This window comes from Planktothrix agardhii (genome assembly GCF_904830935.1).
In the GTDB taxonomy this organism is placed as follows: Bacteria; Cyanobacteriota; Cyanobacteriia; order Cyanobacteriales; family Microcoleaceae; genus Planktothrix; species Planktothrix agardhii.
Map to the genome: position 1 here is coordinate 4,426,200 of NZ_LR882952.1, position 46,301 is coordinate 4,472,500.

Here is a 46,301-nt window from a genome sequence, read left to right on the forward strand (position 1 = left end):
GCTGACTTGTCCTTCATTAATATAGGTTCGATAGACGGGAAAGCGAACTAATACTTCTAAAATTGCAGTTTGTAACCCATGTAAAGTTAAGTCTCGTCCATAACGATATTGACCAGCAATGCGTTTGAGTAATCCAGCTAAATTATCAGCATCTCCGGCTAAGTTGCGATCGGCAATTAAGCGTTTTTTAGCAATTAATAATTGTTTAAATGAGGCAGTTAACCCCGTGGCATCTCGATAAATTTGGCTAAAGCGATCTTCATTTTTGCCTTGACAAAACAAACTATTAACATAAATTAAAAATTCATAACCGGAAGTTCCTTCAATCGGCCAAGCGCTGGGTAATTCTTCCTCAATCTCTAAAATTTTCTCGACGGTTAGATAAACATTTCCGACTTTTTCTCGGATGGATTGTAAATATTGTAGCGGGTTATAAAGTCCATCAATATGATCAATTCTGAGTCCTGTAAATTTCCCTGACCTGACTAATTTAAAAATTAGATCATGGGTTTTATTAAAAACTTTTTCATCTTCTACTTTGACACTAATTAATTCGTTGACTGTAAAAAAGCGTCGATAGTTTAATTCTTCCGCACCCACTTTCCAATAGGATAATCGGAAAATTTGTTGAGAAAGTAGTTGATCTAAGTCGTTTAAACTTTCTGGATCGTCTGTTTTTCCATTCAAATATTCAATATTTTCATCAACAAATTTATTAATATCGGTATTTTCTTGATACAGTTCCCAAAGTAATCCTTTAGCAAATAACGCTTGTGATCGCCGATCTTGAATAGATTTTTCATTGGGAATATTTTTCAGAACATACAATACTCCTAACAGTTTAATTACATTCGGGTGTCTTCTTCCTAACCTTCCTTCTAATTCTTTGAGGCGATGACTGACTAAATAAGTGTAGGATTCAATTTTTAAAGGGAATTTTAGGCTATAATAATTTACATATAATACCTCGTCTTCGTAAGAAATAGTTAATTGTCCATTTTCTAAACAATTGCCATAAAAATCCCCTAATAAGGGGGCTAAAACCCGACCTCTAAGGTCATCATGGGGATGTTCCCAATCAATATCAAAAAAATCTAAATAATCCGAATCAGCACCATATTCAAAGATATCCGTTAAATATTTATTTTGGCTATCATAGGCCATGTGATTAGGGACAATATCCTGTAACCATCCCATTCCCTGATTTTTGATTTTTTCCATTAATTGATCAAAGTCTTCCTGTTTTCCCAGTTCTGGGTTTAATTGATTTTGATCAACAATATCATAGCCATGAGTGCTTCCAATTCTAGCTTTGAAAATGGGAGACGCATACAGGTCAGAAATTCCTAATTCATACAAGTAATCAATAATCTCGTTAGCATGATTAAAAGGAAAATCTCTATTAAACTGAATTCGATAGGTAGCTACAGGAATCCTCATAATAATTTTGAGATAAAGTTAAATTACAGATGATAATTTGATGTTAGCACTGATTTTTCATTCTGGTTATCTATCTAAAGATTGAAAATATTATTTTAGCTTGTAAATTTCAAATATGATTGGATTTTTTAACCCTTTGATTTTAACCTCTTAAACTTTTTTAGTTATCTGCAATATATTTGGGGTTTAGAAAATTTATGGCAAGTACCAATACAAGCTATGATGCGAGGAATTAAGTAGGTAGTCATAAATAAAGTAACAAGTTTGTTGTTGGGCTTTAGCCCTCCCTAGAGGGCTAAAGCCCAAAAACGAAATCAATAATTATGACCACCTACTTAATAGACAGATATCTCGTTGGAATTCATTAAACCAAATAACAATTAAGTTTCATACAGGACAAAACTTTCTGGCACTAAGGTTAATTCTGAAGTATCTGTTAATATTTCAGGTAAATTTGATCCTGAACCTAGCCATTTTTTATCGTTAGAATCTAAACGTTTTTGCCAAGTTTTACCGATTAAATTAGGACTGTAGGAAACCGGATTTTTGCTAAAATTAAGCAGACATAAAACCTGATAATCTTCAAACCAACGCCGGAAGACTAATAATTTATCTTCCTCAATACAGTGAACTTCTTGATGGGTGCGATCGCGTAATTTAAACGCAGGAATATTCCGCCTCAATTGGATCAATATTTGATATAATTCCCATAATACTTGATGTTTTCCTTGCCGTTTTAATTGCCAATTTAATTTACATTGATTAAAAGTTTCTTGACTTTGAGGATCGGGGGCCTCACCCGCCAGATGAAACGCCTCAAATTCCGCTTTTCTTCCCTTTCGCACCCCTTCAATTAAATCTTGATCTGAGTGACTAATAAAATATTGAAAAGGTGCAGGTTCCCCATATTCTTCCCCCATAAATAATAGGGGAATATAGGGCGATAATAATACCGTTACGGCCGCTAATTTTAAACCTTCATAGGAGACTAAAGCTGTTAATCTTTCCCCTAATAAACGATTCCCAATTTGGTCATGATTTTGACTAAAAACTAAGAATTGATGGGGGGGGCAATCGGCCACTGACTCCCCATGAAACCGTTTACGATTTTGAGAATAATCCCAGGTATAAACAAAGCTTTCTCTATAGGATTTGGCTAACTGTTCACAGCTACCATAATCTTGATAATACCCGATATTTTCACCCGTTAATACCGTATGAATAGCATGGTGAAAATCATCACACCACTGCCCATCTAAACCATAACCTCCTACGGCTTTTGAACGGATTAATTTACCATCGTTTAAATCCGTTTCAGCCATCAAATAAAACTTCCTTCCTTGCTGTTGAGAAAGTTGATTGACTTGATCTGCTAATTCCTGTAAAATATGTTTAGCACCGAGATCAAAAATATTATCCGCCGCATCCAATCTTAACGCATCAATATGGAAATCCCGTAACCAATAGAGGGCATTTTCAATTACAAAATTCCTCACACCCTGACAATAGGCTTGATCATAATTAATCGCTGAACCCCAAGGAGTTTGATACCTTTCAGTAAAATAGGGGCCGAATTGTGCGATATAATTTCCTTCTGGGCCAAAGTGATTATAAACCACATCTAAAATCACCGCCATGCCTTGTTGATGGCAAGCATTCACCAACTTTTTTAACCCTTCTACCCCGCCATAACAATTCTGAGGAGCATAGAGATAAGTACCATCATAACCCCAATTGCGATAGCCTTCGGCTGGGCGTAGCCCATCGCCCGGAAACTGACCAATAGGCATTAATTCAATCGCATTAATTCCTAAGTCTAATAATTCTGAAATTCGGGGAATAATTGCGGTAAATGTTCCCTCTGGGGTAAAGGTTCCAACGTGTAGTTCATAAACAATTAATTCATCTAAGGAAATACTTTTCCATTCCTGATCCTGCCAAATAAAGCTATTTTGATCAATCACTTCCGAGGCTTGATGAACTCCATCCGGTTGAGAATAGGAAGCAGGATCGGGATAGGTAAATTGGTTATCTAATTGATAAAGATAACGGCTTCCTGGGGGGATATTTTCAACCGTTGCACGACCGTATCCCTGTTGATCAAATTCTAAATCAATTAACCGTTCTTCCGGGAATATAATCTTAACAGCAACGCTTTCACGCAAGGGCGACCAAACTTTAAATTCACAGCAATTGTTACCTAAATAATTTGCACCGATTTTCATAAGAAATTTTGGGGTAAATTACAGTTCAGGGTGTAGAGATGGGTTTTTACTTGTTTCTACCTGGTTGATTTTTACAGGTAACTCCAGGGAATTTGCCTCTGCTGGTTGTAATAAATTGGCTTCTGGTTGAGATGGGGTAAAATCCTGAGAACGTTTGATTTTTAACTTTTCGGCCAAAGTTTCCCGTTGATTTACCAAATAGATACTGACTAATGTTAAGCCGACTCCCATTGATTGTAACGGACTGAGGACTTCTTGTAAAAAGAAATTTCCAAATAAGAGGGCAAAAACTGGGGTCAGAAACGTCAAAGAACTCAAGCTAGTCAGACTTCCACTAGATGCAAAATAGAAAAATAATCCGTAGGATATGGCACTGCCAAATACGGTAGAATAACCCATAGCCACCCAACCGGAAAGATCAATATTTTGCCACTGTTGAGTTTCTGAAATTGCAGATAACCCAAATAAAGGTAAACCCCCAATAATCATGTGCCATCCCGTGCCGACAACCGGATCAGCATAGCGACAAACCCACCGGACTAATACAGTTCCAGTTGCCATTGATAGCGCGGCTAATAACATTAATAATTGCCCACTATTAAACAATTGAGAAATATCAATAGAATTCACTAATAATTCCGCATTAAATAACCCTAAAATCCAATCATCGGGTAAACCAATAAAACTAATTCCCATAATGCCAATAGCTAACCCTAACCATCCCCAAAATCCAATGGTTTCTTGAAATAACCATAAAGATAAAATTGCCACGGCTAGGGGTTGGGAGTCGATCATCACCGATCCTAACCCGGCCCCGGTTCTAACTAACCCTTGGGCTAAAAATCCTTGGAATAAAGTGGCATCCACTAACCCAAATATTGATATCCACAGCCATGCTTTCCAGCCTTTCGGTTGCGGACGCCCCGACAATATTCCCGCCAATATTACCAAAACCCCTGCGGGGACTAACCGAACTCCCGCCATAAAAAACGGTGTCGTATGGGGTAGGAGTCCCTTCATCGCCACCATCGCCGTCCCCCAAAAGAAAAAGGGGGCAATTAACAATAATGGTTGAAAGGGTAATTTTGCAGGGGTTTGGGGTTGCTGCATTCGCTTCTCCATTGAGGTTGAGTGACGTTATGTTCCCTGGTTTGACCCCCCTAGCCCCTGGTTTGACCCCCCCTAGCCCCCCTTGGTAAGGGGGGGAACTGGAGGGGACTGTAAGTGTTGCATGGTTTTCACCGAACTGAATATTAGCTCGACTTTCAAGCCCCCCTTGGTAAGGGGGGTTGGGGGGGTCTAATTTCCCGCCCCTTGGTAAGGGGGGTTGGGGGGTCTAATTTCCCGCCCCCTTACTAAGGGGGTTGGGGGGGTCTAAACTCAGGGGAAAGTTAGGAGGTCAGAATTATGTACTTTTATTAAGCCGTTTATATCATATTATTAATTTAATTTAATACAGTTCTGTCATTACCCATGATTTGGCCATTTAAACCGAGATATCGCAAACAAATCGCCCGCATAGAAATTAATGGTGCCATTGGGTCGGAGACCCGCAAACGGGTGTTGGAAGACCTAAAAACCGTGGAAGAACGGAAATTTCCCGCCCTACTCCTGAGAATTGATAGCCCTGGGGGAACCGTTGGCGACTCCCAAGAGATTTATAGCGCCTTGAAACGGTTACAGAAAAAAGTCAAAATTGTGGCGAGTTTCGGGAATATTTCTGCCTCCGGGGGTGTTTATATTGGCATGGGAGCCGAACATATTATGGCAAACCCAGGAACAATTACCGGAAGTATTGGGGTGATTTTACGAGGTAATAATATAGAACGGTTATTAGAAAAAATTGGCATATCTTTTAAGGTGATTAAATCCGGGCCTTATAAAGATATTTTATCTTTTGATCGAGAATTAACTGAACCCGAACAACATATTTTACAGGAATTAATTGATACCAGTTATCAACAATTTGTGCAAACTGTTGCTGAGTCTCGAAACTTGAGTCATGACAGCGTGAGGAGTTTTGCCGATGGTCGGATTTTTACCGGACAACAGGCGGTGGAATTGGGAATAGTAGACCGTTTAGGAACGGAAGAAGATGCCCGGTGTTGGGCAGCGGAATTAGTTAAACTAGATCCCAAGAAAACCGAGTGTTTCACCTTTGAAAAACCCAAACCTTTTGTAAGTCGATTTACAGGTAATAGTTTAACTCCAAATAGCATTATTGCGGCTAACCGTTGGCTAGAATTTGAGTTATCTACCAGTGGTTTACCCCTGTGGATGTATCGACCTTGACATCCGCCCCGCCGTGAACGGGCGGGGATTCCATCTATATAACGACTTTAACACTTAAAATTGTTGTGACGGTAGGGTGAATTATGAAGCGGGATGAGGTTCTCAGTATTTTGGCGCAGCATCGGATGGTACTAAAAGACTTGGGAGTCAAGTTGTTGGCAATATTCGGTTCTGTTGCCAGGGATGAAGCTAGACCTGATAGTGATGTGGATATTTTAGTAGAGTTTGAGGGTTCAGTTACATTTGACCGTTATATGGATGTAAAATTCTACCTCGAAGATTTACTAGAAACGCGGGTAGACTTGGTAAGTCAGCGATCGCTTAAACCTCTGATTCGCTCTACTGTAGAACAGGAAGCCATTTATGTCGCGTAGTATTCGCCTCTATTTGGAGGATATCCTCACTTCTGGAGTCAAAGTCAGACGGTACACACAAGGAATGAGCTTTGAGGATTTCCAAGCTGATGAGCGTACTTATGATGCGGTTGTGCGTAATTTGCAGATTATTGGGGAAGCAGTTAAAAATATTCCCCAGGAAATTCGTTTAAAGTATTCAGAGGTTGAATGGCGAAAAATAGCTGGATTACGTGATATTTTAGCTCACGCTTATTTTAGCATTGAAGATGAGATTGTCTGGGATATTGTGGAAACTAAAATACCCCCATTACTAATAATAGTAGAGCGAATTTTAGAGGCAGAGTTTAGGGATGAATAACATTATAAAAAAGGGAGAACGATCGCTATTTTAACTCAATCCCGTCTTTCAACAATACATCCCTTTTTATATCAGTTTTATCAGGGTTTCGGTGAGATTGAATTACTTTAACACTTGCATTCTGCCCTTAAATGTGCTAATAAAACATCAATAAACTAGAGTTTTCACGCAGAAACCATGCAAGCGCAAAACTTCAAACAAAAATTTAAGCACACGGTACAAACCTGCGTCGCCTCGGACGTCACCGCATTGTATGGGAGTATGCTGTTGCGAACCTCTAGTATATTCACCTGTCTAGCCCTAGCAACGGCCCATCCCTTAACCACACAAGCCGCCAGCGTTGTAGATTGGAAAATTGATCCCAATACGGGAATTGTCGAGGTCGAACTGCCGCCAGGGAATCAGCCCCAATTATCGGTTTATAACCTTCCCCCGCGCCTAATCCTAGACCTTCCAAATACGGAAGTTAAAGTGAATATTACCGAACGCTATGAGACAGGCGTTGTTAGTCAAGTCAGTTTAATTCAAACTAAACCGCAACAGGCTCAATTAGTGGTAGAGTTCACCCCCGGTATCACCATTGACCCCCAAACCCTCGATTTACGGCAAATTGGGATTGATAACCTCTGGGTCTTGCGTCCTACCCTACAAACCCTACCCCCGGAACCCCCGGCCACTCCTCCGAGTAGCGTGGCGACGGCCCAACCCCAAACGACTCCAACTCCTTCCCCCACTCGAACTGCCACCGCTACTCAAACCACTGCCACTGTTAAACCGACCGCACCCCAAAAACCTCCTCAATATTCTGTCCGTCAATACGACCCCCGACAAACGGTTTTACCCAACCCCCAACCGACCAGAGATTCGAGTTTAGATGTGGTGCGGGTTCCGGTGAGTCAACCTCGCCAAGCCCAACTGTTCCCCACCGTTCCCCCACCTCCTCAAACCACCGCCTATCGCCCTCCTATTCAGGTATCACAGGGGTTTGCGGCGGCCCCCAATCCTCAATACAGTGGGACAGCATCCCTACCCCAAGCGGTTCCCTTTGGTCAACCTTTGCCCCCAGGACAGCAGCAATCCTATCTTAATCCTCGTGCTCCGACGATTCTGCTTCCGACCGGAACCGATTTAACCCTACTTTATCCCACGGAAGATCAGGTGCGTTTAACCCGCCGTTCTGAACGTCAGGATGTGTTGTTATTACAGGGAGGAATTGTTGATAGTTTGGGCAATTATATTGTGCCGCCAGATACGCCGATTGTCGGAGAATTTGAAACCACGACAAAAGGTAGTCGGTTTATTGCTCAAGCAATTAATTTAGACGGTCGTAGTATCCCAATTCAAGGTCAATCGAACTGGATTCCAGGGTCATTAGAAGTCCGTCCTGAACGGGTAGGAATTGGTACGGGTGCGGGGAGTTTAGCCGGGTTTTTAATTAGTGGTTTTACCGGAGTTGGAGCTTTAGTCGGTGCAATTGCTGGGGCCGGAATTGGGATTGGGACTTCTCCCTCACCCACGACTTTACAACCTGGTCAAATCATTTCTATTCAGTTAACCCAAGATTTGACAACTCCTAATTTCTTTCTAGTCAATCAATAGGTTAATTGGGGATAAAACCCTAAATCCCCTCCCCTGTCCCCCTTGCTTTCCTATATGGACTTACTCCGATCGCTTCCCATTGGACTATATTTAGAACAACCGATTACTGGGTTACATCGTCTTGATGCCCGGGTTAAGTTCATTTGGTTAATGAGCTTTTTAGTAGCTCCTTTATTAGCTAACCCGGAGTGGCGATTAGTCTTAGTTGGGTTATTAATTTTAATCACCCTATTGGCGCGAATTCCTCTGCGGGTTTGGAAGCGACAAATGGGCTGGTTACTAATGTTTTGTGGGTTACTCTTTCTGTTAAGTTGTATTATGCCCGATGGTTTGGCGGTCAACCATCAACCTCGACTTCCTGAACAGGAATTAACCTTTAATCAATCAGGATCAACAGAACCCTTACCTCAACCCACTTCCTATAGATATGTCTTATTTTCCCAAGGGCCAATAGAAATTACTCGCTATTCCGTCGATTTAGCGATCAGGACAAGTACCCTATTATTTACCCTGGTTTATAGTACAAATCTATATTTATTAACCACCGCTTCTGAAGAAATTGCCATGGCTTTAGAAAGCCTCATGGAACCTTTAAGACGTTTAAAATTACCCGTTACAGAAATAGCCTTAACCCTGACTTTATCCCTACGATTTTTTCCCTTAGTTTTAGAGGAAATTCAAAATTTAATTCGTTCTGTCAGAACCCGTGCCATTAATTGGAAAAAACTAGGACTACGAGGAACTACCCAGGTCTGGTTAACCTTGGCGGAACGGCTTTTACAAAACCTATTATTACGTGCCGAACAAATTGCCAACGCTATGCAGGTTCGAGGGTTCACCAGTCCAGATCAACATCGGGTAGAATGGCATCAACTTCGCTTTAAAGCTTGGGATGGAGTCGCCCTGATTGGTCTAGTGGTATTCTGGAGTATCCGGTTAATTTGGGGAGGAGCAATTTGAAAGGGTTGATCCCTTGCCTACACCCGGACAAAGTTTACCCAATCAACCTAAAATAGTTCTGTATCCTAAATCAAGCCATTATTTGTTAGTTGTGAAATTGAATGACCACAGAAACTTACATGAATCATCCCAACTTTGGGTTATTGTTCAAAATATGCTCAGTTGAGGATCATCAAGAATTATTCACAACCCTTTACGCCCAGCGCCTATTTTTTTTAGTGACTCAGGGGCCACCAGGATTAAAATTTGAACCCATTAGTCGTTCTGATGCCAAACTTTTGCTGGAAATTCGTCTCAGAATGCTCCGCCGCACCGGACAGGGCGAGGAATATAAAAAACTCCAAGAAGTCCATCGTAATACGTTTCTTTAGCTAAAACCACCAACGGCCAAATTACTTAACATGACTGATTGGATCACCGAACAGATTGCTAAAATTCGAGGCTCTATTCCTGAGTCGGTGCGGTTAATTGCGGTAACAAAAACAGTTTCCGTTGAAGCCATGCGGGTCGCTTATCAAGCTGGAATTCGAGATTTTGCAGAAAATCGAGTTCAAGAAGCGTCGGAAAAATATCCTCAGTTACAAGATCTTAGCGATATTACTTGGCATTTAATCGGTAATTTGCAAACCAATAAAGCCACAAAAGCATTACAACTGTTTCAATGGATTCAATCGGTAGATAGTCTAAAGTTGGCTTTACGTTTAGATCATTTAGCCGGGGAATTAGGATGTCAGCCCCAAGTTTGTCTTCAAGTTAAAATTATCCCCGATCCTAATAAGTTTGGTTGGACTATCCCCGAACTTTTGGCAGAATTACCCCACTTAAACGACTGTCAGCACCTCAAAATTCAAGGCTTAATGACTATTCCCCCCTTGGGGTTAACCGAGTCCGAAACCCTGGATGTTTTTGAACGCACCCGGGAATTAGCGGAAACCATTCGACAACAGAATTGGACTAATATTAGGATGCAGGAATTATCAATGGGAATGTCGGAAGATTATTCTCTAGCAGTTCAAAAAGGTGCTACCATGATTCGACTAGGACGGATAATTTTTGGTCAAAGGAGGAGTTAAATACAACAATTCAGAGTAAAATAGGCGAGTCTTACACAAATTCAATATAACCTAGACCCTCAACCCCTCTAAACTGGAAGTTGAGTTGAAATTCTAAAATCGTCAGTGATGGAGAATAGACCGTGAACATTTTTAATAGACTAAAAGATTTTGTAGGGTTCAATGACTCTGTAGACTACGATTACGAATACGATGAAGCGGAGGGGAATCGTTACCAGGGTAACTATCCCCCCCCGCAAGAACAACCTGCCCCGGCTGTGGCGGCAGAAGACCCCCGGGTGTCTCGTCGTTCACAACGGTCTGTTGGATCTATAAATACTGGTGTAATGTCTGAAGTTGGAATCGGATCAACAATGAGTAATGTTATCGGAATGCCCGGCGCTCTGAATGGAATTTCTGAAGTAGTGGTGATGGAACCCCGCACCTTTGAAGAAATGCCTACGGCTATTCGCGCCCTGAAAGAACGCAAATCTGTAGTTCTTAATTTAACTTTAATGGATCCTGATCAGGCCCAAAGAGCCGTTGATTTCGTCGCGGGTGGAACTTTTGCCCTCGATGGCCACCAAGAACGGATCGGAGAAAGCATTTTCCTGTTTACTCCTAGTTGCGTTCAGGTCAGAACCCCAGGTGCTGGCGTTGTCCACGAAGGCATCCCCCAAGCCCGCACCCCCCGCACAAGCAACCCAGTAGCCCCCCCCTGGCAGCCCGAAAGAACCCAGGCTATTCAGTAAATTAACCGATGTAGAGGCGTTAATTTAAGCGTCTCTGCAACTAAAAAAAGACTTTCCATTATTTTTTTTAGTATCTAAACCATTACCCATTACCCATTACCCATTACCCATTACCCATTACCCATTACCCATTACCTATTCCCTCATACTATCTACTGAATAAATATTTATGTTTAAATTAGGTGTAATTGGTGGCGGGGTGATGGCAGAAGCTATTATATCCCGCCTAATTTCTGCCAAGATTTATCAACCTGCTGAAATTATTATTAGTGACCCACAATTAGAGCGTCGTAATTATTTATCCCAACAGTATGGCGTGGCGATCGCAGATAATAATAAACAAACAACTCAGGCGACGGAAGCCCTTTTATTAGCCATTAAACCCCAAATTTTTAGCGCGATCGCAACCGAATTAGCTGAGGGTGAAACCCTATCAAAAAATACCGTTATTTTGTCTATTTTAGCGGGAGTTACCTTAAATAAATTAGAAGCCGCTTTTCCCCACCATCCCGTAATTAGAATTATGCCCAATACTCCGGCTACCGTGGGGGCCGGGATCAGTGCGATCGCCTCTGGAAAATTGGTGCAACCCCCCCATTTAGATCTCACCAGAGGCATTTTTCAGGCCGTTGGAGACGTGGTAGAGGTGGCGGAGACCCTAATGGATGCCGTCACCGGATTATCAGGTTCTGGCCCCGCTTATGTGGCGATTTTAATTGAAGCCTTAGCCGATGGTGGCGTCGCCTCTGGACTCCCTCGACCGATTGCGGCAAAATTAGCATTATCAACGGTATTAGGAACGGCCCAACTCCTATCGGAATCAAAGTTACATCCGGCCGAATTAAAAGACCGTGTAACCAGTCCGGGGGGAACAACAATTGCTGGGGTTTCTCAATTGGAAAAAGCCGGATTTCGTTCGGCATTAATTGAGGCTGTAAAAGCTGCAACTCAACGTTCAAAAGAGTTAGGAAGTTAGTGTAGTAAGCCCTTTAGGGCTGAATACGTGAACGCCTCACTACTTTTATCTGGTTGATACTTAATATTAATTTTAGGCGATCGCTACTACCAAAATAAAGGCGATCGCAAATAAAATAATAAATGTCCAAATAGAATCGGGTTGATTCAGACGTTTTTCGCGATCGCATTTTAAACACACATAATGATCGGGATCTTGGGAATTTCTCACCCAGTTGCAGAAGGTTTTGTTACAGGTCATAAAATTAGGATTTGGGGTAATAATTTGGACTAATTGATAGGGTTGGGAGGGCTAAAGCCCTCACTACGAATTAGGGGGTGATAAACAGCATCACACTACCCATGAAGTTGCCAATTTCTACTGCCATAACTTCTTCATTGCACACCCGACCCCAGTGAGAAACTCGATCTAATAAATGATCTAAATTTTTCGCTAAAGTAGGGGTATCGGTAAAGGATTTAATTAACAGAATTTCATCGGGAATTAATGCTTTATGGGAGTTTTCCCAGAGTCCTAGAAGTCCATTTTGCATCGTGACACCGCCTAAAGTTCGGGTAAAATCAGTGGCTAAAGCTTTGCCTTGAGCAAAGTGGCGATCGGGAAAATAGCAGGCGATAAATACTTGTGCAAATTGAATCAAGGCGGGATAATCAACAATTTTAGATAAAATTTGTTCGGGTAAAAGTTGATCAGCTTGGGTGATCATAGAGGCATTTTTTTGTTGCATTGCCTTTTTAATTGTTGGGTTAGTTTTTGCAAGTTCATTGAGAATATTTCGAGTTGATTGCATGGTTTTATTCCTTAAAATGTTTAAACTGAGGTCAGATCCCCCCAAGGGTAAAACAGGGGGGATTTTTGATTTAGAAACGGGGGTCTGATAAGACTAATTTTTGAGTATCGGGAAAGTCCCCCAGATAGAAATAAGCAGCGGCTTGATACACAATTTCTGAGCGAATAATCCGCCGAAATAAAGGATTAGAAGTCAAGGAACACAGGTGATAACAGGTTTGATTTTCTCCCATCCAATCAAAAGCAGAACGTAGGAAACAATGATCAAAATCATGGATAAAACGAAATTTTAAATTCCCTTCTTCATCCAAAACTACAGGCTGATTAAACTCTGTTGAAACTCGGATGCGATGGTTTTGCTCAAAGTCGGTAAATAATTCATCAGCATTGGCGTAAGGTTGACCAGAAACTCTCACCTCCTGAATACCAAATCGTTTAATTTTGTGATATCGTTTGCTGACAAAAGTTTGTAAATCTCGTTGAGTTTCGGCAGAAATTTTATCTTCGGGTGAGTTGAGATAATGTTCTGCATAAACTCGAATGTGTTCAGGTTTCGATAGGAGTTGCGGTTGATATTGAGTGTTCAAGGTTTGTTCCTCGAATGTGATTTAACTTGATGTTTTTACAATAGACAATACTTTGATATTTGTTATCAATTGAGAATTAATTCCCTCAAATATTTATTTTTTATTGAGCGTCGCAATTTTTTGTGAAGATTTTTTCACAAATTTTATAAATGCCGAAAAATGTTAAAAAAAATTAGCATTATTCAATTAAATAAAAAACCATGCTAAGTTAGTAAATGACGGTTTAAAGGAATAAGGGAGGGCTACCCAAATGATCACTCAAGAACAATTTAATGCAATTTATCCTGAACAATTAAACAGCAAACAACATTCGGTACTCAAACTCTTTTTACAAGGAGAGTCTGAAGATGAGATCGCTAAAGCAAGAAAACTTAATGATAAATCTAGTGTTAGATATCATATTTCCAATATCTGTAAATTATTTGGTTTGGAAAATCAAGAAGGTGAGCATTATTGGCAACGTCCTGAATTAATTGAAATCTTTGCTAAATATAAACCGGAGTTATTGAATCCTCAACTTATTGATAACGGGGGAGACAATAATTTAATTTTAGAATCTCCTGATGATGGGCCAGTTGGTTTAAATTCTGGGTTTTATGTGGTGCGGGGTTATACGGAAACAGACTGTTATCAACAGATTGAAAAATCTGGGGCATTATTGCGAATTAAAGCCCCATCTAAGATGGGAAAAACCTCGTTATTGATTCGGATTTTACATCATGCTGAAGAACAAGATTATGAAATTGTTAGACTAAATTTAAGGGATATTGGAGTTTCGATTTTAGAAAATAAATCGGGTTTCCTAAAATGGTTTTTTAAAAACATCTGTGAACAGCTTGAACTCGATTGTCAATGGATTGAATCTTCGGATTTTCATGAGTCTAAATGTCTGTACAATTTTCAACTTAAAATCTTAGAAGAAATCCAAAAACCTATAGTTTTAATCCTACAGGAACTTGAACAGGTATTTCCTTATACTGAAACCGTTACTACTTTTGCCACTTTATTGCGAAGTTGGCATGAAGAATCGAAAACAATGGAGATTTGGAACAAGCTACGGATGGTTTTATTATATTCAACCAAGATTTATGTTAAATTACCGGATAACCAATCTCCTTTTAATGTCGGTTTTCTCGTAGACTTAACAGAATTTAATTCTAAAGCGGTGCAAGATTTAGCGATACGTCATCAGTTAAAATTAACAGAAAATCAAATTAATCAACTGATGACAATCATTGGTGGGTTTCCTTATTTGGTGCGGTTGGCGTTTTACCGTTTAGCTCGTCAAGAGATTACCTTTGAACAGTTATTAACAACAGCATCAAGGGATGATGGGATTTATGGTCAGTATTTAAGGACTCATTGGGCAGATTTACAAGATAATATTGAGTTAAAGATTGCATTTAAGGAGGTAATTATGTCAGACGATCCAGTTAAGTTTGAACAAATAGTAGAGTTTAAATTATTAGCAACTTCATTAGTTAAATATAAAGGAAATAGTTTGATCCCCAGTTGTCAGTTATATCGAGATTATTTTCGAGAAAAATTCCTGTAGGGGTAGGTTTAATAAAATGGGTTTCCTTGGAATGGAGGATTAAACGATGAATTTTGAATATCAAACAGGTGGAAGTTTACAATATGAACATCCGAGTTATATTAAACGACAAGCGGATGATGACCTGTATAACGCCTTGAAAGCTGGAGAATTTTGTTATGTATTGAATGCTCGACAAATGGGGAAATCGAGTTTAAAAGTTCAAATTATAAACCTTTTAAAACCAGAAGGGGTAAAATGTGTTCCCATTGATTTAACAGGTATTGGCACAGATTCAACTCAAGATCAATGGTATTTTAGCTTAATTGAGCAGATAGTTAGGGTTTTAAAACTTTATGATCTAAATCATGAACAATGGTGGAATCATCGACAATCTATATCTAATAACCTGCGATTTTCTCAATTTATTGAAGATGTCGTTTTAGTTCATATTCCTAATAAAATTGTTATTTTTCTCGATGAAATTGACACCACCTTAAAATTAGAACGGAATTTAACTGATAATTTTTTTGCCCTAATTCGGTTATTCTATAATGAGCGATCGCTCAACCCCAAATATCAACGCTTAACCTTTTGTTTATTGGGAGTAGCTGCGGCTTCGGATTTAATTCAAGATTCTCAGGGAACTCCTTTTAATATTGGCAGAGAAATTGATTTAAAAGGATTTAAAGATGAAACTGAAGCCGCCCCTTTAGCCGTCGGATTTAAGTATATTTCTGAACAACCTGAACAAATTTTAGCAGAAATTTTAAACTGGACAGGAGGGCAACCCTTTCTGACACAATTCTTTTGTCAGTTATTCGTTAAACAATGGCAAAATGGGGAGTGTACCGTTGAACAAGTAGCAAATTATATTCTGGAAAATTGGGAAAATTTAGATGATCAATCCCATTTTAAAACCATTCAACATCGTCTTTTAGAAGAATATCACGATCGCAAAAATGAACTCTTAGACCTGTATCAGCAAATTTTACTCGCTCCCCATAAAAAAATCTCGGCTCAAGATAGTCCTGATGAAATTAAATTGAGATTAACGGGATTAGTGGTTAAAGAAAACGGTCATTTAAGGGTTTATAATCCCCTTTATGCCAATATTTTTAACCTCAAATGGCTGGAATCTCAACTGCCTCAGTTACGACCCTTTAATCAACAATATCAAGATTGGTTGGCTTCTGAACGTCAAAACACAACCCAACTTTTAATAGGGGATGATTTAGAGGAAGCATTGCAATGGGCAAAACAGCAAAATCATTTAAGTTCGGTTTATATTGATTTCCTCAATGCTAGTCGAGACTATGACCGCCAACAACTCAAACAAGCCAAGGAAAAAGCCACAAAAATTATTCAACTTGCCCAAAAAGGAACCCAACTAGAACGAAAAGGAATACAAACCTTACGATTATTTAATACCACAATAGACCGACTACAAACCCTCCGCGATGCTATTCAAGCCGGGGAAGACTTACAACACTTACAAGCAGAATGGCGAGAACTGGTTCAAGATTACCCCGAACTGCTGAAACAGTCCCCAGCGGCGAGTCCGGTTTTTACCCTACCAGAAATCCTCAGTCATATTCGCCAATGGCGTCAACTCACGGGTCATTCTCACGGAGTAACTGGGGTGGCGTTTAGTCCGGGTGGGGAGTATCTGGCAACGGCTTCCTATGACAACACAGCCAAACTGTGGAATTTACAGGGAGAGGAATTAATCACCTTCACGGGTCATTCTCACGGAGTAACTGGGGTAGCGTTTAGTCCAGGTGGGGAGTTTCTAGCGACCGCTTCGGCTGACAAGACCGTTAAAGTTTTGGATTTACAGGGACGGGAATTAATCACCTTCACAGGTCATTCTCGCTGGGTAAGGGCGGTGGCGTTTAGTCCCGGTGGGGAGTTTCTGGCGACCACTTCGGAGGACAACACCGCCAAACTGTGGAATTTACAGGGAGAGTCATTAATTACCTTCACGGGTCATTCTAACTCGGTATACGGTGTGGCGTTTAGTCCCGGTGGGGAGTTTCTGGCGACCACTTCGGAGGACAACACCGCCAAACTGTGGAATTTACAGGGAGAGGAATTAATTACTTTCACGGGTCATTCTAGCTTGGTAACGGCGGTGGCGTTTAGTCCCGGTGGGGAGTTTCTGGCGACGGCTTCCGATGACAACACCGCCAAACTGTGGAATTTACAGGGAGAGGAATTAATTACTTTCACGGGTCATTCTGACTGGGTAACGGCGGTGGCGTTTAGTCCCGGTGGGGAGTTTCTGGCGACCGCTTCGGGTGACCACACCGCCAAACTGTGGAATTTACAGGGAGAGGAATTAATTACTTTCACGGGTCATTCTAGCTTGGTATGGGCGGTGGCGTTTAGTCCGGGTGGGGAGTATCTGGCGACGGCTTCATCGGACAAGACCGCCAAACTGTGGAATTTACAGGGAGAGGAATTAATTACTTTCACGGGTCATTCTAAGTGGGTAACGGCGGTGGTGTTTAGTCCGGGTGGGGAGTATCTGGCGACGGCTTCTGATGACAAGACCGCCAAACTGTGGAATTTACAGGGAGAGCCCTTAATTACCTTCACGGGTCATTCTAACTTGGTAAATGCGGTGGCGTTTAGTCCGGGTGGGGAGTTTCTGGCGACGGCTTCATCGGACAACACCGCCAAACTGTGGAATTTACAGGGAGAGGAATTAATTACCTTCACGGGTCATTCTAACTTGGTAATGGCGGTGGCGTTTAGTCCGGGTGGGGAGTTTCTGGCGACCGCTTCGGTTGACCAGACCGCCAAACTGTGGAATTTACAGGGAGAAGAATTAATTACTTTCACGGGTCATTCTAGCTTGGTATGGGCGGTGGCGTTTAGTCCGGGTGGGGAGTATCTGGCGACGGCTTCATCGGACAACACCGCCAAACTGTGGAATTTACAGGGAGAGGAATTAATTACCTTCACGGGTCATTCTAACTTGGTAATGGCGGTGGTGTTTAGTCCGGGTGGGGAGTTTCTGGCGACCGCTTCGGTTGACCAGACCGCCAAACTGTGGAATTTACAGGGAGAAGAATTAATTACCTTCACGGGTCATTCTAACTTGGTAATGGCGGTGGCGTTTAGTCCGGGTGGGGAGTTTCTGACGACGGCTTCGGGTGACAATACCGTTAAAGTTTGGGATTTACAGGGGAATTTGTTAGCAGATTTTCGGGGATATAAGGGCAATTTGTTGGAAGGAGAACGGGATTTTATTGAGTTGAAAAGTTCGGTTAATTGTGTTTGTTTTAGTCCCGATGGTAAACAGATTGTTGCGGGTTATGGGGATGGAAAAGTGCGGTTTTGGCGGTTTGAGAGTTTGGCGGAATTAATAGCACGGGGGAAGGCGTGGTTAGGAGTTGAGGAGGGGAATTAAGGAATTGAAAATTATTGCCGAAATCAATATTATCGCAGTGCGAGCGTCCTCGCTCGCTAGAAATCAATATTATCGCCGAGATCCATATTATCGCAGAAATCAATATTATGGCAGTGCGAGCGTCCTCGCTCGCTAGAGATCAAAATCATCTAGTAGATATTGGGTTAAAAAAATTATCTAATAGATATTGGGTTAAAAAATTATCTAGTAGGTGTTGGGTTAGCGAGCGAGGACGCTCGCACTACGGGGAAGATAAAATACTAATTACCCTAATTATTAGTATTTTATCTCTCTAATTAGTTTAGCATAAGTTTCCGAAGGGCGATCGCCTAAATGATCCTCAATTTCCCTTTCTGTTCCCCGATTAAAATTAATACTAAATAACCCAAACCTGGGCGTATAAGACCCCCATTCATAATTATCCGTTAATGACCAGTGCATATAACCCAAAATCGGAATATTTTCCTTTAATAATTGTTGAATTTGACGAACATGAGCTTCTAAAAATTGGCTGCGATGCAGTTGGTCAGTGCGATGAGTGGCGATACTATTATCCGGTTTTCGACGTAACGCCATGCCATTTTCAGCAATTAAAATTGGAAGGTTATATTCCTGAGCATAATATTTACAGAAAAAAGATAATCCTTCTGGGAGCGCTCGCCAGTCCCACCATTTACTCGTAATTCCGGTCATTAACCAATTTCTTAACCCTTTAGTTTTAAATTCAAAATCAGAAAAAGACGGTAAACGGAAGGTATGGGCAATAAAAGGATCATAATAATCAATTGCTAGATAATCATAAACCTTTGGTCGAGGAGATAACATTAATTCTTGCCAATAATAGTCTAAATGTTTAAGATCAAAAGTTCGATGACCAACCCAATTTCCCGTCCAACGAGTTAACCGTCCCAATTGATAGGGAATATCTTTTTGAAAGGGTAAAGAAGCTCGACGTAAAGAGGTTTCTAAATGTTTAGCTTGAGCATAAGCATAATCTCTGATTTCCTTGGGTTTTATTTCTTTTTCCTGTGCGCCCAACAAATCCCAAATTACTTTTTCTGACCAATATAAATCACTACAATAGGTATTTAAAGTCACCATAGGTTTGTTCCAACCATATTTTTCATAAATATCATGGATAGAATTATAAGCTCGAATATGAGCAGCTAATAAATAATTATAAGCTCGCCAAACCGCCTTAATTCCGGTAAAATTTCCGGCGGGAAATTGACCACTTAAATAGGTATTTAAAACTAAAATATTCGGTTCATTAATAGTAATATACCAATGAATTGGCGGTTGTTGATGATAATCGGTTAAACGTCGATTAATATGGGTAACAGTTACGGTTACATAATCAATAAAACAATCAATGGTTTCTGCGGATAACCAAGCATCTATTCCTAACCAAGCGGGATGGGTAAAATGATGTAAGGTAATAATAGGTTCTAAGCCATATTGACGACAGGTGGCAATGCGTTCGGCATAGTCATCTAAGACCTTAAAATCATAATGGGGGGCGGGAGAAATTTCGGCGGTTGTTATCGGTTGAATCCGACTCCATTCTAACCCTAAGCGAAAGGAATTTAACCCTAATTTTTGACAATTAGAAAAATCTTCCGGGTAGCGCGTCCAAAATTCAGAAGCGTTTCCAGTCCTCATTACTTTGCCTTTTTGTTCACTTTCTGACCAGTTATTTTGAGGTTGTCCCACACCATTATAACCTCCTTCACTTTGATAACCCGATGTGGCAACGCCCCATAAAAAGTTACTGTTATTAGTCAAAATTCAATCTCCCTTTGCACCTAAAAACTATTGCCTATTGCCTATTGCCTATTGCCTATTGCCTATTGCCTATTGTAATTTGTGATAAAATATTCTCAGCAATATTCAGAGCCGCCCGGGGTTCTCCTAATTCTAAAGCGGATGCTTGCATTTGGGATAATCTTTCTGAGTGGTTTAACAGAAACTTTACACAATGGGCAACCATTTCTGGCAATCTTAACTGCACTCCCGCCCCCGCCGCTACGATTAAATCAGCATTCCATTCTTCTTGACCTGGAAATGGGTCTACAATAATCATCGGTTTACCTCGTGCTAAAACTTCACTAACAATTAATCCCCCCGCTTTCGTAATTACTAAATCACTCGCTACGAGTAAATCATCAACATAATCAACTAATCCTAATTTTAGGAGTTCCGTTTCTGGGGTAGAGTTTAATTCTGTTAAGGAATCTAAGAGTTGTTCATTCCGTCCCGCGGCTACAATTATAGTGCCAACTTCTGAGGTATTCATCAGTTGAGAAACCATCAAACGTACCCGTTTATAATGTAATCCCCCGCCAAATATTGTAACTACAGGTTTGTCGGTTTTGAGTTGATAACGTTCTCGAATTTCAACTTGAGATTTAGCTTCTAATACTTCAAGTTTAATCGGGATTCCTGTAACATGAAGAATAGCCGGGTCAACTCCTCGTTTAATCAGAAAATCCGTTGTTAAATCATTGGGTAGATAATAACCATCGACTTCTTTATTAATCCAACTACTATGAGCAATTACATCTGTAATTACCACATAATGGGGTTTTGAAATCCGTTCTTCTTCTTCTAATAGTTGCAATAAACGACTAGGAATTTGCTGTACACAAACAATAGCATCGGGATTAATTTCTTCAATCAAATGCCGCAGTTTTCTAAAAAAAACCCGCTCTATTTTAGCCGTAACAATATTTAATTCTAAAGACCGTTCTAAATCTTCTAAATCTGTTCCTTCATAATAGGCGCGATAAATTTGAGGAGCTTTTTCGCTCAATTGTTTATAAATACTGGTAACGGCATTTCGATAAATAGAACTGGCATACTCTAAGGCATCTTCTACCGTAACGGTAACATCTGGAAACTGGGAAAAAGCCTGATTTAATGCTTGTGCGGCACTATTATGTCCAGCCCCCAAAGAAGAAGATAAAATCAAGATATGGGTCATAATGAATTAAGAGTTGTGGTTTTTGAGTAGAGTATTATTGAAGGTAATGGGTAATGGGTAATGAGTAATGGGTAATATTAATTGATTGTTCGAGTGTTCTAATAATGATTAAACTGACTCAACTGATAACTGATAACTGATAACTGTTAACTGATGACTGATGACTGATAACTGTTTAAAAAATTTTCCCTATGGATAGGGTTGAATTATCTTTCCATCGCTTCCACAGACTTAGGAACTCCTGCACTTAATACTTCATACCCCCCAGAAGTTACTAAGACATCATCCTCAATTCTTACCCCAATTCCGTGCCAACATTCGGGAATTTCCGGTTGTCCTTCAACGAGTTTAATATTAGGAGAAATATAGATACCCGGTTCAACTGTTAATATATTTCCAGGTTGCAATGGTTGAGGATTTTCACCCCATTGATATACCCCCACATCATGCACATCTAAACCTAACCAATGTCCAGTTCTGTGCATATAAAAAGGTTTATATTTTTCTTCCTTAATAATTTCCTCAATATCTCCAACTAATAACTCTAAATCCATTAAACCTTCCACCAATACCCGCACCGCAGTATCGTGAATATTTTTATAAGGATTTCCGGGTTTAACTTGTTCAATAGCGGCTAATTGGGCTTTTAAAACCAGTTGATAAATAATTTTTTGTTCTGGTGTAAACTTACCCCCAACTGGAAAAGTTCTGGTGATATCTCCATTATAATATTGACAACAACATCCCGCATCAATTAATAGTAAATCATTATTTTGTATTTGACAATTGTTTTCCACATAATGCAAAATACAAGCATTTTTCCCCGATGCCACAATCGAAGGATAGGCAACTGTTCCCCCATTTAAACCAAAAATATGTTCGATTTCTGCTTGAATTTCATACTCATAACGTCCGGGTTGAGCAAATTCCCTAGCATGGTTATGAGCTTTCACAGAAATTTCTATAGCTTTCCGCATTAACTCTAATTCCGTTTCGCTTTTAATTAAACGGATAGGATGTAATATATTACAAACATCCTCAATAGCAATCGGCCCTGTACCGTGTTTCGGATAAACTCTTAATAGTTTTTGCCAATGTTTTAAAATCTTTTCATTGAATTTTTCATCCCGTCCTAAGCGATAATAAATCCGGTCGGCTTTTTGTAAATATTGGGGTAACTTTTCATCTAATTCATTAATAGGATAAACCTCATCCGCCCCATAAAGTTCTTTGGCTTTTTCTACCCCCGTAATATACCCTGACCAAGTTTCTTTTTCTGGGTTTTTAGGTTGCACAAATAAAACAAATTTATGTTCTTCATGGTGAGGGGCAAAAACAGCAACGGCATTGGCTTCATTAAACCCAGTTAAATAGAAAAAATCACTATCTTGGCGAAAATTATATTCTACATCATTGTGCATAACTGCCATGGGCGCACTTCTGAAAATGGCAGTTCCCTGCTTAATATTTGCCATTAATTGTTCCCGTCGTTGCCGATATTCTGTTTGAGTAATCATCCTTTATCTCTCCTAAAATTGTAGTGAGGCGTTCACGCCTCAGAAACAGAAAGCCCTTACAAGATTGTTCACGCCTTGTGAAAGACAGCCCTGAAGGGCTTACTACGGGTGATAAAAAACAAGGGTAAAGCATAGCTTAACCCTCGTTAATTTTAAGTTAATTGTGACTGAAATTGAGATTAAATCACAGCCGCAAACCGTTCTTTTTCAGGAACTTCTGTGTACTCAGACACAATTTGCCGAAATTCATCGCCGTCGATGCTTTCTTTTTCAATCAAAAGATCCACTAACCGATCAATTACTGCTCGGTTTTCCTGAATAATTTGACAGGCTCGCTGATAACAATGTTCGGCAATAGTACGAATTTGACTATCAATGCGAGAGGCGATTTCATTAGAATATTCCGTGCGAGTGGCAAAGTCCCGACCTAAGAAAACTTCCTGTTGAGATTCTAAGGACAATGGCCCCAAATCCGACATTCCGTAACGAGTTACCATCTGCCGTGCCATGCCCGCAACCTGCTGTAAATCGCCTCCAGCGCCCGTTGTAACTTCCGAATCACCAAAAATGATATCTTCAGCCGCCCGACCGCCCAAGGCCCCAGTAATCCGGGCTAGGATTTGGGAACGGGAAATCAAGCCTTGATCTTCATCGGGCATAAACCAAGTTAAACCCTGGGCTTGACCCCGGGGAATTAACGTGACTTTCTGCACCGGATCATGTTCTTTGATTAGGGTTCCAACGATCGCATGACCGACTTCGTGGTAAGCAATTAATCGTTTGCTCTTGCCATCAATTAAGGGGGTTCCTTCCATCCCGGCAATTACCCGATCCACCGCATCATCAATTTCGATCATGGTCATGCCTTCTTTGCGACGGCGGGCGGTTAAAATTGCGGCTTCGTTGAGCAGGTTGGCTAAGTCAGCCCCGGTAAACCCAGGCGTCCGACGGGCAATCGCTTCTAAGGAAACTTCCTCGGAAATTTTCTTATTGCGGGCGTGAACTTCCAATACCGCTAAACGGCCCTTAATATCCGGCGCGTCCACGGTAATTTGGCGGTCAAACCGACCCGGACGTAAGAGGGCGGAGTCGAGAACATCAGGGCGGTTAGTGGCGGCAATAATAATAATTCCGGTATTGCCCTCAAACCCGTCCATTTCCGTTAATAATTGGTTCAGGGTTTGTTCCCGTTCGTCATTTCCCCCGCCAATACCTGCACCCCGTTGACGACCAACGGCGTCAATTTCATCAATAAAGACGATACAAGGGGCGGTTTCTTTGGCTTTTTTGAATAGGTCACGGACACGGGACGCGCCCACACCCACAAACATTTCCACAAATTCCGAACCGGAGATACTGAAAAAGGGAACTCCGGCTTCCCCGGCGATCGCTTTAGCTAATAAAGTTTTACCCGTCCCTGGAGGGCCAACTAATAATACCCCTTTGGGAATTCTAGCCCCGACTGCGGTAAACCTTTCGGGTTTTTTCAGGAAAGTAACGACTTCTTGTAATTCTTCTTTGGCTTCTTCTACCCCAGCCACATCATCAAATAAAACTCCGGTTTTAGCGTCCATTTGAAATTTAGCCTTGGACTTGCCAAAGTTCATGGCTTGACCGGGGCCACCGGGAACGTTATTGGAGCGACGGAATAAAAAGAATAGACCTGCAATTAATAAAATCGGGAAGATCAGATTTCCCAATAGTCCCCAGAGGGCGCCATCATTGCGAGGGGGGTGGGTATCAAAACTAATTTGGGACTCTCTTAACCGGGCGATCAATTCTGGGGCGTTATTGGGTAAGTCCACCCGCAGTCTTTGAACTCGGTTATCGAGTTGGGGATCGACCGCATCGACAATGGCCGTGCGTCCGCCATCATAGAGTTCTACACTGGTGACACGACCCGCATTCAGATAGTCTAAGAAACGACCATAGCTCATGCGGGTGCTGGCGGTGTTTTTGCCGAATTCTGCGGGGGCTGTGGCAAAAGCTCCTTGCCAGACAAAAAACCCGATGACTAAGGCGGGTAAAGTCCAAAGCAGTATGGTTTTCCAGGATGTTTTCATAAATTGCGTTGCCCTATGGTGTGGAATATAGAATTTGCGATCGCTTTTTGTTATTCATAATCTTAACTAAATTTAACGTAATATTTCAGTATCAGGCAACTGACTTCCTTAAAATTGTGGTAATAGCTAGGGATGCCATAGAATCAGACAATGGGTGCGTCCATCCGGTTTTCAACAAGACTTCCGGTAAGACCTCAATTTGATCAGAAAACTCAAAAGTTGTTATTTTCGATCATTAACTTGGTTTTCAATTGAGTACAACCCAGTAGCTATAATGATTACAGGGTTTAGCAGACTCGGTTGCTGCTGTAGTTCTCTCCAAAGAGAACCCAAAATCCCAGATTTTACTGATTGTTTGTTGTCGGTTTCTTGAAAGTAGGTAAAATTGGCAACAGATAAGGCATTATATATTTTGAATCTCCGTGAGGTAACATATTCCGATGCAAGAAGGTGGTAACAGACAGCCCGGACAACCAGTCGCCGCAGCCGCAGCGGCTGCAATGCTGAATCGGCAAACGCCGACAGCAGGCAAAAAAACGATTTTAAGTATTGATTTAGGACGGACATCGACAAAGGCTTCCACCAGTCGTAACCCGAATGAAGTCGTTTTTATTCCTTCCAATATCAAAGCACTGACGGTGGATACCGCTAGAGGCGGTGGCTTTGAGTCGAAAAATACCGATCCGCTTCTGGATATTTGGGTGGAATATCAGGGCATGGGTTATGCCGTGGGTCAACTCGCGGCTGACTTTGGAGCCAGTTTGTTCAAAGATGGTTCCGATTCCCCTTCTAAAGTTGATGATGCTTTAATTAAACTTTTTGCTTGTATCGGCTACTTCAAACTACAAGGCGACATTGATGTTGTTCTGGGACTGCCTTTCTATTCTCAATCACAATTTGAGCAAGAGAAGGAACACATCACTCGGTTACTCTGTGGCACCCACGATATGCTCTATCGGGGCGAAAAGGTCTCCGTTAATGTTAATACGGTTCGGATCATGCCTGAAGGCTATGGCAGCTTGATTTGGCTGGAAGCTCAAGGCGGCCAAGGAGTTCCCAATTTTGCTGATCTCTCTGTGGCGATTGTGGATGTCGGTCATCAAACTACCGATTTCTTAACTGTTGATCGCTTCCGTTTTGCCAGGGGGGTTTCCAAAAGTGAAACCTTTGCTATGGGTAAATTCTATGAAGAAGTGGCGAGTAAAATTGAAGGTGCCGATAGTCAGTCTCTTTACTTACTTGAAGCTGTTCATAAACCCGCCGGAGAACGGTTATATCGTCCTCGTGGAGCCGTTCAACCTTTTAACTTAGATGATATTGTGCCGGAATTACGGCAAAAGTTTGCCCGGGATTTATGCGATCTCGTTGTTAAATGGTTACCTGAACGGGTAACGGATGTGGTCGTGACCGGAGGCGGTGGTGAATTTTTCTGGGAAGATCTACAACCTCTGCTCAAAAAGGCAGGTCTGAAAGCTTATTTAGTTCAACCTTCGCGTAAAGCTAATGCTTTAGGACAGTATGTCTACGGTGAAGCTCAGTTAGCCCGACGTTAATTTTCTTAGTTCAACCCGTCCTGAACTCAGTTTCACTGGGCAAGGGCGGGTTTAATTTTGGTTCTGGGGCATCCCGATTCTGATACACTAACAAAGGGTGATTCTGGTTAATTATTGTTTGGATCAAAATTTTCCAGGCTCCAAACTCAATAATGGGATAACTGTAGGTCTGGATTTATATTATGCTGTGGCCAAATCGCAAACAAACTCAGTCGGTAACATTCACGGAAGATGCCGCAGATCAGACATTATTAGATGCCATTGAACAGGAATTATCCCAGGCAAAGTATCAAACGTTTAGCAATCTTTGTAAACAAGCTCTGTGGCAATTCCTATTATTATCTAAATCCGAACCCACATCCCCACCACTAGCGTCGGAGACTCCTAACCCTAATTCACCTCAAGTTTTACCTATTTTACCGAATTTACAGCCCCTTGAAGAACGGTTATTCGAAATTAAAAATAAATTAACAGATTTAGAAAAAAAGGTACTAGCTGACGATGGAACTAAGATAGAAAAATTGGAGACTCAATTCCATCAGTTAACCCAACAAGTGACGCAATTACAAACATCAATTAACCAAAAATTAACTGAAATTGCCACAGGTTTAGAAACGGTTAAATCTCAACCTGTGATCATCATGGAGTCAAAACCTCCCCAACCAGAACCAGAACCCGTTTCCCAAGAAGCGATGGCAGAAGTTGATCCTTTACTTAAACGTTTAGGTTCTTTATTAGATGATTTTTAGGGAATAGGGAACAGGGAATAGGTAATAGGTAATAGGTAATAGGTAATAGAAAAAAAGAATGTACTTTTTATTATTTATGATTCCCCACTTTTTAGGAGAATAAACTCTCCTAATATTTGGCGTTGAGCCTCTAATAATTCTTTAATTCCTAGTTCAGCAAAATCCAAAATTTTATTGAGTTTTTCTCGATTAAAACTACCAGATTCCGCAGTACCTTGGATTTCAATAATTTCTAATTCTTCGGTCATTACCAAATTAAAATCAATATCGGCGGCCACATCTTCGGGATAATTCAAATCTAAATAGGGTTCTCCTTCTAATAGTCCCACAGAAATCGCAGCAATTTGATGACAGATGGGTAATTGTTGCAGTTGTCCTTTTTCAACTAATGTATTTAAGGCATCAACTAGCGCCACAAACCCCCCGGTAATAGCCGTAGTTCGCGTTCCTGCATCCGCTTGAATTACATCGGTATCAACCGTAATGGTAAATTCTCCTAATGCTTTTAAATCCACCGCAGCCCTTAAACTACGTCCAATTAATCGTTGAATTTCTTGAGTTCTTCCTGATAATTTTAACAATTCTCTCGGTTGACGTTGGGGTGTTGCCCCAGGTAACATTCGATATTCTGCGGTTAACCATCCCTGTCCTGTATTCTGTAAAAATTTGGGTACTCCCGGCTCAATACTAACGGTACATAATACTTTTGTATCCCCACTTTTTGCTAACACAGAACCAGGGGAAAAACGAGTAAAATTCCGTTCAAAACTTACAGGACGAAGTTGATTTGGTTCTCTATGATCAGGACGTTTCCACATAATTAATTAAAAGTAATTGTAGTAAGCCCTAAAGGGCTGTATTATATTAATTGAGACGTTGACAAATCTCTTGATAAATTTGTTCTGGAGATTGCTCCCCATTAATATCTAAAAGACGATTGGTGAGTTCATAATATTCTAAAATGGGAACTGTACGTTGATAAAATAACTCAATACGACGTTCAATAATTCCCAGTTGATCATCAGCCCTTGAACGCGCTAAAGAACGCTTTTTTAATACCATTTCTGGTACATTAAAATAAATCGCCCAATTTAACTGTTGTTCTAAATCTTCTAATAAAAAATCCAATTCTTCCGCCTGAAATGAGGTACGGGGATAACCGTCTAAAAGCCAACCCTTCGCCACCGCAGGTTCTAACAATTGTTGACGGACAAATTGAATCATAATTTCGTCTGGGACTAACTCGCCTTTTTCTACATAGGGTTTAGCTTGTTGACCCAATTCCGTATCAGAAATGATCCTTTGTCTCAAAATCTGACCCATATCTAAGCAAGGAATACCCAAATCACTACATAACAGTTTGGCTTGAGTTCCCTTTCCTGCTCCTGGGCCACCTAAAATCACCAGTCTCACAATATTTAGCTCCTCCGATGTTCAAGTTTAACCATTTTTTAAATCCATGATTTAATTTCCTCCTTTAACCATTCCCAAAACCGATGTCGGATTTAATAAAAATGATGCCCCTTTTTGAGTAATTTCTTCAGAAAGATGTATCTGTTTTAAGGTGACTAAGCCATCATTAATATATAAATCTCTTACCATCGCCTTGTCTCCAGAATTAAAAACAGTCTCATAAAAGACTTCCTTAATTCCTGTAGAAATAATTAATTTTAAACAGGAAATACAAGGTTCTAAGGTAACATAAATACTTCCCCCATTACAACAAATTCCATGTTTTGCCGCCTGTGCGATCGCATTTGCTTCTGCGTGAACCGCCCGGGAAGGTAACACCGAACTGGTATCACAGGTGCTTAACCCCGGATAACAATAGCCTTGGGTGGTACAGTGAATGGAACCAGAAGGCGATCCGTTATAACCCGTAGCCAGCATTTGTCGGTCTTTGACAATTACTGCACCCACGGGAAAGACTAAACAGGTGGAGCGCGTAGCCACCAATTTAGCCATCATCATAAAATACTCATCCCAAGTCGGTCGCAGGGGCGGTTTATAGTTTTCTGGTAAGTCTTCCATGCTAATAAAATAATAGAAATTAGTGGGGTTTTGTGGAGATTAATCCCGTAGACCCAAATCCATTATCGCTTCTTTTGGTATCACTTAACTGTTGAACTTCTTGAATCTCTACCCGCAAAACCGGGGCGATCACCATTTGAGCAATTTTCATGCCTTTTGTAATATTAAAGGATGTTTTGCCATGATTAATCAAAATTACTCCGATTTCTCCCCGATATCCCTCGTCAATGGTTCCGGGGGCATTCAGAACTGTGATTTGATGTTTTAAGGCTAAACCACTTCTAGGTCTAATTTGGGCTTCTGTTCCTGGGGGTAATTCAATTGCAATTCCGGTGGGAATTAATTGACTTTCTCCTGGGGAAATTGTGGTATTAGCGATCGCAAATAAATCCAATCCCGCATCCCCAATATGAGCATATTGAGGTAAAATTGCGGCTTCATTCAGTTTTAAAATGTTTAATTTCATATTTAAAGGGAATAGGGATCACAGATTTAAGAGGATTTCACGGATTTCACGGATTTTAATCTGCGTAATTCGCTTAAATCAGTGATTGGTAATGGGTAATAACTAATAACTGATGACTGAATTACGGTGCTAGTCGAGCTTTTCCGAGTCGAGTTTGTTGATACCATTTAGCAATTTCTGGAACCCATTCTTCAACATGAGGCCAAATTAAATCACAGAGTTTTTGAATTTCTAACTGGGCATCTTTTTTAAACCGTAAATCCAGAAAATGTAATAATGCCCTTAAAGTAAAACTAACCACAAAATGTTGACGATAATCAAAGGGAACTTTTCCCCGGGCGTGTTCTTCAGACATTCCATTATCAATATCAATTTTATAGCGTTTTGCGGCTTCTAAACACCAGTTTAAATCCTGTTGACGTTGTTCAGGAGAATAGTAGTATTTTTTGCCTTGGCGATCGCTATAATTTCCCACAGGTCTTAAATAAAAAGCATCTTCAATATTACCTTTACCCTCAGCTATTGCTAATACTTTCCCCGAAGTATAACGGTAGGACTGAACGTCAAAACTAATACCTACCCTGTGAGTTCTAGCTTGCTGCATAACACTATGGGGAAAATAACCACAACCCAAGACAATTTGACAGTGTTCTAAGGGCCCATAATGTCCCCGTTCTCCTGCTAATAGACGCTTGACAATCACCTCCCCAGCTTTTTCTTCAGACGGCCAAGATTCTCGTTCCGCGACAACAAACTGATCGCTATAATCTTGGTGCATTGCCGCATAAATAACTTGCTGAGGAAAAGGAGTTTTAGCAATAACTTCTACACGAAATCGATCCATTTATGATTAAATCTTTAATAGTTTAAGCTTCTAACATTAAACCATTAAATGAATCAATTTGATATATTTTAAGATTAATAACAAAATTCTTATTATGCTTTCAGACAAATTTACCACCGCCTTGGTTTACGCCACCGAACTCCACGCCAAGCAAATTCGTAAGGGTTCGGGAGTTCCCTATATTGCCCATCTGTTGGGAGTTGCGTTAGACTCTCTATCCCTAAACTATTTGTGAGGTGCGTAAGGCGAAACTGCACGCATCACCAAACCTTTAATTTTGTATCTAAATGAACTGAAATTCTTGACAAACTATGATTTTAGATGAGCTTATAAACATACTTCCTAGACTCAAAAAATAAGCAATTTAAACCGATAAATCAGTAAAGAAAGTTTAAATAATATTGACTTTTATTAAATTAGTAAAAATTTTTAAACTCTGAATAAAAAATATTTTATTTTCCTGATTTTGAATCATACTGAATAACAAATCTCTAGTCTATCCAAGCCGTAGGTTGTCCGGTGGGGAAAGCGGAATCGTTAACCATTGGGTTGTTTAATCCTCATCCTCATCCTCATCCTCTATCCTACAGATCAGGAAAATTCCCCATCACCCTAAAACTAATATGATGCTTTTAAACCAACCTACTCTTAAGCAGAATGAGTCTGGAATTAATAATCAGTACGATATTTTTCCGATTAGTTGCTCAACCCTAGATGTCAGAGCATTAATCACTCAAATTTTAAATCACTATCCGATTGATACCGTCGAAAAATGTAAATTTTGGCATCGAGGATTAAGTGATGTTTATTCGGTAAAAACTCAAACTACGCGCTATTTTTTGAGAATTTCCCATCAACATTGGCGCTGTCAAGATGAAATTAATTTTGAGGTAGAATTGCTGGATTTTTTGCATGAATATCAACTTCCCGTTGCTTATCCGATCAGGACAAAAAATGGACAATTATTTTTTGAAATTAATGCTCCTGAAGGAAAACGATATGCGGTGTTATTTGTCAATGCTCCGGGTCAAATTGCGATCGGAGATTTGAATGTTAGCCAAAGTTTAAAATTAGGTGAAACCGTTGCTAAAATTCATCAAGTTTCTTTAAATTTTAGACCATCTGTTCAACGTCAACCTTTAACCTTAGATTATTTATTAGAGAGTTCATTAGTGGCGATCGCACCCTATTTAAACAATCGACCCAAGGATTTAAACTACTTAGTAGAAGTTGTGTTTCAACTGAAAACTCAATTACAAAAATTACCTAAAATTCCTCCCTTATGGGGGATTTGTTGGGGTGATCCCCATAGTGGGAATGCTCATTTCACCACCGATGATCAAATTACCCTATTTGACTTTGATCAATGTGGATATGGGTGGCGCTCTTTTGATATTGCTAAGTTTTTACAAGTATCGTTACAGTCAGGACTCAGTAAAAAAGTTCGTGAGGCTTTTATACTCGGTTATGAAGAAATTAACCCCTTAATAGAACCAGAAAAAAGCCTGATTCAAGAGTTAACTGAAACGGCTCATATCTGGGCTTGGGCGATTAGTATTATTAACGCTGAACATTTTAATTATAGCCGTTTAGATACTTGCTATTTTACTCGACATTTAGAACAGTTAAAACGCTTACATTCTCCAGACTGGCAATAAAGAATGGGTGATGGGGAACAGAAAATTAGTTTACTATTAGTATGGAATTTAATCATTAAATAGGATTTTAGCTGCTTCTTTGATTCTAACAATCGGTTCAACAGAACGGGAAAGATTTGGTAAAATAATTAAGGTTTGATCGGGAAATTGATCAGTTACTAATTCCTGTCCTATTTCAAACCGATTCTGCACAATATAGCGTTGATTAATACCCTTTTCTATTAAAGATTCCGTTAACCTTTTTGCTTCTGCTACAATCGCAACTTGTCCTTGAATCACACCAATAAATTCAGTATAATTAGGATCTTGCAGTTTTTTCTGAGCTTTAACAACCCGTTGACGTAAATTCCTTAAACGTCCCATAAATTCAGTTCTTCCTAACACATTCTGATATTTAATCCACAGTTTAAAAATCCACGCTAACCATTCACTCATCGCCGTTGGCATTTCTAAAAATCGTAATAAATGACCCGTAGGAGCCGTATCTAAAATAATTAAATCCAGTTCATGACTTTCTAATAAATCCATCACTTCTACTAAGGATAACATTTCATCAATTCCAGGTAAGGATTGGGAAACAATTCGCCGCCAAGCCTCCGGGCCATAAGCTAATTTAAGCATAGCATTAGGATCATCTTTTTCGCCACTCATCATTTCTGCCAGTTCCCAAAGATAGTCTTCTCTAAACTGATTTAAAACCTGATCAGCGTCTATTTCTTGACCGAATAAATTAGGAGTAATTGCCATAGCTTCATGGCTTAATTTTAACCCAAAAGCATCTCCTAAAGAATGGGCTGGATCAATAGAAACCATCTGAATTTTTTTCTCAGAATAACGCCTAGCTATTTCCCAACCTATAGCAGCGGCAACAGTTGTTTTACCCACACCACCTTTGCCACCAACAATAATTAATCGTCTATTTTCTTCGATAAAATCACTCAATTTGGCTTGGGAGGTAGAAAATTCTAAGGGTTGAGAAGGAATAAAAGTTTGCTCCTCTAAATCTGCCGATATTATTAAAGGTTGAAGTTGGGAAAATAGGGTTTCTAAGGCTATAGTTCCCAAGGGTTCTGTTGAAAGTTCGGGAATCGTAAAAATAGGATGATTTTCCGCAATATTCTGAAATTGTTTAAGAAGTTTCTGCTGTTCTTGATACCGATCTAAATTTTGATTTTGGGAAACAATATGATTAATTAATAAACCCCCAACGGGAATATTTAAACCTTGGAGAGCCTCTAAAAAACGTTGGGTTTCTAACCAACTCATGGGTTCAGGAATAGCTACCACAAAACAAGCGGTTTTTTCTTGATCTTGAAGTCGAGATCTTCCAGAAGCTAGTTCTTCCTGCATTTCTTCTAAAAAAACATCCGCTTGATCTGATTGATAACGTCCGGTAAAAGATTGACTAATGGTGCGGTGTTTTTCTTGAAATAGGGTTAAAGATGCTAATAAACTATCCAAAAAATCCATTAATTCTAAGAGGTTTAACGCATGACCACTGGGAGCCATATCGACCACTACTCGATCCACAACTTGGTCATGAAATAACCGTTGAATTTCTAATAATCCCATTAATTCATCAATTCCCGGCCAGTCTAAATCCCAAACCGGGGTTAAATCTTCCCCTTCGACAAAACTACCCCGTTCTACTAATAATTCTAAAACCGCACCATAGCGAGTTTTAAACGCTGTTAATAAGGTTTCTGATTCTATAGCTCTAACTTTTAAATTAGGGAAATTTTTAATAAATTCAGCTTCATCAGTCACGGGAATTTGTAAGACATCCCCCAAGGAATGGGCGGGATCAGTAGAAATCAGTAAAATTTGTTCATTGGGAAACTGTTTCGCCCAATTGAGGGCAAACCCACAGGAAAGGGTGGTCTTTCCCACACCCCCTTTTCCACTCAATAAAGCTAGACTAAGAGTATTAGAATTAAACATCAAATTTATGATAAATTAACCAGAATTTGCTATATTGATATTGTAGCACTCTACCAAAAGTCCAAAACCCATCGACCTAAAAAGATTTAAGCCTTGAAACCCTTGGAATAGAATGGAGTAGTTGATTTTAAATCTTCAGCCCTTGTGTCAGTTGCCAAAGTGTTATACCCCTTGCAGAAAGTCCCGCCCCCGATCTCCCATAACAACAGGTTGAAGGGTTGACTAGACAGACCAGACACTTGAGACTCCCCCAACCATCTTAGCAGAAAGTCCCGCCCCCGATCTCCCATAACAACAGGTTGAAGGGTTGACTAGACAGACCAGACACTTGAGACTCCCCCAACCATCTTAATCTCAAACCCTTTGGAATCAACTGAGAATTAAACTGTCATACCAATCTAGCATAAAGCCGTCGTGGATTTTAGATAATTAAAGAGTCACCAGCAAATTTCAACCCCAGGGAACAGACTGAATCAATCGGTCAGTCTAAATATGAAGTTAATATTCATTATACCCTGCCTTTCCCTAGATTAAGCCATCAATCACTAACTTAGAAATCAATTAGGAGCTAAATACTATGTTGACCAATCCTAGAAAAAAATACACTTTGATCCTGTTATTATCCTTAGCGGGTGTACTCAATGCTGGCTCCGGTTTTGCCAGCCCAGAAGGGATAAGTTCTAGTCCTTTGAAAGTTGAACCCTTGAGTCATGGGTCAATACAGTATAGCCCCAATCATAAATCCATCTTGACTCACCCAGAACAAAGACGCACTTCTGAATGTTACGACAATGGTTTATGTTATAGAACCGAACGGGTCACACTAGAATAGGTAGGGCTTTGGGTTATGATGGGGAGTTAAGGTTAAACAGCCGATATCAAGATCAAGCGTCGGATGATCACCCCATCAAGGAGATTCATAAAAATGGCACTTTACCCCGTAAACGATACGATCAGTCATAATCATCAGCAAGTTCATACCTTAGCCAGAGCAATAACGAAAATGCAAGGCAGTTTTTCGTTATTGCTGTTGCGATGTAATTATGAAAGTTTGCGGGAAAAAATGGTCGCCGAACTCAAACAAGAATGTTCCCTGACTTTTACAGAATTTAAGTTAGCTCCTGGGAGTCAAACCCTATATGGTTCAATTAAAGCCGAACTACTAGAGCCTAATTATCCCTCGGTTTTAATGGTTTATGGTTTAGAATCCGTTGTGGCGATTGATGAAGTTTTGCATTCGGCTAATTTAGTTAGGGAAGCCTTTCGTAATTTTCCCTTTCCTTTAGTTTTATGGATTAATGATAAATTATGGAAAAAACTCAATCGTAATGCTCCTGATTTTACCAGTTGGGCAACAACCTATGAATTTTTACTCAGTTCTGATGAATTAATTGAATTTTTAGAGGAAAAAGTTTCATCCGTTTTTACAACGGTTTTAGAAGCAGGTTCAGAACGATTTTTACCCACAACTAATATTTTAGGCCCAGAATCAGGAACCGAACTACAAGCGGCTTATCAAGAACTGAAAAGTCGAGAAATTCCCATTGATCCGGTTTTGGAAGCTAAGTTAAAATGGGTTTATGGTCGCTATTTTTATGTTAATCAACAGGTGACTCTGGCGTTACAGCAATATCAACAAGCTTTAAGATTTTGGCAACAACAATCACCAACAGACTCAGAAATCCTCGGTGTTAATGGAATTTCAACTGGTTTTAAAGATGCTTCTAATCCTCTATTATGGGAAGGATTAATATTATTTAATATTGGTTTATGTTGGTGTTATTTGGCCGAACAACATCGTCATCGCAATGGTGATCGGGAATGGAAACAAGCCTGTGTTTTTCTTCAGCAGTCTATAGAAAAGTTTGAAACTGCTCAACGTCAAGATTTAGTTGCCAAGTTTCTAAATAAAATTGGAGAAGTTTTTATTCATTTAAGTGATTGGAAAAGTCTCCGAGAACTAGCCTTAAAAGGTCGCAAATTACATCAGAAATTGGGGAATAGTTTCCTGATTCCACTAGCCCAGGATTATGGATTTTTAGCCAATGTTGCTTTACAGGATCAGGATTGGCAAAATGCTAAAGAATTAGCTAATGTTGCCCTAGAAACTCTGATTTTAGTAGCAAAGGAAAATCCTGATAATCCCTGGATTGACCAATTAGAAAGTTTTTTCCTCTATGTGTTAGCCCAGGCTTTAGAAAAGCAGGGATTAAAAAAGGAAGCAATTCAAAAATTAGAACAGGCAGCAGAGACAATTAAAAAGACGCTTTTAACCGTCAATTTAATTTGGTTATATCTGCAAATTTTGAAGATGCTAAACCGCCTTTATTTTGGATTGAAAGATTATCAAGAAGCCTTTAAAATCAAGGAAGAATATCGCAATCAATCGAGTGCTTATGGGTATAATGCCTTTGTGGGAGCCGGACGATTACAACCTCGTAAACAAGCTCTGACTTCTACCTTAAATCCTAGTGAAATTAACGCCAATTTTACCGATGAAATCACCGCTTCAGGACGGGAAGAAGCGATTAAACATCTATTACAAAGAATGGCGAGTAGTTATCATAAATTAACGGTAATTTATGGTCAATCTGGGGTAGGAAAAAGCTCAATTTTAGGAGCCGGATTAGTTCCAGCTTTGCAGAAAAAAATTATTGATGCGCGGATTAGCTTTCCCATTGTTATTAAGACCTATAATTGTTTTATCGTTGAGTTAGAACAAAAACTTATCGCGGATTTAGATGGATTGCATGGATTTCACGGATTATCTGTGCAATCTGCGGAGTCTCTTCAAATCGGGGTTACAAATTTAGATAGTGATTCGTATCCAGAACTCACCGAAGAACCAGAAAATCAAGATTATACTGAGAATTTAATTAGAGTAATTGAACAACTTAAAGAAAATGCTAGACAAAATTTATTGACGGTTTTGATTTTTGATCAATTTGAAGAATTATTTTTTGTTCAGTCCATTAGATTACAAAGGCTATTTTTTGAGTTTTTACAAGATGCTTTAAATCTACCATTTGTGAAAATAATTATTTCCTTGCGAGAAGATTATTTGCACTATTTATTAGAAGGAACCCGCCAGGTTGATTTAGAGGCTATTAATAATGATATTTTAAGTAAAGATATTATATTTTATTTGGGAAATTTTAGTCAAAAAGAAGCCCATAACGTAATTAAGAGTTTAACCGATCGCGCCCATTTTTATTTAGAAGAACCCTTGATTCAAGCCTTGGTTCAAGATTTAGCAGGAGAAGCTGGAGAAGTTCGCCCGATTGAATTACAAGTGGTGGGGACTCAAATACAAGCCGAAAATATTACTACTTTAGAAAGCTATCAAAAACAAGGCCCGAAACAAAAATTAGTCGAACGGTTTTTAGAAGAAGTTATAGGGGATTGTGGCCCAGAAAACGATGCCACGGCCCGTGTGGTTTTATATGCGTTAACCGATGAAAATGATACCCGCCCCTTAAAAACACGCCTGGAATTAGCCGAGGAGTTAAAACAAAAACTACATCGAGAGCAGGTTTTCGGCCCGTTAGATACTATCCTTTATATTTTAGAAAAGTCTGGATTAGTCTATCGAGATATTGGAACTACTGGAGAATTTTATCAATTAGTACATGATTATTTAGCGGGATTTATTCGCCGACAAAATAGAAACGAACAAGAAGAAGTTATCACAAAATTGCAACAGGAAAAAGCCCAACTGATTCAAGAAAAAGAAATAGGCCAAAAACTCTCAGAAGAACAGGAAAAACGCCACCAAGCCGAAGCCAAAAATCGTCGTTTAGAACGATTAATGGGATTGATTGTAGGGGCGGTTGTAATTAGTTTTGCAGCTACCTTTTATATGAATGGTCAGAATGAAGTTAAAGCTAGAGTTCAAGCCTTAACTTCTGCTAAAAATGCCCTTTTATTAGCGGATCAGCAAGATCAATTAGGGGTATTAAAAACCACTGTACAGATTGGTCAAAATACCTTAAAAACCAAAGCTCCAGAAGCAACAAAAACAGAAATTGCCCAAGGGTTAATGCAGATGATTTCTGGAATTCAAGAAAAAAATCGTTTAGAAGGGCATACAGCAACAATTTTAGGCGTTAGTTTTAGTCCCGATGGTCAGCAGATTGCCACGGCTAGTCTTGATCAGACGCTAAAAATTTGGAGCATTCAGGGTAAGTTATTAACTCAACCTTCCCAATTTCCCCATGAAAGTCCGATTACCAGGGTTCGTTATAGTCCCGATGGCAACATCATTGCCACCGCTACAGCAAGTATCAATAACACAGGTCAAAATCAAGTCTTATTATGGACAACAACGGGAACTCCCCTTCCGCAGAGTCCCATGAGACATAAGGGAGTGATTAATAGTATTAGTTTTAGTCCCGATGGCAAGAAAATAGTTACTTCTAGTAATGATAAAACAATTAAGTTATGGGCTTTAGATGGAACATTAATTCAGGAATTTAAAGGTCATGCGGATCGGATTTTTGATGCAGAATTAAGTCCCGATGGTCAAATAATTGCCAGTTGTAGTAAAGATGGAGAAATTAAAATTTGGTCGCTTGATGGTCAATTAATTCGCACAATTAAAGCCCATAATCAACCCGTTTATGATCTCGATTTTAGTCCTGATGGTAAACAAATTGTTTCCGCCAGTGGCGATCGCACCCTCAAACTTTGGGATACGGAAACAGGTCAGGAAATTAAAACCCCGATCAAGGGTCATAACGATGATATTTTAACGGTCAATTTTAGTCCCGATGGTCAATTTTTACTCAGTGGTAGTCGCGATCGCACCGCAAAACTTTGGAATTTAAACGGGGTATTACTCAAAACTTTTATCGGACATCGAGATAGTATTTGGGGTGTTGAATTTAGTCCCGATGGTCAAACCCTGGTATCCGTCAGTGCCGATACAACCGCCCGCATCTGGGATCGGAGTCGAGATCCCTTAAATACGACCTTACAGGGTCATACAGAAGGGGTGTTGAGTGTGAGTTTTAGCCCCGATGGTCAAACTTTAGCCAGTGGAAGTAAAGATAAAACCGTGAAATTATGGGGTCGTCACGAACCTTTGCAATATACTTCACAGCCTGCTTCGATTTTGCCACATCCCCGTAAAGTCAACTGGGTGAGTTTCAGTCCGAATAGTCAAGAAATTGCCACCGCCAGTGAGGATAAAATAGTGCGACTCTGGACAAAAAAAGGTCAGTTGTTGCAAGCAATTTCCGGTCATGCTCAAGCAATTAAGGCTGTGACATTTAGCCCCGACGGTCAAACTTTAGCCAGTGCAAGTGAAGACAAAACCGTTAAACTTTGGAACAAACAAGGAAAATTGATCTCTACTTTGCTTCATCAAGATGCTGTTTGGGATGTCCGTTTTAGTCCCGATGGTAATACTTTGGCCACATCTGCGAGTTTTTTGGAAAGTCCTATCAAGCTTCCCAGTAACGCTATTACCCTCTGGACAAAAAAAGGTAAACAATGGCAACCAACCTTAGAATTACCCGCGAAAAATTCTGTCGCGACTTTGGCTTTTTTGGGCAATTCTCAACAAATCGCCGTCGCTGAAGGTGATATGGTCAGGCTTTGGAATCTTCAAGGGAAAAAACCACTCGCCTCCTGTCCTCTGGGACATAATGCTCAGGTACAAAGTTTAAGTTATGATTCCCAAGGAGCAATTTTAGCAACGGCCAGTGATGATAAAAAAGTCAGGCTATGGCAAATTAATGACGGTCTTTGGGACACATCGGCCTGTGATCAGGTTCAACCTTTAATTGTTTTACAACAGAATGATTTTGTGAATAGTATTAGTTTTAGTCCGGGAAATACTGGAATTCTAGCCATAGGCAAGGATAATGGCACCACGATTCTCTGGAGTTTAGAGAATTTAGACTTAAAAACTCAGATGCGAAAAAGTTGTAACTGGCTTTATGACTATTTCACCACCAACCCAACCCAATTACAGGGACACGATCAGGATTTATGCGATTCAGTAATCAGTAATCAGTAATCAGTCTAAAAGTTCCGGTTTTCATCCTTTATTTTCAAAGGTTAATAACATTAAACGGGCTGGATCAAGGCACACATACCAAGGAAAGGGCTGATCTTTAATGGCGTTCCACTTTTCCTTAAAAACCTCCGCCTGTACATGGTAATCCTGGGAACTAGCGGGGGTAGCGTTGAATTTGAGAAACAAGGTAGTATGGTGTGGAGTTTCGCTGGTAGCAGCTAACCAGCAGGGATAAGTATTATCGCGCACCGTATCGGAAAAATCAGAATTTGTGGTGATCTTGATTTGGTGCGCGCGGATGCCAATATTGGTTAGAGAATTAGGAATTGCTTCGAGGACTTGTAAGGTCACGTCCCAATCCGTAGCAGTCACAGAATTAGCCCCCTGTATTACCGCCCGGGAGAAGTTTTTGCAGCCTGTAAGTTGAGCCACCCGAACGGTTTGGGGATGTTCAAAGATTTGATCCTTTGTCCCAGAAGCGATCGCCAGACCCCCAGACATGACCATTAAGTTCTCACACAATCGGTAAGCCTCCTCTAAGTTGTGGGTGACAAACAAGGTAATGCCCCGATATGAGGTAAGAGTGGCGAGGAGTTGTTGCTCCATTTGGCTACGGAGATGGGTATCAAGGGCGGAGAATGGCTCATCAAGCAGAAGTAATTCCGGCTCTATTGCCAAAGCCCTAGCTAGAGCTACCCGTTGTTGTTGTCCCCCCGAAATTTGGTGAGGGAAGCGATCGCCCAGTCCCTCTAGTTCCATAATGGTAAGCTGTTGAGTCACTTGTTGTTGGCGGAGGAGTTTAGGCAGGTGATCTAATCCAAAGGCAATATTTTGGGCTATGGTCAGGTGGGGAAACAGGGCATAGTTTTGAAACACCAAGCTCACCCGCCGTTGATGGCAGGGCAGGTTAATCTGCTGATCAGCATCAAACAGAGTCCGTCCATTCAAGACAATCCGCCCCCTAGTCGGCGTTTCCACTCCCGCCAGACAGCGCAGGGTCATACTTTTTCCCGAACCCGAACCCCCAAGAATCCCCAAAGTTTCCTGCCCGGCAGTGAAAGCCACCTTCAGTTTGAAGTTAGCTAATTGTTTTTCAATATCAACCAGTAAACAGTGATTATCAGTTATCAGTGTAGAGACGCGCCATGGCACTTCTCTACCAGTTATCAGTTGCTTATTATTTTTAGCCTGACTGTTTGTTAACTTTCCCCCCTTTGCTGCGGTGAAATTGACTGTCATCAGGCCGGAGAGGGAGAGGGACATAATGGCGATCGTCCACAGCCATGCTTCCCGGAAATCCCCAGCTTCAACGGCAAAGTAGATGGCCATGGGCATGGTTTGAGTTTGACCGGGAATATTGCCAGCCAGCATCAGGGTAGCTCCAAATTCCCCCAAAGCCCTAGCAAAAGACAGGGTTATCCCCGCTACCAGTCCAGGAGTCGCTAAGGGTAAGAGAATTTGCAGCAAAACCCGGACTTCGGAAGCCCCCAAGGTGCGGGCGACTTGTAGCAAACTACTATCGATTTGCTCAAAGGCTCCCAAGGTGGTTTTGTACATGAGGGGAAATGAAACTACCGTGGCGGTGATGACAGCGGCATACCAAGTGAAGACAATCGAGAAGTTTCCCCAAGACAGGAATTGACCGAGAAAGCCATTTTTACCAAATAGTAGTAACAGCAGAAATCCCACCACTGTAGGTGGCAAAATCAAGGGGGCAATCAGAAGCCCTTCCATCAGGGATTTCCACCGTCCTCGATAGCCCAACATCCCGTAGGCTGCGGCTGTTCCAAGAAAGAAAGTAGCGATCGTCGCTAGTCCCGCCGTTTTCAAGGAAATCCACAGGGGCGATAAATCGGTAGTCATAAGCGTTTAGATCTGCATCAATCTTTAGTTGGCAATGCCAAAACCGTATTTTTTGAACACATCTTGGGCGGGGTTACTGGTTAAAAATTGGATGTAAGTTTTGGCAGATTCCTGATTCTGGCTGGCTTTAATTACAGCGATCGGATAGATGATCGGAGAATGTAAATCCTTGGCGGCAGTGGCGACTTGTTTCACCTGCTTAGAGATTTTGGCATCGGTGAGGTAGACAATTCCCGCATCGGCATTGCCACTTTCTACGGCGCTTAAAACATTACGAACTGAGTTGCCATAGACAAATTTGGGGCGCAATTCTTCTATAATTCCTAACTTAGTAAAAACTTCTTCGGCATATTTCCCCGCCGGCACACTTCGGGGTTCCCCCATGGCAATTTTTCCTACATTAGAGTCGGTTAATTGTTCAAAACTGATGAGATTTAAGCTAGAGTTATTCGGCACAATTAAAACTAAACTGTTAGTTAAAAGTTGCCTCCGAGTATCGGTGAGAATGAAATCTTTTTTCTGAAGATTATCCATCTGTTGAGCGGCGGCGGAAATGATAACATCCACCGGTGCGCCCTGCTCAATTTGTTGTTGTAAAAGCCCAGATGCGGCGAAGTTATATTTTAATTCCACCTCGGAATTGGCGGACTTAAATAGGGGATTAATTTCTTCTATGGCATTTTGTAAACTAGCAGCAGCAGCAGTTAATAAGGTAGTAGTTTGGGATGTGACGGCTGGGGTGATAGTTTTGGTCGCTTGCGGAGGAGTGGCAGAAGGAGAACAGGCTCCTACAGACAATAAGACGGCAAAAACTAAGCCGATTAAAAAATATAAAATACGTTTAGGCATGGCTATTAATTTTATCTGTTTAATTATTAATAAAAAAAATAGGTGAAGGTTGACTCTTAACTGACACCCCGCACCTATCTTTTAACTTTAAACTTCTATATAGCAGATGAAGCAGTAGAACCAATAATCTCCTGAAATTGAATCATATCCTTATGGGGATCAACATGACTTACCTTCACTTCAAACTGTTCTCCAACTTCTACAGAACGACTAAATCGCATCGGTAACTCTAAAGCTAACTCCTCTAAAAAGACTAACCCTAAATCTTCCCGCAGCCATCGCAACATTGTGGCTTGCCAAATTTCATCGCTATTCCGGCGCAAAAACTCCAAACTCCAATAACGATTCGTTTCCCGTTCTACTTTGGACGCTTCCTTCACCGCCGGCCCTAAACTCATCACAATAGCCTGCATATCTTCTATAGAAAAAGGTGAGGCTTCACCTCGCAGATGGGCTTTAATTTGAAAATGAGCTAATAAATCACTATAACGACGAATCGGCGATGTCACCTGGGTATAAGTCTCTAAAGCCAAACTCGCATGGCGCGAAGGAGTCAAACCCACCTCACTACGAGGCATATAACGCCGCATAGTACAAGCTCTCACCGCCCCTGGTGGTAGCTGCATCAATTCCTCCTCCGGTGGTAATTCCGGTTGGGGTTGACTCCGATAAGGCAACGGTAAATTATGGGTTTGACCATAACGAGCCGCCACTTCTCCAGTTAAAATCATCATTTCCGCCACCATTTGGCGAGACGGAGAATCCTCTACAACCGTAATACTTATTTCTTCCCCGTTCACCTTAATCACCGACTCGGGCATATAAATACTAATTGCCCCGTTCGCATTTCGCCATTCCTTACGGCGTTTAGCCCACAGCGACAAAGCATCAATTTCCGGTTCCCCTTGGATGCCAATTTGCAACATCTCATCCACATCATCATAAGTGAGGCGATAGGTCGGTTTAATATTACTGACATGAATACTATAATCCTTTACCCCACCCGTTTCATCCAAAATCACACCAAAACTCAAAGCACAACAGACTTGGCCTTGAATTAGACTCATCGGCCCAGTTGCCAATTCCGAGGGGAACATCGGAACCATTCCGGTCGGGAGATAAACTGTTGTTGTCCGGCGGCGGGCTTCTAAGTCTAGTTCATCTCCAGGAGAAAGCAAACGAGTTGGATCAGCAATATGAATCCAAATCCGTCTTCGTCCATCCTCCAAAACCTCTAAACTCAAACCATCATCAATCTCACGGGTACTCTCATCATCAATCGTATAGACCTTAAGATGAGTTAGATCTAGGCGATCAGAATCCGGATCGGGCGGGGGAGAATCTAAGCAACGTCGAGCCACTTCAAGCACTTGAGTTGAGAATTGGGTGGGAATTTGACTCCGACGTAGGGATAGGTTTTCATGCAGACCCCATATCCCTAAGTCTACTAACAACTGCAACGCAGCTTGGGGTGTTTGAGAACGTTCCAAGGTTGCCAAAGTTTCTAAAGCAGGTGCGACATGGGAGGCATCTTCTCCATGCAGCGCCAAACGCTCTAACGCATCCAAACGGGTGCGATCACTATTTCGCCATTCTACCACGACCCCCGCTAGTCTATTTTGCACTCGCAACCAATATTCTTGAACGTCCCGTTGCTTCTGTTGTTCAACGTCCTGTTGATGTTTGATTTCAGCCACCTGTCCAGGAGAGCGAGGTTCGTAGCGTTCACCCTTCTGTTTGAAGTAGAGTTTATCATTTGATAACAAGACATAACTGGCATAACACTGAGGCGGACTCTGCTCAGAAAACAAAAGCAGAGCCATTTCTTTCGGGTCTACGGTTTCTCCTTGCTCCACTAAAATTTCCCAAGCCACCTCCAAACTTGACGGATCAAGATAAGGCTGCAATTCTTTAGTAAAAGCCCGGATATCCACAGGTTTGTATGTAGCCCCCGTTACCTCATAAGCAATTTGCCGCGGGTGAATTGTATGAGCTAGGAGGTTTTCATCAATAACGACCCAGTGTTTTTTTCCTTCAGGTCGATCCATCACGGCAAGACGACGCTCCCCGTGTAATCTAAGCTCAATCAGAGTACCCTTTTCCACAGATAAAATTAGCCTTCCTTATTGACGAAAGGCAACATTGCTAGGATTCTAGCCCGTTTGATAGCTTGGGTCAGATCTCGCTGCTGTTTGCAGGTAAGTCCAGTAATCCGACGAGGCAGGATTTTACCCCGTTCTGTAACAAATTTCCGTAACAGTTCGATATCTTTATAATCGATAGGAGTTCCGGGTTTGATCGGAGAAACTTGGCGACGGAAGTAGGTCATGCTGAAATCGATCCTCTATGAATTTTTAAAGTAGATTTAAGTACATTTAAGAATTACCATCAGTGTTCAGGGAATGGACACTTCTAAGGCAATTACTTAATTTCTTTGTGAACCGTATGTTTGTTACAGTGGCGACAAAACTTTTTCAGTTCTAAACGTCCTGTCGTATTCCGGCGGTTTTTGGTTGTGGTATACCGAGAAACCCCCTGAGAGCGCTTATCGGTATTTGTACGGCACTCCGTACATTCGACAGTAATAACGAGGCGAACACCTTTAGCCATAATTGTAAACAGTTGTGATTATTTAAGCACAAATATTTATTGTCTCATCTCTCGTTTCACTTTGTCAATCAAATAGCGAATTTTAAGATCCAGAGAATAACCCCGTCTGCTCCCAATCACAATAGTTTGTCCAATTCGGTCATGAACCGTCTGGGGATGACGACTTGTATCAAATAGCACGGCTCCACAGTCTAACAAAATAGGTAGCATCAACAACAGAATCCCGGCATTCCCCTCGGTTAAACTTCCCAAACTCAGGAGCAACAGAAAAGTACCTATTCCCATAAATGCCTCTCGTTTTACCAGTTCTAAAAGCCGAGGAGTTCGGTTCCGTTGGGAATCAACCACCCGAATATCAAACGCCCATCGTCCTAAACTCTGTCCTTGGTTTTTAGAGACCACCACAACACGGCAGGTTAACCAACCGATCATAAATAGCAAAAATAGAGTCACTCCTTTAGCCCCCACCGCAGCACAAAATAACCCAATCAAACAGAAATCTACCCCTAATGCGGCACAACGACGCCAGGTTGGAACTTTAGGATCAGGCAATGGGAATAAATTATAACTCATAGGGTAGGGAGTTTAATTTCTTGAGTACACTATCTTTAACTACACTATCTTTAAAAATATCAAACCTTAAAAATATCAAAACCTCTCTCTGATAAACCAGAAAGAGGCTTGATTTAGTGAATAGCTGAATTTCCAAGAAAACTGAAGACTGCATAGAGAATCAGAAAAGGGTTTGAGGTCAAGCCCTCGGTCTGTTAGTGTGTCTTGGCTACATTCATTGCTGAACTTCGACCTAACACCT

General features: G+C 40.8%; 38 protein-coding genes, 1 rRNA gene and 2 pseudogenes (2 of these 41 cut by a window edge). 17 read left to right on the top strand and 24 right to left on the bottom strand.

Annotation, left to right across the window (positions count from 1 at the left end; genetic code table 11):
* The 3 genes from treY to NMG88_RS20270 all read right to left on the bottom strand — a co-directional run.
* On the bottom strand, positions 1-1,440 hold the 5' portion of the coding sequence (gene treY / locus NMG88_RS20260) for a malto-oligosyltrehalose synthase (RefSeq protein WP_254035749.1). The gene continues 1,365 nt to the left of window position 1, outside the view; the window shows 1,440 of its 2,805 coding nt (coding positions 1-1,440); its start codon is at positions 1,438-1,440; its stop codon lies off the left edge, out of view.
* A gap of 380 nt (positions 1,441-1,820) precedes the next feature.
* Positions 1,821-3,665, bottom strand: coding sequence for a malto-oligosyltrehalose trehalohydrolase (treZ, locus tag NMG88_RS20265; RefSeq protein WP_042156354.1), 1,845 nt, complete (start codon positions 3,663-3,665; stop codon positions 1,821-1,823).
* An 18-nt stretch (positions 3,666-3,683) separates the two neighbouring features.
* Positions 3,684-4,775, bottom strand: coding sequence for a DMT family transporter (locus NMG88_RS20270; protein ID WP_042156356.1), 1,092 nt, complete (start codon positions 4,773-4,775; stop codon positions 3,684-3,686).
* A gap of 363 nt (positions 4,776-5,138) precedes the next feature.
* Between NMG88_RS20270 and sppA the strand changes: the two genes are divergently transcribed.
* The 9 genes from sppA (at position 5,139) to proC (ending at position 12,010) form a co-directional block, all read left to right on the top strand.
* Positions 5,139-5,957 (top strand): signal peptide peptidase SppA, encoded by an 819-nt coding sequence (gene sppA, locus NMG88_RS20275; protein WP_235752237.1) that lies wholly within the window; start codon positions 5,139-5,141, stop codon positions 5,955-5,957.
* 83 nt (positions 5,958-6,040) lie between these two features.
* On the top strand, positions 6,041-6,331 hold the full coding sequence (locus NMG88_RS20280; protein WP_026788716.1) for a nucleotidyltransferase family protein: 291 nt from the start codon (positions 6,041-6,043) through the stop codon (positions 6,329-6,331).
* Positions 6,321-6,671 carry a HepT-like ribonuclease domain-containing protein gene (locus tag NMG88_RS20285; protein ID WP_026795786.1) on the top strand — a complete coding sequence of 117 codons (351 nt, stop codon included), beginning with the start codon at positions 6,321-6,323 and terminating at the stop codon, positions 6,669-6,671. Before NMG88_RS20280 ends, NMG88_RS20285 begins: the two co-directional genes overlap by 11 nt.
* Before the next feature lie 177 nt (positions 6,672-6,848).
* Positions 6,849-8,270, top strand: a complete 1,422-nt coding sequence (locus NMG88_RS20290; protein ID WP_254035750.1) for an AMIN domain-containing protein — start codon at positions 6,849-6,851, stop codon at positions 8,268-8,270.
* Positions 8,271-8,324: 54 nt separating this feature from the next.
* Positions 8,325-9,230 carry an energy-coupling factor transporter transmembrane component T family protein gene (locus NMG88_RS20295; protein WP_042156357.1) on the top strand — a complete coding sequence of 302 codons (906 nt, stop codon included), beginning with the start codon at positions 8,325-8,327 and terminating at the stop codon, positions 9,228-9,230.
* 101 nt (positions 9,231-9,331) lie between these two features.
* A complete protein-coding gene (gene pipX / locus NMG88_RS20300) occupies positions 9,332-9,601 on the top strand; it encodes a transcriptional coactivator PipX (RefSeq protein ID WP_026788719.1) in 270 nt (89 codons plus the stop codon).
* Between the two features lie 30 nt (positions 9,602-9,631).
* Positions 9,632-10,303 (top strand): YggS family pyridoxal phosphate-dependent enzyme, encoded by a 672-nt coding sequence (locus tag NMG88_RS20305; protein WP_026788720.1) that lies wholly within the window; start codon positions 9,632-9,634, stop codon positions 10,301-10,303.
* Positions 10,304-10,425: 122 nt separating this feature from the next.
* The gene (locus tag NMG88_RS20310; protein ID WP_026795788.1) at positions 10,426-11,034 is read left to right on the top strand and encodes a cell division protein SepF; all 609 of its coding nucleotides are present in this window, start codon (positions 10,426-10,428) and stop codon (positions 11,032-11,034) included.
* A 169-nt stretch (positions 11,035-11,203) separates the two neighbouring features.
* Positions 11,204-12,010 carry a pyrroline-5-carboxylate reductase gene (gene proC / locus NMG88_RS20315; protein WP_376786967.1) on the top strand — a complete coding sequence of 269 codons (807 nt, stop codon included), beginning with the start codon at positions 11,204-11,206 and terminating at the stop codon, positions 12,008-12,010.
* A 72-nt stretch (positions 12,011-12,082) separates the two neighbouring features.
* Here the strand turns inward: proC and NMG88_RS20320 are convergent, their stop codons facing one another.
* The 3 genes from NMG88_RS20320 to NMG88_RS20330 form a co-directional block, all read right to left on the bottom strand.
* Entirely contained in the window at positions 12,083-12,250 is a 168-nt protein-coding gene (locus NMG88_RS20320; protein ID WP_227381167.1) for a hypothetical protein, read from the bottom strand.
* A 70-nt stretch (positions 12,251-12,320) separates the two neighbouring features.
* Entirely contained in the window at positions 12,321-12,800 is a 480-nt protein-coding gene (locus NMG88_RS20325; protein WP_254035751.1) for a hypothetical protein, read from the bottom strand.
* Between the two features lie 70 nt (positions 12,801-12,870).
* A complete protein-coding gene (locus NMG88_RS20330; protein WP_254035752.1) occupies positions 12,871-13,386 on the bottom strand; it encodes a hypothetical protein in 516 nt (171 codons plus the stop codon).
* 250 nt (positions 13,387-13,636) lie between these two features.
* Here NMG88_RS20330 and NMG88_RS20335 point away from each other — a divergent pair, with 250 nt between their 5' ends.
* Positions 13,637-14,941, top strand: a complete 1,305-nt coding sequence (locus tag NMG88_RS20335; RefSeq protein ID WP_254035753.1) for an AAA-like domain-containing protein — start codon at positions 13,637-13,639, stop codon at positions 14,939-14,941.
* A gap of 46 nt (positions 14,942-14,987) precedes the next feature.
* Complete coding sequence (locus NMG88_RS20340) at positions 14,988-18,338, top strand: AAA-like domain-containing protein (RefSeq protein ID WP_254035754.1); 3,351 nt, start codon at positions 14,988-14,990, stop codon at positions 18,336-18,338.
* 276 nt (positions 18,339-18,614) lie between these two features.
* Here the strand turns inward: NMG88_RS20340 and NMG88_RS22775 are convergent, their stop codons facing one another.
* The 5 genes and pseudogenes from NMG88_RS22775 to ftsH2 form a co-directional block, all read right to left on the bottom strand.
* On the bottom strand, positions 18,615-19,439 hold the full coding sequence (locus tag NMG88_RS22775; protein WP_376786470.1) for a family 1 glycosylhydrolase: 825 nt from the start codon (positions 19,437-19,439) through the stop codon (positions 18,615-18,617).
* Between the two features lie 30 nt (positions 19,440-19,469).
* Positions 19,470-20,123: pseudogene (locus tag NMG88_RS22780) on the bottom strand (family 1 glycosylhydrolase); the annotation flags it as partial.
* Between the two features lie 55 nt (positions 20,124-20,178).
* Positions 20,179-21,321: an MGDG synthase family glycosyltransferase gene (locus NMG88_RS20350; RefSeq protein WP_235752245.1), complete on the bottom strand. Its 1,143-nt coding sequence runs from the start codon at positions 21,319-21,321 to the stop codon at positions 20,179-20,181.
* A 206-nt stretch (positions 21,322-21,527) separates the two neighbouring features.
* The gene (locus NMG88_RS20355; RefSeq protein WP_227351258.1) at positions 21,528-22,838 is read right to left on the bottom strand and encodes an aminopeptidase P N-terminal domain-containing protein; all 1,311 of its coding nucleotides are present in this window, start codon (positions 22,836-22,838) and stop codon (positions 21,528-21,530) included.
* A 179-nt stretch (positions 22,839-23,017) separates the two neighbouring features.
* On the bottom strand, positions 23,018-24,901 hold the full coding sequence (gene ftsH2 / locus NMG88_RS20360) for an ATP-dependent zinc metalloprotease FtsH2 (RefSeq protein ID WP_026797044.1): 1,884 nt from the start codon (positions 24,899-24,901) through the stop codon (positions 23,018-23,020).
* Positions 24,902-25,341: 440 nt separating this feature from the next.
* Between ftsH2 and fcmB the strand changes: the two genes are divergently transcribed.
* Positions 25,342-26,454, top strand: a complete 1,113-nt coding sequence (fcmB, locus tag NMG88_RS20365; RefSeq protein WP_227358169.1) for a filament morphology actin-like protein FcmB — start codon at positions 25,342-25,344, stop codon at positions 26,452-26,454.
* 182 nt (positions 26,455-26,636) lie between these two features.
* Entirely contained in the window at positions 26,637-27,203 is a 567-nt protein-coding gene (gene fcmC / locus NMG88_RS20370; protein WP_026797046.1) for a filament morphology membrane protein FcmC, read from the top strand.
* A 74-nt stretch (positions 27,204-27,277) separates the two neighbouring features.
* Here the strand turns inward: fcmC and rph are convergent, their stop codons facing one another.
* From rph to thyX, 5 genes are all read right to left on the bottom strand, one after another.
* On the bottom strand, positions 27,278-28,024 hold the full coding sequence (gene rph, locus NMG88_RS20375; RefSeq protein ID WP_278047065.1) for a ribonuclease PH: 747 nt from the start codon (positions 28,022-28,024) through the stop codon (positions 27,278-27,280).
* Between the two features lie 43 nt (positions 28,025-28,067).
* Positions 28,068-28,616 (bottom strand): adenylate kinase family protein, encoded by a 549-nt coding sequence (locus NMG88_RS20380; RefSeq protein ID WP_042156378.1) that lies wholly within the window; start codon positions 28,614-28,616, stop codon positions 28,068-28,070.
* Positions 28,617-28,667: 51 nt separating this feature from the next.
* Entirely contained in the window at positions 28,668-29,234 is a 567-nt protein-coding gene (locus NMG88_RS20385) for a deoxycytidylate deaminase (RefSeq protein WP_042156380.1), read from the bottom strand.
* A gap of 19 nt (positions 29,235-29,253) precedes the next feature.
* Positions 29,254-29,700, bottom strand: coding sequence for a dUTP diphosphatase (dut, locus tag NMG88_RS20390; protein ID WP_026788737.1), 447 nt, complete (start codon positions 29,698-29,700; stop codon positions 29,254-29,256).
* 121 nt (positions 29,701-29,821) lie between these two features.
* Positions 29,822-30,544, bottom strand: coding sequence for an FAD-dependent thymidylate synthase (thyX, locus tag NMG88_RS20395; RefSeq protein ID WP_042156384.1), 723 nt, complete (start codon positions 30,542-30,544; stop codon positions 29,822-29,824).
* Between the two features lie 94 nt (positions 30,545-30,638).
* On the opposite strand from thyX, the pseudogene NMG88_RS20400 reads away from it, so the two are divergent.
* Positions 30,639-30,773 (top strand): annotated as a pseudogene (locus tag NMG88_RS20400) (phosphohydrolase); the annotation flags it as partial.
* A 394-nt stretch (positions 30,774-31,167) separates the two neighbouring features.
* Positions 31,168-32,202 (top strand): phosphotransferase, encoded by a 1,035-nt coding sequence (locus NMG88_RS20405; RefSeq protein WP_042156387.1) that lies wholly within the window; start codon positions 31,168-31,170, stop codon positions 32,200-32,202.
* A 48-nt stretch (positions 32,203-32,250) separates the two neighbouring features.
* Here the strand turns inward: NMG88_RS20405 and NMG88_RS20410 are convergent, their stop codons facing one another.
* On the bottom strand, positions 32,251-34,143 hold the full coding sequence (locus NMG88_RS20410) for an ArsA family ATPase (protein WP_174236017.1): 1,893 nt from the start codon (positions 34,141-34,143) through the stop codon (positions 32,251-32,253).
* A 577-nt stretch (positions 34,144-34,720) separates the two neighbouring features.
* On the opposite strand from NMG88_RS20410, the gene NMG88_RS20415 reads away from it, so the two are divergent.
* Positions 34,721-34,975 carry a hypothetical protein gene (locus tag NMG88_RS20415; RefSeq protein ID WP_042156392.1) on the top strand — a complete coding sequence of 85 codons (255 nt, stop codon included), beginning with the start codon at positions 34,721-34,723 and terminating at the stop codon, positions 34,973-34,975.
* Between the two features lie 93 nt (positions 34,976-35,068).
* Positions 35,069-40,165 carry an nSTAND1 domain-containing NTPase gene (locus tag NMG88_RS20420; RefSeq protein WP_254035755.1) on the top strand — a complete coding sequence of 1,699 codons (5,097 nt, stop codon included), beginning with the start codon at positions 35,069-35,071 and terminating at the stop codon, positions 40,163-40,165.
* A gap of 21 nt (positions 40,166-40,186) precedes the next feature.
* Here the strand turns inward: NMG88_RS20420 and modB are convergent, their stop codons facing one another.
* From modB to NMG88_RS20455, 7 genes are all read right to left on the bottom strand, one after another.
* Positions 40,187-42,028 (bottom strand): molybdate ABC transporter permease subunit, encoded by a 1,842-nt coding sequence (gene modB, locus NMG88_RS20425; RefSeq protein ID WP_227351265.1) that lies wholly within the window; start codon positions 42,026-42,028, stop codon positions 40,187-40,189.
* Between the two features lie 24 nt (positions 42,029-42,052).
* Positions 42,053-42,877: a molybdate ABC transporter substrate-binding protein gene (modA, locus tag NMG88_RS20430; protein WP_026797052.1), complete on the bottom strand. Its 825-nt coding sequence runs from the start codon at positions 42,875-42,877 to the stop codon at positions 42,053-42,055.
* 95 nt (positions 42,878-42,972) lie between these two features.
* The gene (locus NMG88_RS20435; protein WP_026797053.1) at positions 42,973-44,982 is read right to left on the bottom strand and encodes a ribonuclease catalytic domain-containing protein; all 2,010 of its coding nucleotides are present in this window, start codon (positions 44,980-44,982) and stop codon (positions 42,973-42,975) included.
* A gap of 8 nt (positions 44,983-44,990) precedes the next feature.
* Positions 44,991-45,206 (bottom strand): 30S ribosomal protein S18, encoded by a 216-nt coding sequence (rpsR, locus tag NMG88_RS20440; RefSeq protein ID WP_026788747.1) that lies wholly within the window; start codon positions 45,204-45,206, stop codon positions 44,991-44,993.
* A 92-nt stretch (positions 45,207-45,298) separates the two neighbouring features.
* On the bottom strand, positions 45,299-45,487 hold the full coding sequence (rpmG, locus tag NMG88_RS20445; RefSeq protein WP_071782501.1) for a 50S ribosomal protein L33: 189 nt from the start codon (positions 45,485-45,487) through the stop codon (positions 45,299-45,301).
* Positions 45,488-45,523: 36 nt separating this feature from the next.
* Complete coding sequence (locus NMG88_RS20450; RefSeq protein ID WP_026788748.1) at positions 45,524-46,060, bottom strand: RDD family protein; 537 nt, start codon at positions 46,058-46,060, stop codon at positions 45,524-45,526.
* 174 nt (positions 46,061-46,234) lie between these two features.
* Positions 46,235-46,301, bottom strand: a 23S ribosomal RNA gene (locus NMG88_RS20455); it runs 2,820 nt beyond the window's last position.

What these genes read in the sequence shown, in the direction of transcription:
- treZ (WP_042156354.1), bottom strand. Translation starts at nt 3,665, where the DNA reads ATGAAAATCGGTGCAAATTATTTAGGTAACAATTGCTGTGAATTTAAA.
- NMG88_RS20270 (WP_042156356.1), bottom strand. Translation starts at nt 4,775, where the DNA reads ATGCAGCAACCCCAAACCCCTGCAAAATTACCCTTTCAACCATTATTG.
- sppA (WP_235752237.1), top strand. Translation starts at nt 5,139, where the DNA reads ATGATTTGGCCATTTAAACCGAGATATCGCAAACAAATCGCCCGCATA.
- NMG88_RS20280 (WP_026788716.1), top strand. Translation starts at nt 6,041, where the DNA reads ATGAAGCGGGATGAGGTTCTCAGTATTTTGGCGCAGCATCGGATGGTA.
- NMG88_RS20285 (WP_026795786.1), top strand. Translation starts at nt 6,321, where the DNA reads ATGTCGCGTAGTATTCGCCTCTATTTGGAGGATATCCTCACTTCTGGA.
- NMG88_RS20290 (WP_254035750.1), top strand. Translation starts at nt 6,849, where the DNA reads ATGCAAGCGCAAAACTTCAAACAAAAATTTAAGCACACGGTACAAACC.
- NMG88_RS20295 (WP_042156357.1), top strand. Translation starts at nt 8,325, where the DNA reads ATGGACTTACTCCGATCGCTTCCCATTGGACTATATTTAGAACAACCG.
- pipX (WP_026788719.1), top strand. Translation starts at nt 9,332, where the DNA reads ATGACCACAGAAACTTACATGAATCATCCCAACTTTGGGTTATTGTTC.
- NMG88_RS20305 (WP_026788720.1), top strand. Translation starts at nt 9,632, where the DNA reads ATGACTGATTGGATCACCGAACAGATTGCTAAAATTCGAGGCTCTATT.
- proC (WP_376786967.1), top strand. Translation starts at nt 11,204, where the DNA reads ATGTTTAAATTAGGTGTAATTGGTGGCGGGGTGATGGCAGAAGCTATT.
- NMG88_RS20320 (WP_227381167.1), bottom strand. Translation starts at nt 12,250, where the DNA reads ATGACCTGTAACAAAACCTTCTGCAACTGGGTGAGAAATTCCCAAGAT.
- NMG88_RS20325 (WP_254035751.1), bottom strand. Translation starts at nt 12,800, where the DNA reads ATGCAATCAACTCGAAATATTCTCAATGAACTTGCAAAAACTAACCCA.
- NMG88_RS20335 (WP_254035753.1), top strand. Translation starts at nt 13,637, where the DNA reads ATGATCACTCAAGAACAATTTAATGCAATTTATCCTGAACAATTAAAC.
- NMG88_RS20340 (WP_254035754.1), top strand. Translation starts at nt 14,988, where the DNA reads ATGAATTTTGAATATCAAACAGGTGGAAGTTTACAATATGAACATCCG.
- NMG88_RS22775 (WP_376786470.1), bottom strand. Translation starts at nt 19,439, where the DNA reads ATGGTGACTTTAAATACCTATTGTAGTGATTTATATTGGTCAGAAAAA.
- NMG88_RS20350 (WP_235752245.1), bottom strand. Translation starts at nt 21,321, where the DNA reads ATGACCCATATCTTGATTTTATCTTCTTCTTTGGGGGCTGGACATAAT.
- NMG88_RS20355 (WP_227351258.1), bottom strand. Translation starts at nt 22,838, where the DNA reads ATGATTACTCAAACAGAATATCGGCAACGACGGGAACAATTAATGGCA.
- ftsH2 (WP_026797044.1), bottom strand. Translation starts at nt 24,901, where the DNA reads ATGAAAACATCCTGGAAAACCATACTGCTTTGGACTTTACCCGCCTTA.
- fcmB (WP_227358169.1), top strand. Translation starts at nt 25,342, where the DNA reads ATGCAAGAAGGTGGTAACAGACAGCCCGGACAACCAGTCGCCGCAGCC.
- fcmC (WP_026797046.1), top strand. Translation starts at nt 26,637, where the DNA reads ATGCTGTGGCCAAATCGCAAACAAACTCAGTCGGTAACATTCACGGAA.
- NMG88_RS20385 (WP_042156380.1), bottom strand. Translation starts at nt 29,234, where the DNA reads ATGGAAGACTTACCAGAAAACTATAAACCGCCCCTGCGACCGACTTGG.
- dut (WP_026788737.1), bottom strand. Translation starts at nt 29,700, where the DNA reads ATGAAATTAAACATTTTAAAACTGAATGAAGCCGCAATTTTACCTCAA.
- thyX (WP_042156384.1), bottom strand. Translation starts at nt 30,544, where the DNA reads ATGGATCGATTTCGTGTAGAAGTTATTGCTAAAACTCCTTTTCCTCAG.
- NMG88_RS20405 (WP_042156387.1), top strand. Translation starts at nt 31,168, where the DNA reads ATGATGCTTTTAAACCAACCTACTCTTAAGCAGAATGAGTCTGGAATT.
- NMG88_RS20410 (WP_174236017.1), bottom strand. Translation starts at nt 34,143, where the DNA reads ATGTTTAATTCTAATACTCTTAGTCTAGCTTTATTGAGTGGAAAAGGG.
- NMG88_RS20415 (WP_042156392.1), top strand. Translation starts at nt 34,721, where the DNA reads ATGTTGACCAATCCTAGAAAAAAATACACTTTGATCCTGTTATTATCC.
- NMG88_RS20420 (WP_254035755.1), top strand. Translation starts at nt 35,069, where the DNA reads ATGGCACTTTACCCCGTAAACGATACGATCAGTCATAATCATCAGCAA.
- modB (WP_227351265.1), bottom strand. Translation starts at nt 42,028, where the DNA reads ATGACTACCGATTTATCGCCCCTGTGGATTTCCTTGAAAACGGCGGGA.
- modA (WP_026797052.1), bottom strand. Translation starts at nt 42,877, where the DNA reads ATGCCTAAACGTATTTTATATTTTTTAATCGGCTTAGTTTTTGCCGTC.
- rpsR (WP_026788747.1), bottom strand. Translation starts at nt 45,206, where the DNA reads ATGACCTACTTCCGTCGCCAAGTTTCTCCGATCAAACCCGGAACTCCT.
- rpmG (WP_071782501.1), bottom strand. Translation starts at nt 45,487, where the DNA reads ATGGCTAAAGGTGTTCGCCTCGTTATTACTGTCGAATGTACGGAGTGC.
- NMG88_RS20450 (WP_026788748.1), bottom strand. Translation starts at nt 46,060, where the DNA reads ATGAGTTATAATTTATTCCCATTGCCTGATCCTAAAGTTCCAACCTGG.